A 40545-nucleotide genomic window follows, 5' to 3' on the forward strand; every position below is an offset into this window, starting at 1 on the left:
CGCGCTTGCGCGCCATCGTCTCGCCAGTCTGCCTCTCCAGCCACTGCTGGAAGCGTTCGTAGTGCGGGCGCACTGCGCCCTCGTCGCGCATTTCGTCATGGACTTGCATCGGTTCGTTCTCGCGCGTGAGTGCAACTGCGTCGGCGGCGCCGCGTTTCGTCTCATGATTGAGGCAAGATGCGTTGCGCGCTGCAGTACAGGCTAAAAAGCAAGGCGTATGCCATCGGCCTTGCGCCTTGTTTCATGCGCTCGATTGGTGCAACGCGGGCAGGATCGGCAGTGTCGAAACGGGGCATGCCAATGCGGCGCCGCATTTGCGCTTCAAGCTGGTGCAACGCGTTCGCGCGGCACGCTATATGCAGGATCAGCAGGCAACTGGAGGGCCCTGAGTTCCAATGACCGAAGCGACATGCGTGAACGAGCGTCCTACGAAAATGATCGCATGGCAAGCGCTTTGCGCTATCGTGCCCGCGCTCGCACTCGGCGCATGCACAAACATGGCTGGCCCCTTGCCGGCCGCGATCGAACCGCCGGCCGAGGCCGGCCCGACGCGTACGTCCATTGCCGTCGTGCAGCGCGACTGGCACACCGACATCTGCCTGCGTGTGCACGACGCCGATGCCTGGGTCGACGCACTTGCGCGCGGCTTCGACGACGCAACCGTTCTGTGTTTCGGCTTTGGAGAGCGGCAGTTCGTGGTGGAACGCCGTCACGACCCGCTGACGATGATCGGCGCGCTCATACCGAGCCAGGCCACTGTGCTGATGACCGTACTGCGCGCGGCCCCGGAGACGGCCTTCGGCTCGCAGAACGTCGTGGAGGTGCCGGTGGACGACGCCGGACTTGCCAGCGTTCAGCGCTATCTGCGCACTTCGCTGCAAACCGGCGTGGATGGCGCGCCGCAACGCCTCGCCGAAGGACCCTATGCGGGCAGCGCCTATTTCGCGGCATCAGGGACTTATGACGCCCTCCATACCTGCAACACGTGGACCGCGCGAGCGTTGCGCTCGGCGGGTCTGGTCGATGTACCGGACGTGCTGTTCGCGGGCAGCCTGATGCGGGAAGTGCGGCGCGCGCTGGAAACGAAAGCGCCGGACGGCGCGATGCCCAACGCTGCCGCAAGTCAGTGAGCCGATCAGCAAGGCGCAACACAAGCCGCACCCGGCGGGGGCGGGGGCGCCTCAGGGGCCGGCTGCAGCGGCACGACGACGGTCCGCGGCGGCGGCGGGTCTGGATCGCTGCTGCTGAACGACAGGCAGCCTGCAAGTGCGAGCGGCAATAGTAGTAAAGCGAGGACGCTGAATCGATGCATTTGACTCTCCCTGACCGGTTTGAAGGCCGGCACGTGGCGCGGCCCTAACATGGGAGCAAGTCGAATGCCGCGGAAATCAGATCATTGCGACGCCGCACTCTCGCGGTTGCGCGCCGCCGCAATGCCAGTGCGATTTTGCACGCCCCACTTGCGCCGCCCGAGCAGGAAATGCAGCCAGCCGAGCGCCGCGCCGCTGTGGCGCATCAACTGGAACGAGAACGGCTCGAAGATGGCGGCGAGGAACGCCATGCCGAAACTCGAATGCGCGCGGTCGCCGCTCCAGTGCCGGTAAAGATGGACGGAGTACAAATGAAACGCGAGGTCGATCGCGATCTTGCCGACGATCACGCCCAACACCGGCAGCACGATCGTGAAGCGGCCGTCGAACAAGAAGCCGATCAACAGCGCGAACGCCGTCAGTCCATAAATGGGCTGCACGGTGTCGAACGCCTTCACGGGCAGCATCATGAGGCCGAGCTTGCCGTACTTGCGGTTGCCGGTCATGTCGCGATACCAGTACTGCGTTTGCAGGAAGCCCGCGAACCAGCGGCGGCGCTGACGCAGGAACGTCGTGAGCGTGCCGGGCGCGTCGGTGCGCGCGCGGGCGGTTCCGAGCACGCGCACGTCCCAGCCGAGGCCCTTGCGCGCCGAATAACGGCGCAGGCGGTGAATCAGTTCGTAGTCCTCGACGAGGCAATCCGCATCGAAACCGCCCACGGCCATCACGGCATCGCGGCGAAAGCCCGCAAACGCGCCCGAAATCAGCAACAGGCTGTCGGCGCGCATCCACGCGAAACGCGAGATGAAATTGCGGATGTACTCGTAGGTCTGGAACCACTGGAAAAAGCGGCCGCTCCACGTATGGTCGCAGACCGGCGTAAGCAGGCCCGCCGCCGCGACCAGTGCCGGCTCGCGGCCAAACGCGCTCGCCATCGCGGCGCAGGCGTCGGGTTCGAGGAGCGTATCGGCGTCCACGGTCATGACCGTTTCCGTTGCGATCGCAAGCAATGCCGCATTCAGCGCACGCGCCTTGCCGCCGTGTGCAAGCTTCAGCCAGCGCAGATCCGGATACTGCCGTGAAGGCGCGCTTAGCTGCCCTTCGCCGGGGTCGGCCAGGCCATAGCGCTGCGCGAGCAAGGCAGCCGTGCCGTCGGTCGAGCCGTCGTCGGCGATCACGATCTGCTGCGGCGCGCGGGTTTGCGCGAACAGCGCATCGAGCGTGATCGGCAGCACGGCCGCTTCGTTGTGCGCGGCAACGATCACGCCGAGCGTCGGCAGCTTCGCCGCGCCAGCGGCCGCGGGCGGCGCTGCAGGCACAAGCAGCACGCGCGCCTTCCAGGCGACGAACAGCAGCAACACCGTGTCGTAGACGACATAGGCAATGCCCGTGGACCACGCGACCACGCCTTGCAGGAAGAACGCGCGCGCGAACAGCACGAACCAGAGCGCCATGACGCCAAGATGGATTGCAATGCTCGCGAACGGCGTGGGAGGCGGCACGAGGCGCGGCGACGTGCGGGCGAGCGCCTCTTCAAGCGTGTTTTTCAAGTCGTACCCTTCTCGTGTTGCTCACGGCATCATCCGGCGCAGCACCGAATGACGGTCGATCCATTGATGCTTGAGCGCGCCCGCAATATGCAGCGCAAGCACGCCATAAAGCGCATAGCTGCACGCCGTGTGCAGCGCGCCGAACTGGTTGTGCAACTGGTCCTTCGTGGCCGGATCGAGGTTCATGATGAAGCCGATGCGCGGCCATTGCACGAGGCCGAAGAGATACATGGGATGCGAGGCGGCGGCGACCCATGCGGAGTCGTGCAGCCAGCCGGAAAGCGGCATCGCGAAGATCAGCACGTAGAGCGCGACGTGCGCCGCGTGCGCCGACGCGCGCTCCCAGCCCGGAAATTCTGCCGGCAGCGCCGGCGGGCGATGCGTGAGACGCCACAGCACGCGCAGGATCGCCAGCCCAAGCACGGTAATGCCGATCGACTTGTGCGTATCGATCACGAAGCGGATTGCGGTGTCCGAAAGCGCGCCGTCGGGCAGCAGCGCGGCGCTCAGGCCCAGTGCGACATTCGTGAGAATCAGTAGCGCGATCAACCAGTGCAATAGCACGGCAACGCGTGTGTACTTCTGCGCGCCGGCGTCGGCGCCGGCAAACGGGGATTCGGCGGAGAGGGGAGTTTTCACGTGGGCCTGGCCGTTGCGGATCAGTAGGGATAACGCACGGCGCGGCAAATTTATTCCCGCCGCGCGTGATCCACCGGCGGGACTGCGCGATGCTGCCCACACGGCGACTCGCGCATTATGCCCCCTCGTCCCTGACGCTGCAGAATCCGCCAGATGGCCGTTCTGCCAGTTTGGCGGCGGGCGGCCGTCATGCGCCTGTGCTGCAACGGCCGTGTGCAAAAGAAAACCGGAACGGGTCGTGCAACCCGTTCCGGTTTTCTCGCTCTCTCTCGCGGCTTCGGCGGCTTACTTGCCGCTGCCCGCCTGCTTTTCGATCTGTGCGCCCACTTCGGGGTCGATCTGCTTCCAGTAGTCGAACACGCGCTCGCGCACAGGGCTGCCCACGCCGCTCAGGCTCGCCACCACCTGCTGGATCAGCGCCTCGCGCTGCTTGTCGTTGTAGACATTGCGCACGAGATCGTGCGCCTGGCCGAAATCGTCGTCTTCCGCATGCAGCGAGTAGGCGCTGCGCACCAGCTCGCCGTCGGCTTCCCAGCCGTCGTCCGCCGCGCCCGTCGTATCGGCCCACGGACGGCCGAAGCTGTTCGGCACGTAAGTCGGTGCGTTGCCGCTATGCTCGTAGGCCATGTTGCCGTCGAACAGGTAGGTCTGCACCGGCACCTTCGGACGATTCACCGGCAGCTGGTTGAAGTTCGTGCCGATACGCGCGCGCTGCGCGTCGTTGTATGCGAACGCGCGGCCCAGCAGCATCTTGTCCGGCGAGAGGCCGATGCCCGGCACCGTGTTGCCCGGCGAGAACGCGGCCTGCTCGATTTGCGCAAAGAAGTTCTCCGGGTTGCGGTTGAGCGTCATCGTGCCGACCTTGATGAGCGGATAGTCCTTGTGCGACCACGTCTTCGTGAGATCGAACGGATTGAAGCGGTAGTGCTTCGCCTGCGCATAGGGCATCACCTGCACGGAGAGCGTCCACGACGGATATTCGCCGCGCCTGATCGCATCGAACAGATCGCGGCGGTGAAAGTCGGCGTCCTCGCCCGCCATGGCCGCGGCTTCGGCGTTGGTGAAGAACTGCATGCCCTGGTTCGTGTGAAAGTGGTACTTGACCCAGAACTTCTCGCCCTGCGCGTTCACCCACATATAGGTGTGCGAGCCGTAGCCGTTCATGTGGCGCCAGGTTCTCGGCAGGCCGCGCTCGCCCATCAGGTACGAAACCTGGTGCGCCGATTCGGGATTATTGGTCCAGAAGTCCCATTGCATCTGGGCGTCGCGCAGGCCCGAATCGGGCAGACGCTTCTGGCTGCGGATGAAGTGCGGGAACTTCATCGGATCGCGCACGAAGAAAACCGGCGTGTTGTTGCCGACGAGGTCGTAATTGCCCTCGGTCGTGTAGAACTTCAGCGAAAAGCCGCGCACGTCGCGCCACGTGTCGGGGCTGCCCATCTCGCCCGCGACGGTCGAAAAGCGCGCCAGCATTTCCGTGGCCGCGCCCTTCTGGAACAAGGCGGCCTTCGTGTAGCGCGACACATCCTCGGTGGTCCTGAATTCGCCGAACGCTCCGGCGCCCTTTGCATGCGGCTGGCGCTCGGGGACCTTCTCGCGGTTGAAATGCGCCATCTGCTCGAGGAAATGCACGTCGTGCAGCACGATCGGGCCGTCGGGGCCGATCGTGAGCGAGTTGCGGTCGCTGACGGCCGGCGCGCCGGTGCTCGTCGTGGAATGACCGGGAGACTTGTCGTTCGATGCACCCATTACGGCTCTCCTGTTGGATTTGCGCATGGCGGCTGCGCGCACCGCGCCCGTTCGACTGCTGCAGCGCGTTCGAGCCGCAGTCGGAGCCGCCACCGCTGGATTGGGGGACCAACCCGGGCTGCGCGGATGCCAACCTGCGGCACCGGCGCTCGCCCGAGGGAACAGCCATTTTGCGCGCAGACGCGCAGCGCTGCACTCAAGGGGTTCACACGCTGCGCAGTCCAACGGGACGTCTGTCGCCGTGTTGGAAATTCCCACCCAAAATCAGGCGTTTACATAATTGTTGCGACGCACAAAAAATTTCTTGACACGATTTATGGATCGGTTACCATGAAGTCGATTGCTGCATCGCACAAAACCTTCCCTGCGCGAACCGGTGATCGACCCGAAAGTTGATTTTCGCAACCGAAACCGACGCGTAGCGTCCCCTAAAAGGAAAGAGACATGAACCTGCCGACCCCCGAACAGTTCGCCGCCAACCAGAAAGCCGGTCTCGAGGCCCTCTTCGGCCTGACGAGCAAGGCATTCGAAGGCGCGATCAAGCTCGCCGAACTCAACATCGAAACGGCCCGCTCCGCGTTCGCCGAAGGTCAGGAACAAGCCCATCGCGTGCTTTCGGCCAAGGACCCGCAAGGCTTCTTCGCCGTGCAGGCCGGCTTCGCCCAGCCCGCCGCTGAGAAGGCGCTGGCCTATGGCCGCAGCGTCTACGGCATCGTTTCGGCCACGCAAGCCGAATTCGCCACCGCCGCCCAGTCGCAGTACGAAACGCAGCAGCGCGCGCTCGAATCGTTCGTGGACAGCGCCGCGAAGAACGCCCCGGCCGGCTCGGAAGCGGCTGTCGCCGCGATCAAGTCGGCGCTGAACACCGCCAGCAACGCGTACGCGTCGGTGAACAAGGCTGCGAAGCAGGCAGTGGAATTCGCGGAAAGCAACTTCGACGCCGCCGGCAAGGCCGCAACGAAGGCCGTCGCGCAAGCGTCGGCACGCGCCGCCAAGCAGGCTGCCTAAAGCGTTACGCTTCTCGTTGCGCTGGCGGGGGCAACAACTGCCGCCAGCCGGACCGAAGACGGGCGTGGATCTCGTGCAATGCGAGCTCCACGCCCGTTTGCGTTTTCGCTACAGCGCGACGCAGCGCTGACCGTCAAGGCGCGCAGCCTGCCGTATCGAACATCGCCGCCAATGCGCAACTCGACGTGAGCATGCGCGCGCCATCGTGCCCCACGCCGGGGACGACATGAAATGTCTGATTCAGGCCGCCCGGGTGACGGGTTTGCAGGTAGCGGTAGAAGCCTTGCGCGCGGGCCACGCGTTGCGCGCCCTGCGCCCGTGCAGCACAACTGTTGTCGAGCGATGCCGACGCGGGATCGTCGTCGTTGCCGCCCGCGAGGTAGACGATGCGCCGCTTCACGTAGTCCGCTTCGAGTTGCGCGGGCGTGCTCCCGGCGATGGACGCCGGCCGGTTCTCCATGCCGTATTTCCAGCGGTCGAAATCCGCGCAGCGCGAGGCGTCGAATGCCGCTGGCGCGCCGTTCGCGTCGGGCCGCTGCGCGTCGAAATACGCGTACGACGACGGGCTCGCCACCACGAAACGCACGTCGATGCCCTCGGCGGCAAGCGCATCCGCATGCGAGACGATCGCGTAGCGCTGCAGCACCTGGGCGCCGCCCGAATGCCCCACGAACACGATCGTTTTCAGATTGGGAAACAGACGCCGGTCGGCGAGATGTCGCGCAATGTCGTCGAGCACGGCGTATGAACTCACCGGCACGCCACTTGCGGCGTCCGCGCCGGCCATCCACGCGTTGCCGCGCCAGCTCAGAAGATCGCCCGGTGCGTGGTGCGCGCTCACGTCGGCGGTGGCGAGAAACTGTGGGGCGACGAGCAGCGTGGCCGCCGGATCGACGCCCGCCAGCTCGCGCGCATGCTGCGCGGTGCGAAAGTAGGTATCGGCGTTACGCAGCCGCCCATGCACGATGATCACCGCGCGTTGGACGGCGGGCTGCGGCGCGTTCCAGTCCGCGCTCACATAAAGCGGAAATTGCGCCTGGCCTTGCTCGACGGGCATGCGCGCGTCGGCGATCACGCTGACGGGCCGCACGGCACGCGCCGGTGCGATTGCCGGCGCAACGATCAGCGCGCTCGCAGCGATCGCAACTGCCAGCCGGAGCGGAACGTTTGAACCCATGAAGGCGCGCGCCGGGAAGATATGCTCAGGAACCGAACATCCGGTTCACCGCGCGCTCGAGATGCGCGCGCATGGCGGTCGATGCGCGTTCGGGGTCGCGCGCCTGGATCGCTTCGAGCACTTCGAGGTGTTCCTGCTGCACGAGACGCTGCCGCTCGATCGACTTCACGAGCGAGAGATTGCGCGACAGGTTCATGCTGAACACCATCTGCTCCTGAATGCCCGAGAGCGCCGCGATGAAGAACTGGTTCTTCGAGGCGCGCGCCACGGCCATATGGAACGCGAAGTCGTCTTTCGCGCCGATGCCCGAGGTCTCGACGATGGTCTGCAGGTTGTCCCACTCGTGCCGGATCGCGGCGATGTCTTCGTCTTCGGCCTTTTGCGCAGCGAGCGAGGCCGCCCCGGCTTCGACCACCACGCGGTATTCGTAGCAGCGGCGAATGTCCGACAGTGTTTCGAGCGGTGCGAAGCGGCGCACATCCGGATCGGGGCGCCGCATGACCGTCGTGCCCGATCCGTGGCGCGTGGCGATGATGCCGTCCGCCCGCAGCTGGGCAAGCGCCTCGCGCACCGTGGGGCGCGAGGTCGCGAAGCGCTCCGCGAGCATGTGCTCGGTCGGCAGGCGCTCCCCTTCCTTGTATTCGCCCTCGATGATGCGATTGAGGATGTCGCTGTAAATCCGCGCCGGCATATTCGGCGCTTTCTGCTCAGACATGATCGGGCGGTGCACGTTGGGTTGTCAGGAGTATCGTCAATTGTAAGTCATATCGCGGCCCGAAAGCGTCCACCCGCCGCCCGCCAGCCCCCATTCTGCGGGGGTTTCCGCGCTTCCCGCCCCGCTTTACCAATTTGCGGCCAATTTACGGGCCGCTTGCGCTTTTGCTTGGGCGCCCTGCCGCAAAGGCGCTTACTCGGATGCGCCGTTCCGCTTGCTGCGACTCTCCTGGCTCCAGCCAGCGCAGGCCGAAGCCGGCTGCATCGCCGACGATGATGTCGCCCGGCAACACGGCCACGCCGCCGCAGCCGATCGGCACGTTCAGGTCGACCGTGTGGTGCTTGCAGAGATTGAGCGGCGCCGAGGCGCCCGCGCGGAACACCGGAATGCCGGGCGCCGCGATGGTCGCGCTGTCGCGCACCGGCCCGTCATGCCGGGCCGGCATCGTCTCCTCAGTGAATCTCGGGTTCGCCGCCCGCGCTGGCGCACGCGCCGCCCACGCCGTCACGCTGCATGAAGTCGAACTCGCAGCCGTTGTTGGCCTGCATGACGTGCATCTGGTACATCGCGCCATAGCCGCGCTTGAAGCGAGGTTCCGGTGCGGCCCACGCGGCCTTGCGGCGCGCCATTTCCTCGTCCGGAATCAGCACGTTCAGGCGGCGCTCCGGCACGTTCAGCTCGATCAGGTCGCCGTCCTGCACGAAGGCGAGCGGACCGCCGATGAACGATTCCGGCGCCACGTGCAAAACGCACGCGCCATAGCTCGTGCCGCTCATACGCGCGTCGGAAATACGCAGCATGTCGCGCACGCCCTTCTGCAGAATCTTTCGCGGAATCGGCAACTGGCCCCACTCGGGCATGCCGGGCGCGCCAACCGGACCCGCGTGCTGGAGCACAATCACGCTGTTCTCGTCGCAGTCGAGGTCTTCGCTGTCGATGCGCGCAGCCATGTCGTTGTAGTCCTTGAACACCACGGCCTTGCCCGTGTGCACGTGCAGATGCTTTTCCGCGGCGCCCGGCTTGATCACGGCGCCGTCCGGCGCGAGATTGCCGCGCAGCACGGCGAGGCCCGTATCCGGCATGAGCGGCTTCGCACGGCGATGGATCACCTCTTCGCTGTAGATTTGCGCGTCGGCGATATTCTCGCCGAGCGTCTTGCCGTTCACGGTCATCTGCGTGCCGTCGATCAGGTCGCCGAGTTCCTTGAGCATCGCGCGCAGACCGCCTGCATAGTAGAAGTCCTCCATGAGGTACTTGCCGGTCGGGCGGATGTTCGCGAGCACCGGCGTGCGGCGCGCGATTTCATCGTACTGCGCGAGCGTGAGATCGACACCGGCGCGGCGCGCAAGCGCAATCATGTGGACGATCGCGTTGGTCGAGCCGGAGAGCGCGAGACACGTGGTCACCGCGTTGTCGACCGACTTGCGCGTGAGGATGTCCGAAGGCTTCAGGTCTTCCCACACCATCTCGACGATGCGCATGCCCGTCTTCGCCGACATCTGCGCGTGACGCGAATCCGGCGCGGGAATCGAGGCAAAACCCGGCAGCGTGAAGCCGAGTGCTTCCGCAGCGCTCGTCATCGTCGATGCCGTGCCCATCGTCATGCAGTGGCCCGGCGAGCGTGCGATGCCGCCCTCCACGCCCTTCCAGTCTTCTTCGGTGATCTTGCCCGCGCGCAGGTCGGCCCAGTACTTCCAGCTGTCCGAGCCCGAACCGAGCGTCACGCCGTTCCAGTTGCCGTTGAGCATCGGGCCCGCTGGCAGGAAGATAGTCGGCAGGTCCATCGAGATCGCGCCCATCAGCAGCGCGGGCGTGGTCTTGTCGCAGCCGCCCATCAGCACGACGCCGTCGGCCGGGTACGAACGGATCGTCTCTTCCGCTTCCATGGCGAGGAAGTTGCGATAGAGCATCGTGGTGGGCTTCTGGAACGGCTCGGCAAGCGTCTGCACCGGCAGCTCGATCGGGAAACCACCCGCCTGCCAGATGCCGCGCCGGACCTCTTCCACGCGCTGCTTGAAATGCGTATGGCAAGGGTTGATCTCGCTCCACGTATTGAGGATGGCGATCACCGGTTTGCCCGCGTACTCCTCGCGGCTGTAGCCCATCTGCGCGGTGCGCGAGCGATGCCCGAACGACCGCAGGTCGTTCACGCCATACCAGCGGTGGCTGCGCAGTTCCTCAGGGGTCTTTCGCTTCTTGCTCATCTTGCGTTGCTCCAGGTGTTTCCGCTAAGCCGCCGGCGTTGGTCCATGGCCTGTTCACATTCATAACGGGCTTGCGCTGGCCGCCAGAAGGGCCGAGCGCAAGGACTGCGACGAAGCGAATACTCGATGTATTCGGGAGGAAACGGAAATAGCGCCGCGTGTTCGCGCCGAAGATTGGCTCCGTTCAATTGCATGTTTGTGCCAAACCCGCTGTTCAGGCGTTGGCGGTCTGTGCCGTGCAACCCGCTTCTGCTCGAACGCGAGCAGCGCCCTGGCCGCCTCGCCGATCGCCGGCAGCGCCTCAGCGGGCGACTGCGAGAGCAGCGGCAGGATCGGGCCCATGTCGGCAATGCCCGAGAGTCACAATCGAGGCGAATTCGCTCTCGACGATCGGGGACAGTTTCATGCGGCCTCGTGCTGGAATGGAGGGTGGTCCATACCGGGCACAGTAGCATCGGCCCGCCGCAGTCGCAAAACAACTTGTTAAGTTTGTCAGATCTTTACAGGAAGGTATGACAATCGTGCTCCCCGCCCTTGCGCGCCCGATACCGGCCCCGTAAAGGAATATTGTAGAATCGCGCTCAAATCGTGGAACCGGTTCCATTTACTATGCCCGTTCCGTGGCCGCCGCGGCGGCGTGTCGTGCGCAGCGCTCATGATGGCTACGCGGACACGGTCGAATCACACGGCGCCGAACTCATACAGAATCCCACCATGTCCGAATCTCCTCTCACGACACGCCGCGGTTTCCTGCGCACGGCAGCGGTGCTCGTGCCTGCCAGCGCACTGGCGGGCTGCGAGGGCGGCAAAGCGCCGTCGAGCGAAACCGCCGCAGCGGGCAGCGCCGCCTCTGCGCCCAACCCGAGGGCTGAAGCCGGGCAGGCCGTCGCCTATAAGCCGCGCTTCTTCGACGCGCGCGAGTGGGCCTTTGTCGAAGCCGCCACCGACCGTCTGATTCCCGCCGATTCCGAAGGCCCCGGCGCGCTGGAAGCCGGCGTGCCCGAATTCATCGACCGGCAGATGGACACGCCCTACGCGCACGGCGCACTCTGGTACATGCAGGGGCCGTTCCAGCAAGGTGTGCCCGAACTCGGCTACCAGTTGAAGCTCGTGCCGCGCGACATTTACCGGCTTGGCATCCAGGCCGTGAACGCGTATTGCGCGAAGGCCTACGGCAAGGACTTCGACGCACTCGACGCCGGCACGCGCGACAGCGTGCTCGCCGCGCTCGAAGCGGGCAAGGTCGAACTGGACGGCGTGCCGGCCTCGGTGTTTTTCGGCCAGTTGCTGCAGAACACGCGCGAAGGCTACTTCTGCGACCCGATCCACGGCGGCAACCGCAACATGGCCGCGTGGAAGATGATCGGCTTCCCCGGCGCGCGTGCCGACTTCATGGATTTCGTGAACCAGAACGGCAAGCCCTACCCGTACGGCCCGGTCTCGATCAACGGGGAACGTACATAAATGGCGATCAAGAAACCTCACGTCGATGCCGTCGTGATCGGCTTCGGCTGGACCGGCGCGATACTCTCGAAGGAACTGACCGAAGCGGGCCTGAACGTGGTCGCGCTCGAGCGCGGCGAGTATCGCGACACCTACCCGGACGGCGCGTACCCCAACACCATCGACGAGCTCACGTACAACATCCGCAAGAAGCTCTTCCTCGATCTTTCGAAGACCACCGTCTCGATCCGCCACGGCGTGAACGACACGGCCCTGCCCTACCGCCAGCTCGCCGCGTTTCTGCCCGGCGAGGGCGTGGGCGGCGCGGGCCTGCACTGGTCGGGCGTGCATTTCCGCATCACGCCCGAAGAGCTGCGCCTGAAAAGCCACTACGAAGAGCGCTATGGGAAGAAGTTCATCCCCGAAGGCATGACGATCCAGGACTACGGCGTCACCTACGACGAACTGGAGCCGCACTTCGACTTCGCGGAGAAGGTGTTCGGCACTTCGGGCCAGGCGTACAAGGTGAAGGGCAACGTGGTCGGCGACGGCAATGTGTTCGAAGCCGCGCGCAGCGACAATTTCCCGTTGCCCGCGCAACTGAATACGTATTCGGCACAGCGCTTCTTCGACGCGGCGAAGTCGCTCGGCCTGCATCCGTACCGCCTGCCTTCGGCGAACACGTCGGGGCCGTACACGAACCCCTACGGTGTGCAGATGGGCCCGTGCAACTTCTGCGGCTTTTGCAGCGGCTACGCGTGCTACATGTACTCGAAGGCTTCGCCGAACCTCAACATCCTGCCCGCGCTCAAGCAGGAAAAGCACTTCGAACTGCGCTCGAAGTGCCACGTGCTGCGCGTCGAACTCGACGATACGAAAAAGCGCGCCACCGGCGTGACCTATATCGATCCGGCGGGCCAGGAAGTGTTCCAGAGCGCGGACCTCGTGATCGTCTCGGCGTTCCAGTATCACAACGTGCACCTGCTGCTGCTTTCGGGCATCGGCAAGCCCTATGACCCGGTTTCGGGCGAGGGCGTGGTGGGCCGCAACTTCGCGTACCAGAACCTTTCGACCATCACGGCGTTCTTCGACAAGGACACGTGGACGAACCCGTTCATCGGCGCGGGCGGCAACGGCGTGGCCGTGGACGACTTCAACGCCGACAACTTCGACCACGGGCCGCCCGGCTTCGTGGGCGGCTCGCCGCTGTGGGTGAACCAGGCGGGCGTGAAGCCGATCAGCGGCATCGCCACGCCCGCCGGCACGCCGAACTGGGGCGCCGGGTGGAAGAAGGCCGTGAAGGACCACTACGTGCACACCATTTCGATGGATGCGCACGGCTCCAACATGTCGTACCGCGACGTGTACCTCGACCTCGACCCGACCTATCGCGACTCGTACGGCCAGCCGCTCCTGCGCATGACCTTCGACTGGAAGGACAACGACATCAGGATGGCGCGGTACGTGACGGGCCAGATGCAAAAGATCGCCGAGGCGATGGGCCCGAAGGCCATCAATGTCTATACGCGCGAGTTCGGCGCACACTTCGACTCGCGCCGCTATCAGACCACTCACCTCGTGGGCGGGGCCGTGATGGGCACCGATCCGGGCACCAGCGTCATCAACCGCTATCTGCAGAGCTGGGATGTGCACAACGTGTTCGTGATGGGTGCCTCCGCGTTCCCGCAGGGGATCGGCTACAACCCGACCGGCCTCGTCGCCGCCCTCGCTTACTGGAGCGCGAAAGCCATTCGCAACCAGTATCTGAAGAACCCCGGCCCCCTGGTGAGCGTGTGAAAAGCCGCATGAAGAAGAGCATTGTCTCCCTGTACGCAATCGTTGTACGCGCAACGATTTCGGCCGCGGCTTGCGCGGCGCTCGCGTCATTCACGGCGCATACCGCATACGCGGCCGAACTGCCGAACACCGCGCTCGTCGCGCATGGCGAATACCTCGCGCGCGCCGGCGACTGCATTGCCTGCCATACCGCGCAGGGCGGCAGGCCCTTTGCTGGCGGCCTGAAGTTCGATACGCCGATCGGCGCAATCTACTCGACCAACATTACGCCCGACGCGAATACGGGCATCGGCAAGTGGAGTTACGACGATTTCGCCAGGGCGGTGCGTCAGGGCGTGCGGCCGAATGGCGAGACGCTTTACCCCGCGATGCCCTACCCCTCATACGCACGCCTCTCCGATGACGACATGAAGGCGCTCTACGCGTACTTCATGCGCGGCGTCGCGCCCGTGCGGGCACCGAACCGCGCCGTGGACATTCCCTGGCCGCTCTCGATGCGCTGGCCGCTCGGCGCCTGGCGCATGCTGTTCGCGCCGAAGGTGCAGGCGTTCGACGGAGCGCATTACAACGACGCGATCGTCGCGCGCGGCGCCTATCTCGTGCAGGGCCTCGGCCACTGCGGCGCATGCCACACGCCACGCGCACCTACGATGCAGGAACTCGCGCTCACCGACCTCGAAGGCGACGACTTCCTCGCCGGCGGCGGCCCGATCGACGGCTGGGTGCCCTCGAGCCTGCGCGGCAACCCGCGCACGGGCCTGGGCAGCTGGAACGAGGACGACATCGTGCAGTTCCTCAAGTCGGGGCGCAATCTGCATACCGCCGCGTTCGGCGGCATGACCGACGTGGTTCAGCACAGCATGCAGCACATGAACGACGCGGACCTGCTCGCCATTGCGCGCTATCTCAAGACGCTGCCCGCAAGCGACCCGAAGGAAACCGCGTACGCCTATGATCCCGCCGCCGCGAACCGGCTGCAAAACGGCGACGCGAGCGCACGCGGCGCGGCGGTCTATCGCGACAACTGCATGGCCTGCCACCGCAGCGACGGGCGCGGCTACACGCGCGTATTCCCGGCGCTCGGCGGCAACCCGGTCGTGCAGGGCAAGGACCCCACTTCGCTGATTCACGTGCTGCTCGCAGGCAGCGCGCTCGAAGGCACGAAATCGGCGCCCTCGTCGTTCACGATGCCGCCTCTCGGCTGGCGTCTGTCCGACCAGGAAGTGGCCGACGTGTCCACTTTCGTGCGTGCGAGCTGGGGCAATGCTGGCGCGCCAGTGAGCGCCGCAGACGTCGCGAAGGTCCGCAAGACCCTCACCGTGAGCACGCCGGCGCCGCCGCCCGGCGCAACGCTCAAGCGCTGACGCGCCCCGCGCCGCACTTTTCCCTCCCCCGCGTTTCGCGCCGGCAGCCTCGCTCGCGAGGCCGCAGGCGCGTGCGCGCATAAGCAGAAATCGCTCACGAGGCGATCTTTAGACGTTGAAACAACCATGATGAAAAAACACCTGCTCGCCGCGCCAGTCCTGTTCTCGCTCGCCGGCATCGCATCGGCGCAGGGGTCGGTCACGCTGTATGGCATCGCCGATGCCGGCATCACGTATCGCAGCAACGAACGCACCGGCACCGCCGGCGCCTACACGGGCCACTCGAACGTGAGCCTCTCCACCGGCAACCTCTCGGGCAGCCGCTGGGGCATCAAGGGCAAGGAGGACCTGGGCAACGGGCTCGCGGCCATCTTCCTGCTCGAAGATGGCTTCGACATCACGAACGGCACCTCCGGCCAGGGCGGGCGCCTGTTCGGCCGCCAGGCCTTCGTGGGCCTCGCCGATCAGCGTTACGGCTCGCTCACCATGGGCCGCCAGTACACCTCGCTCGACGACTTCGTCGGGCCGGTCGCGGCGGTGAACTTCATCGGCGGCTTCGGCGCGCATCCGGGCGACATCGACGATCTCGACCAGACCACGCGCGTGGACAACTCGATCAAGTACACGAGCGCGAATTACGCGGGCTTCACATTCGGCGCGCTGTACGGTTTCGGCGGCCAGGCGGGCAGCATGAAGCGCAAGAACACCTGGAGCGTAGGCGCGGGCTACGCAAACGGCCCGCTGCGCATGGGCGTGGGCTACGAGCGCTCGGACAACAGCAAGACCGGCCTCGACGATCCCACCTACGGCAAATGGCAAGGCACGTACGACGGCACGTTCAATTCGTCGATCAACGAAGGCTACGCGAGCGCGCAATCGCAACAGGTGGCGGCGGCGGGCGCAACGTGGGACTTCGGTCCCGCCGTGGTCGGCGTGAACTACAGCAACGTGCAGTATCGCCCGGGGGCGAATTCGCTGTTCTCGGGCAATGCGATCTTCAATATCGCGGGCATTTTCACGCAGTGGAACGTGCAGCCGCGCACGCATCTGTTCGCGGGCTACAGCTATACGCGCGGGAGCGCCGTGCAAGGTGTGGATGAAGACGCGCAGTACCACAACGTTTCGGTGGGCGCGACCTACGATCTCTCGACGCGCTCGACGGTGTACCTGCTCGCGGGCTACCAGCATGCGTCGGGCATGACGCTCGACGCTGCCGGCAATCCGGTCGCGGCAACCGCTTCGGTGTCGGACAAGGGCAACGGCCACTCGTCCGCCACTCAGTCGCAAGCCATTGTGAGCGTAGGCCTGCGTCAGAAGTTCTAGTCAATCTGACGCTTCGTTGCTGGCGCAACGAAACCGCGGGTGCTCATGTCCTGAGCGCCCGCCTCCTTTTGCCAGGCGCTTCGCGGTTCAGTGCAGCACCTCGGGCCGGTCCAGCAGGCCGTAAAACTCGTCGATCGTCACAGTCGGTGCGAACTGCGACAGTGTGGCGACGATCACGTCGTCGGTAATCGCCGATCCTGCCGCCGATTCGAGCTGAACCCCGGCCGCAGCGGCCTGGCTCTCGGCCAGCTCGAGGGCGATCGACAGGATGAAGCGTGCGTCGGTTTGGGTGAGTAGCGCTTTCATGCCAGCTCTAACGGCGCACGTGCGGGGAATCTTTAGGATTTTGTGGGGTTTCGCGAGGTTTGGCGGGGTTTCGTAACGGTTGCGCGCAACCCTATGCTCAACGCGTGCGCGCCACGAACTGCCCGGGACTCGTGCCCGTCAATCGTCGGAACATTGCGATGAACGCCGACGACGTGGCGTACCCCAGATCCAGCGCCACGGCCTCGACGCTGCGCCCCGCATGCAGCATCGGCAGCGCGTTGACGAGCCGGATGCGCTGGCGCCATTCAGTCAACGACATGCCCAGTTCGTTTTGCGCGCGCCGCATGAGCGTGCGCTCGCTCATGTGAAACGCATCGGCAAGCTCGGCAAGCGTGCGATTGTCGGCGGGATTCTGGCGCAGCACCTGGAGGATCGCGTTCAGATCGGCGTCGTCGGTATGCGGGACGAAGCTGCCCGTGGTCGCGCTGGTCGACAGCTGATCCACGAGCACGCGCAACAGACGCGCGCGCTGCGCTTCGCCCTCTTCCTCCGCCGGCGTCACGCGCAGATGCTCGAGGATCGCGCGCACGAGCGGCGACACCATGACCGCGCAGCTCGTTGCCGGCATGCGCGTGCACAGGTCGCGGCTGATGTACACCGAGCAATGCACCGTCTCCTGCTCGTTGAACCCCACGTGTTCCGTGCCCGGCGCGATCCAGAGCCCGAGATGCGGCGGCGTGATGTAGTGCTCGTCCCCCGCCTTCACCTCGGTCGTGCCACTGAACGCATAAACGAACTCGCCCCACGGGTGGCACATCTGCGGATACGTGGCGTGCGAAGGCATGTGCTCCATGCGGAAGAACACGGGCGTGGGCAGCACGTCGGTGAAGGGCGGCAGGCGCAGGTAGCGCGCCGGGCGAGCACGGTCAGGTGATTTGGGCATGGCAGCCTGGGGCTATCGATTGTCAGTTTTGCGCTATATGCGCGCATCCCGACGCATCAATACTACGCCCACTGCAACCGGACCTCAGCCGAATCCTTCAAATCAGCGAGCCCGCAATGAGAAAGCAAGTCGACGCAACGTCCGTGGCCATCATGGTGGCGCTCTGCCTCGCATGGGGTCTGCAACAGGTCGCGATCAAGGCAGTGGCCGGGGACATCCCGCCCATGCTGCAGATCGGACTGCGTTCGGGCGTGGCTGCGGCACTCGTGTGGCTCTTCAACCGGCTCGTTTCGCGCGAGCTTTGGCTGCCGGGCGTGGCACGCGGCGCGGGGCTCGTCACAGGCGGCTTGTTTGCGCTCGAATTCGTGTTCGTGGCCGTGGGACTGCGCTGGACCAACGCCTCGCATATGGCCGTATTCATCTATACCGCGCCGATGTTCGCGGCAATCGGCCTGCATATGCGCCTGCCCGACGAACGCCTCGCGCGACTGCAATGGGGCGGCATTGCGATCGCCTTCACGGGCATCGCCATCACGTTCCTCGGCCCCGCGCTGCTGGGCGCCGACATACCGGGCTCGCCGCTGTGGCTGCCCGGCGACTTCATGGGCCTGTGCGGCGGCGCGGCGTGGGGGCTCACGACTGTCGTCGTGCGTACGAGCCGCCTGAGCGAGGCGCCAGCCACACAAACGCTGTTCTATCAACTGGCGGGCGCTTTTGTCGTGCTGGTGCCGTTCGCGTTTCTGACCGGCCAGGCGCACTTTCACGGTACGCCGCTCGCCCTGGCCTCCCTCGCATTCCAGACCCTGCTCGTCTCGTTCGTGAGTTACCTCGTGTGGTTCTGGCTGCTGCGCCGCTATCTGGCCGCGCGCCTCGGCATATTGTCGTTCATGACGCCGCTGTTCGGCGTGGCGTTCGGCGTCGTGCTGCTGCACGAGCGCGTGGAGCCCGCGTTCCTCTTCGGCTCGGCGCTCGTGCTGCTCGGCTTGCTGGTGGTGAACGCGCAAAGCTGGGTCCGCCAGGCTTTCGGGCGCCGTACCGCCAGCGCAAACGGCGCCCGGGCTTCCTGATTGGCTTTCCCGCCGGATGAGTTCGGTCCTGCGCGATTGAGCCATCGCATCGCCGCGCTTGCCCACAGGCAACTCGCGCACGACCACCTCGGCCACGAACTCACCGAATTCTGAGGTAAAGTCGTTCGGGTTCCGACTCCCAGCGAATCCAGCACCCGATGCAAACCCTCTCGACTTTCACGCCCGTGGCGCCCGAACACGCGAGCCGCCTCATCAATCACGGCCCCACGGTGCTCGTCACCAGCAGCGACGGCAAGCGCCGCAACGTCATGGCGGCCGCATGGTCGATGCCCGTGGAATTCACGCCGCCGCGCATCGCCATCGTGATCGACAAGCGCACGTTCACGCGCGAACTCATCAACGCGAGCGGCACGTTCGGCGTGATCATTCCGGGCGCCGCTGCAATCGACCTGACCTATGCCGTGGGCAGCGTAAGCGGCCGCGAGATCGACAAGTTCCGGCGCTTCAATATCGCCGCCATTACGGGCCCCAGGCTTGGCGTGCCCCTGCTCGAAGCAGGCTGCTCCGCGTGGATGGAATGCCGCCTGATTCCCGAGCGGCATACCGAAGACGCCTACGATACGTGCTTCGCCGAAGTGATCGCTGCCGCGGCCGACCCGCGCGCCTTCCGCAATGGCCACTGGGAACTCGACAGCAGCAACGCGGACCTGCACACGATCCACCATCTCGGCGCCGGCAATTTCGTGCGCGCCGGCGAAACGATCAAGGCGCGCGAACTCACATAAGCGCGCAAACGCGAGCAGGCCGCTACGATCACGGGTGGGATGAAGTCGCCCCTGGCGACTCAAACAACCGCGTGCTTGAATTTTATAGACGATCGGTCTAATATCGGCGACATGGAACCGACCTTCGCCAAACCGCGCCGCGGCAGGCCGCCGAAAGACCCGCGCGCGCACGCCGACACACGCGAAACGCTCATTCGCGCCGGCATGGAAATGCTGACCGAACAGAGCTTCGCGGCCACAGGGCTGGATGCCGTGCTCAAGCGGGTGAACATTCCCAAGGGCTCGTTCTATCACTACTTCGACAGCAAGGAAGCATTCGGGCGCGAGTTGATGACCGCGTACGACGCGTACTTTTGCGCGAAGCTCGACCGCTGGCTGCAGGACGACACGCGCCCCGCCCTGGAGCGCCTCGGCGCCTTCGTCGACGACGCCAGCAAAGGCATGGCCCGTCACCGCTATACACGCGGCTGCCTCGTGGGCAACCTTGGCGTAGAGGTGGACATCCTGCCCGACGATTTCCGCGCAACGCTCGAACGCATTCTGCAGGGCTGGCAAGCGCGCATCGTTGCGTGCCTGCGCGAGGCCCAGCGCGAAGGCGTGCTCGCCAAACGAATCGACCTCGCGTCACTTGCCGCCTTCTTCTGGATAGGCTGGGAAGGTGCCGTGCTGCGTGCGAGGCTCGTGCGCAGCGCAGCGCCACTCGACACATTCTTCAGAGGTTTCATCGCGGGGTTGCCGCGCGCATGAGGCCGCGGCAGGCCAACCGTTCACTGTTTCAGGAGCAGGATCCATCATGTTCAAGGCCATTCTGATTGATAAGGAATCCGGATCGTACGAAGCACGCATCGCCGAACTCGACGACGCGCGCCTGCCGGAAGGCGACGTGCTCGTCGATGTCGGCTACAGCACGCTGAACTATAAGGACGGCCTGGCGATCACGGGCAAAGGCCCGGTCGTTCGCAGCTTCCCCATGGTTCCGGGCATCGATTTCGCCGGGACGGTCGCGCAAAGCGCGAACCCTGCCTACGCGGTGGGCGACGCGGTCGTGCTCAACGGCTGGGGCGTTGGCGAACAACATTGGGGCGGCCTCGCGCAGAAGGCGCGCGTCAAGGGCGACTGGCTCATTCCGCTGCCGAAGGGCTTCACGCCACGACAAACGATGGCAGTCGGCACGGCCGGATACACGGCCATGCTCTGCATTCTCGCGCTCGAACGACACGGCATCACGCCCGCGCACGGCGACGTGCTCGTCACGGGCGCGAGCGGAGGCGTGGGCAGCTTTGCCATTGCACTGCTCACGCACCGAGGCTATCGCGTCGTCGCTTCGACCGGCAGGCTGAAGGAGGCGGAGTATCTGAAGCAGCTCGGCGCCGTCGAAGTGATCGACCGCGCCTCGCTGTCGGAGCCGGGCCGCCCGCTGCAAAAAGAACGCTGGGCTGCCGCGGTCGATTCGGTTGGCGGCCACACGTTGGCCAATGTCTGCGCGAGCCTGCGCGCGGATGGCGCGGTGGCGGCCTGTGGCCTGGCACAGGGTATGGATTTTCCCGCGACGGTCGCGCCATTCATTCTGCGCGGCGTGAGCCTGCTGGGCATCAATAGCGTCACGCGTCCGTTTGCGCAGCGGCAGCAAGCCTGGCAAGCGTTGGGAGAGACGCTCGATCTGCAGCAGCTCGACACGATTACGCAGGAAATCGGCCTGGCCGAGGCCATTGCAGCCGCAAACGATCTGCTCGCCGGGCATGTGCGCGGGCGGCTCGTGGTGGACGTCAACCGGTAACATGCGCAGGCGCGGCGATTCAACGTCTCACGATTTCGCCGCATTCACGAACCCTTCGCGAACGCGCGCGGCGTGACGCCGAGAAGCCGCGTCATCCAGTGCGCCATATGGCTTTGATGCGCGAACCCCGCTTCGAGCGCCACCTGGCTCAGGCTGAGTTTGCCTTCGATGAGCAACACCCTCGCGCGTTCGACGCGCCGGCGCACGACATATTGATGCACCGGCATCCCCAGCGTTTCGCGAAACAGGGCCTTGAAATGCGGCGCGCTCAGGCCGACGAGCGCAGCGAGTTCGCCGAGCGTGAGGCGTTGATCGAGATGACTCTCGATGTAATCGGTCACGCGCGCCGCTTTATGTGCCGCAAGCACCGCTGCGCCCCGGCCGTCCGGTGCACCTGTGCCGCCGAGCAGCCGCACGACCATTGCGGTGGAAATGCTCTCGGTAAATAGCGGGTCGCAAGCCGTTCCCGCATCGACCTCGGCCAACAGCGCACCCGCCAGCGCATTGATGCGCGGGTCGCGCAACTGGAGATGCGGCCGGATCTCGCGCTCGCCCCACGGGTTCTCCATCTGCTCTGCAATCGATCGCACGAAAGCGTCGTCGAACCACACGCGCAAAATCGTGCAGTCCGCGTCATCGGTCCATTCGCCTTCGACCCCGGCAGGCACCACATCCGCGTCGCCGTGCGCCTGGAGCCGCGATTGACGGCGGCCGTCGCACGCGCATCGCGCGCGCACCGGCGTGCCGACATGAATGCCGATGCGGTGATACGTCATCGCGGGAAAGCGATACTGCCCAGCACTCACACGCAGCAGTTCGGCGCCACCGCCCTGCCAGCCCAATCCGGCGCTCGAGCGCAGGCTGACGCTGGTTCCCGCGTGCCGGTGCGAATCTGCAATCAGTGCGCTCATGGCATTCCTTTTCGACGCTCAAGCGGTGCGGGAAATCGTGCGATGTTTGCGGCCAGTTTACTGGATTACGGCCACGCTCGCGCACCGCGCAATGGTGGACGTATTCAATCATCCGTTTCTGCGCAGCGCCATCCGTTCCTGCGCGCCATGCGGCGTTCGTCTGCCTACGATGACGCAGACTGCGCACACCAGGAGAAAGCAATCATGTTTGTGATTTTTGGAGCATCGGGAAAAGCCGGATGTGTCACCGCTGCCGCGTTGCGTCGTGCGGGCAAGCCAGTGCGCGCCGTGGTGCGCCATGCCCGCCATGGCGAAAGCCTCGCGGCGCTGGGCTGCGAAATCGCGCTTGCCGATCTGACCGACGCGCAGTCGGTCGCGGCCGCGATCAAGGGCGCTCACGCCGTCCAGCTGCTATGCCCCGTCCCATCCGGTGATATGGACCCCGAAACAACCATGCGCACGATGATCGACGTCGCGGCCGGCGCCCTGCGCGAAAACCCGCCCGCCACGCTGCTCGCCATTTCCGACTATGGCGCGGAATTGCCGTTGAATACGGGCATCACGCGGCTCTATCACTACCTGGAAAAACAGCTGAAGCCCATTGCTACGCACCTCGTGTTGCTGCGCTCGGCGGAGCATATGCAGAACTGGGCGGCGTTCATTCCCGGCGCGCTCACAACCGGTACGCTGCCAAGCCTCCATCTGCCTTTGGAACGGCGCTTTCCCACGGTCGCCGCACAGGACGTCGGCGCGGCAAGCGCCGAGCTGCTGCTGGAATCGCATCGGTCTGATACGACGAGAGTCGTGAGCATTGAAGGACCGCAGAGGGTCAGCGTGAACGATATCGCGGCGGCACTGAGCAAGGCGAGCGGCCGCACGATCAGGCCTCATGCGCTGCCGCGCGATTCGTGGGCACCCATGCTTCTCAAAGCCGGACTCAGCGAGAAGCACGGCCGGCTCATCACCGATCTTTACGACATATACAACACCGGCCGCATCGACGTAGAAGCGAGCCGCAGCGAGCGGCGCTTCGGCACGACCGCGTTAGACGACGTGTTCGGGCCGCTCGTTGCCAAATTCAGCAGCAAATAGCGCGCACGCCGCAATGGCAAAAAAACGGCCGGGCGTTACGCGCGCCCGGCCGTTCCCGCAAGACCGCGCAGCGATCAGAACCACTTGCCGAACTGGCTGCCCGGCGCAAGCGACACCCCGCGCAGCACCTCGCCGAAGCCCGCATTGCGCAGCGTCACGAAGCGCTCGTTCGCAGCCCCCGAAGCCGTGGTGTTGCGCAGCACGTCGCGCACGGCGACGAGGCGATTCGGGTCCGCGCCCTGGTCGCCGTTGCCGCTCACTGTCGAGGTGATCGCCCAGATCGTGACCGTGCCGTCCTGCCCGACGTGGCCCGTGATGTTACGCAGGCCGTCCGTGGCAGGCGACCACGGCAGGTGGGTCGCGCTGTTCGTACCCACCGGATAACCGGCAACGGTGTACGAAGTCCCCAGATTCAGGCCGCTCTGGAGCGTGTACGCGAGCTTCCACGACTTCGTTCCGGCGTTGTACACCCACTTCTGCAGGCCCGCACCGGTCTGCTGCGCGGCGTGCGTGTACAGATCCGTGCCGCCCGAATAGCCGTCGCCCTCGTCTGCCACATAGAGCGTATTCGCGTCGGCGAACCACAGGCCGAACGGGTACGAAAGCGTTGTCGCCGTCTTGTTCGGCGTAGCCGGGAAGCCCGCGAGCACGCATACGTTGCTCGGCAAGCCGCTGGCCGTCAACGTGGAAGCGTCGTACGCAAGCGGGCTGGACGGCAGTTTCGCGCCCGCCACCGGCACGCCTACGCCGCCGGACGGGCACGCCTTGCCCGTGGTGTCGACGAAGTACACCGTGTTCACGCCGTTGCTGCCGCTGCCCTTTGTGAAGTACACGACGTTGTTGAAGACGGTGAGCCCGCGGAAGTTGTCGTCCTTGCCCACCTTGTCGGCCTTCGCACCGAGTTGCGTCACCGAGAAGCTCGCGAGCGGCGTGGGCGTGCCAGGCGTTTGCTGCGCCTCATGCTGATGCGTCGCTTCGATGAATTGCGCACCCGCCCCGAGTATCACGCCTGCCGGCTGCGGATTCGAGCCGTTGCCTGCGTTGCCTACCGTGTAGTAAATACCGTTGCCTTCGCCATTGTCGTTGCCGTTGTTGAGCAATGCGGCGCGGCCGTTATTGCCGCTGTATGCATTCGTCTGCGTAAAGGAAAAGTGCCCTTCGGCGTCGAGCCGCGCCACCGCTCGATAGAACGCCTGACCGTCCGGATTCGTCGGATCGATCGCGCCCGGCGTATTCGAGTTCGATACGTCGATCGTGTTGACCGGCGCAACATAGCCCATGAAAGTCAGGTAACGGCCGTCGCTCGAGAGGTTGAGCGCGAGTTCGGACTTGGAGCTGAAGCTCGTCACGAGCTGGTCGTGGCCATGGCCCGGATGCAGGCTGTTGGGCACTTCCAGCGTGTGGACGACCTGGCCGCCCGGCGTCATGGTGTCGAGGAAAATGCGCGCCGTGATGCCGAAGCTCGGATCGTAGAGCGCGTTGTTCCAGACGGCCGGATATGTGCCGTCGGTCGGCGCGCCTCCCGTGGGGCAGCTCGCCTGCGCGCTGTTGCAAGCGGGCGGCAGCGTCATGCCGGGCGTGACGTTGCTCGACAGATTGTCGTACACACTGCGGCTCACGACGAGCAGGCCCGAACCACCGAAGAACGCGTTGCTGTCTTGCGCGGCTGCGGCTGCGGCTGCGCCTGCACTGGCACAAACCAAAGCAGCGGCAATAGCAAGACGGGAAGGACGCGCGACGAAACAAGCGCCGCAAAATGCTGAGCGAAGGGTATTGATGGCCATCTGTAGCGTCTCCGAAAGGAATTACAGGCGTTTTGTCAAGACGAACACGGGGTCAATCCCGCTTACCGTAGCGAAATTTTGTGAAAGATTCGTTGCAGGCGATGCGGCGTGGCTCACACGATTTCCTCTGCGGAAAGTCGGGCTTCTCAGCCTGTTTTCGATTCGGCTATTTCGTTTGTTATCCTCATCATCTGTTCGCGCAGGTTCACTCGAAGGCTTCGTCGAAAATCCGGCAAACGATAGCAGGATTCAATTTGAATCTTGCCTGTCACCATACTGTAATTGACACCACGCGGACCAGACACTCTCCGCGACATCCCGCAAAACATGAATAACGGGAGAAGCTCGTGAGACCAATCCCCCCTCTGATTGCCGCTTTCGTTTGCGGCGTTTGCGCGTTGACGTGCCACGCACAAGATGTGACCGGCTGCGGCAGCACGCTCGCCGCGCCCCTCTACACGCATTGGGCCACCGACTATCAGAAGTCCGGCGGCGGCAAGGTGATCTACCGCAGCACCGGCTCCATGGACGGCATCAAGCAGATCGTCGCGCACACGGTCGACTTCGCCGGCTCCGACGCCCCGCTCACGAGCGAGCAATTGAGCAAGGAAGGATTGCGGCAGTTTCCCACCGCAATAGGCGGCGTGGTTCCGGTCGTGAATCTTCCGGGCATCAAGGCCGGCCAGTTGATGCTGAACGGCGAGGTGCTGAGCCGGATCTTTCTCGGCAAGATCCTGTACTGGGACGACCCGGCCATCGCGCGGCTCAATCCGAAGATCAAGATGCCCAACACGCCGATCGCCGTCGTGCGGCGTCTGGATGGTTCGGGCACGACGCTGATCTGGACGCACTATCTTTCGCAGGTGAGCCCCGAATGGAAACGCAAGGTCGGCGAAGGCACCAGTGTCCACTGGCCCCTGGGGATAGGCGGTAACGGTAATGAAGGCGTCGCCACGTTCGTAGGCTACCTGCCCGGGGCCATTGGCTATGTCGCCTGGGACTTCACGAAGCAGAATCATCTGACCTACACGGCCATGACCAACGCGGCGGGCACCGTCGTGCAGCCGGGCATCCAGAGTTTCAGCGCGGCGGCAGCGAATGCGGACTGGTCAAGCTCGCTCTTTCAGGTCCTGACCAATCAGCCGGGCAAGGATGCATGGCCCGTGATGGGCGCGACCTACGTGCTGTTGCAGGCGGCACCGGACCACTCGGCGCACAATGCCGAAACGCTGAAGTTCTTCGACTGGGCGCTCACGCACGGCGAGCCGACGATTCAGGCGCTGGACTATATTCCACTGCCTGCCATTGTCGTGACGAAAATCCGCGCGCAATGGCACGACGATAAGAGCGACGACGTCGCACGCAAGGCGGTTGCCGCACAGTAGCGCCCACGTCGATTCACGAGTGTTCACACGCCAGGCGCCGTTGCGCCGGGGAAGCGTTGATGAAACAGGAAGCGGCCGAAGAGGTCGGCCACGCGCTTGCACGAATCAACGCTTGCCTGCTTTGCGCCTGCGGGAATCGCATTTACGGCAGAGGTCCGTCAACACCCAGCGCGCGATAATCTCCGGGCGATTCGTTCCGTACTGCGCGAACTTGATTTCGTTTTCGAAGTAGACGATAACGCTTCCGGCCATGACGCGGTAAGCACCCGCGTAATTCACGCCATCCAGTTCGACGCTCAGAGGATGGGTGGTTTCGTATTCTGCAAGAGCCAAGGTAAGCGCGGAAATGTCTAAATTATGACAATATCGTTTCGCGGCCCCATTGGTCAATGAAATATGCGTTTTATTTCATATTGACGATTGCCTTCCCGATTTCGCCACATTACGGGAAGCTGTCGCCCCTCTTATCGGGGCACGCATTAATGCCGCCTGACTCAGCCTGCCATACGGGCTTGCCGCGAACCACCGCTCGCCAACGGAAGCGCTCCAGGCATTCACCCAGCGCGTCGCCATCATTTTTTCGGATTCCGCTTCGGCATTCATCAGCCGCTTCATCGCCAGGCCAAGGCGGTGCATTGCATACCGCTTACGGCGCGCTTCAGCATCTACTCGCGCGTTCATCGTCTCGCCTCTTCCGGTTGGGTATTGCGTAGACAAAAACCTGGAGACCCGCCTGCACCGATACCTTGCGAAGCCGGAGCATGACGCCCGCCGAACTACGCGAGAACGCTTATTAAGGCACGGAAAAAAAGGCAAAAACATCAGGGAGAGTATTGAGGCAGTCGCCATGAAAGCGCCTTTGCCGGACGGCGGGAAAAAGGGCACGCAACCCACGACGATCTGGCTCTCCGCTCACAACACTACGCCGCCCATATGACACTCGTTAGTAAGCCGCGAAATCGGGCCTTTTTGTCGAAATACAACCGATGAATGGCGGCGACCTCGCGACGCACCGCGCGATCATGGTGGATCGGCAACCCCTGTCCAGAAGGTTCACAGCGCATCGATCCATGCGAACAACGACACACGGCGGCCCCCGATTCGCGCTGGAGCGCGCACTGAAGCAACCGTTGCTGAATGTGGTGGCCCGGTTGCCCGACAGCGTGCAGCGCGCGATGTTCATCCCGCAGATACGGCGCATCTGCATTCGCGTTCCGGTATTGCGCGCGGTGTACTCCGGCTGCCTGCGGCGCCACCCCATCGATCTCCTGCACGGCACGGACACGAGCGGGCTGGTCGATTCCAACGCGCTGCAGCGCGACCCCGGTCTTGCCGCCCAACTCAGGCCTTACATGGGCTCGCAGCCGACCATCATCCGCCGCGCGCTCGACACCTTGGGCGATGTCACCGGCTATACGTTCATGGACATCGGTTGCGGTAAAGGCCGGCCGATGATCGTCGCCTCCGAGTATCCGTTCTCTCTGGCGCTGGGCTACGATATCAGCGCGGACCTCGTGAGAACGGCGAACGCGAACGCGGCCGTCATGGCGCGGCGCTTCCCGCAACGGCCGCCCATTCGCGCATTGCACGCGAATGTTGCCGACTTGAAGGTGCCGTCGGGCAACGTAGTCGTCTTTCTGTTCAATCCATTCGGGCCCGAGCTGATGGCGTCGTTGCTGGAGAAACTCGAAGCGGGCCTCGCGAGCGGTACCATCGAGCATCTTTTCATCGTCTACGATAACCCCGTCTGCGGCGAAGTCTTCGACGGCTCCCGCCAGTTGCAGCGCTGGTTCGCCGGCGTATTTCCGTACGATCACGACGAAGTCGGCTTCGGACCTGAGGACCACGAGAACGTCGTCGTCTGGCAAAGCGTGCGCGGCGCGCGCCCGGATGCATTCGCGGACCGCAATCGCCGCATTACGACGAAAGACCGTCTCAGCGCTTCCCTTGAAGGCTGAATCACAAGCACCACGAATTCATTGAGGAGACACAAGTGCCGACCTCCGTCGCGGCGATAGACGAGTCGTCGCCCGCCGCTTCCTTCCGGTACGCGTTGCGCACGTGCGAGACCATCGATGCGTTTCGTGCACTCGAACCCCAATGGCGCGCGCTTTTATCCGGAGCCGAGGCGTATTCTCCTTTCATCAGCTTTGCCTACTGCGAGGCTGCCGTCGCGGCGGCGCTGAAGAACGGTGCGAAGGTCGAAGTCGCGACGGTGCACGGCGCGCGTGACCTTCTGGCGCTATGGCCCGTTGCAATCATGCGCAAAGGCGCGTGGCGAACGGCCCGGGCGCTGGGCTGCGGATGCGGCGAGGAATACGGCGGCCCGCTGATCGCCGACACCCGGCGCGCGGAACTCTACGATGCGGCGGTCCAGGCGGTCTTGCGGATTCACGCCGACGTGCTCCACATTCCGATGCTGCAAAACGGCAGCACGCTGCAACATGCGCTCGACGCCGCGCCGCAGTCCTGGGTGCAGCGCGCGCTGCCGCAGCGATGGCGCGTGATGCCCGGCTATTCGATCAACCTGCGCGCCTCGCCCACGTGGAACGATTTCCTCGCAACGCGGCACGCGACGCTGCGCGCCGCGCTGCGTTCGAGCGCGAAGCGGCTGCGGCGCGAAGGCGAAGTCAGTTTTGGGTGGTGCAATAGCGCCGGGGACACCGAGCGCGTATTGAAGTGGCTATTCGCCAACAAGCGCCAATGGGCGCTCAAGCGCGGAATCGAATCGCCCTATTTGATGGACGACCGGGTACGCGATTTCTTCATCGACCTTGCAAAGCGAACCGACCTGACCACCCTGCCGCTCGTCGCCTATGTGCGGGTCAATGGGCAGCCGGTGGCGGCATCGGTCAATCTCGTCGGCGCACGCAGCGTCGAGTATTTGATCACCACCTATGACGAGGCGTTCAGCGTGTTTTCGGTGGGGAACCTGTTGATCGAATACATCGCGCAATGGGCTCAGGCCCATGGCCTTGATTTCGACTTTCGGCCGCTGCATGGCGACTACAAGGTGCGTTGGGCGGATCGCGAAACAGAGCACGAATCGCGTATCGTCGTGCTCAATGCACGCGGGCGGCTCATCGAACTGGCATTGTCGTGGGCCCAGGCCAGGCGCGTCTATCGAAAAGTCGCGACGCTTGTGATGGCGCGCCTGAAATGAGCCACTGGCGTACCCAGGCGCGGCTCACGGCCTCACCACACCGCCCTCCCCGTGCGTTTCGGTTTGCGGCGAGTCGTCGAGCGTTTCGAGCGCCGGGTTGTGAGGGAGGACGAGCGCCGCGCCCGCGCCCACGAGCCCCGCTCCCGCAAGACATAGCAGGCCCGCGCCGAAGCCGCCCGTGCTGTCCTTGATCCAGCCCATCGCGTAGGGGCCGAAAAAGCCCGCCAGATTGCCGAGCGAATTGACGGCGGCAATGCCGCCGGCCGCGGCCGCGCCCGAAAGGAACGCGGCCGGCAGCGTCCAGATCACCGGCAGGCAACCGAAAATACCGAAGCCCGCGATGGAAAGCGCCAGCATCTTGAGCACCGGATTATCGAGTCCCGCGGCAGCCGCAATACCGGCGGCGGCAACGGCCAGCGCAAATGCGACGTGACGCTTGCGTTCAAGCCGGCGGTCGGAATGCCGCCCCCACAGCACCATCGAAACGACGCCCACCGCGTAGGGCAGCGCAGTGACGAAGCCCGTCTGCACATTCGTGAGGCCGAACGCCTTGACGATCTGCGGCAGGAAAAAACTTAGGCCGTAATTGGTTGCATTCGCACCGAAATAGATCAGCGCCACTGCCAGCACACGCGGATTGATGAGCGCTTCCAGCACGCTGAACGTGCGCACTTTCTCCCGATGACGACGCTCCTGCGCCTGACGATCGACGAGCCAGCGGCGCTCGTCGTCGGCGAGCCAGCCGGCATCGGCGGGTTTGTCGGTCAGATAGAACAGCACGGCGACGGAGAGCACGACCGCGGGGATTGCCTCGATCAGGTAGACCCACTGCCAGCCCGCCAGCCCCCCTCTGCCGTCCAGCGAAAGCAGCGAGCCGGAAACCGGGCCGCCAATCACCGTCGACAAGGGAATGGCCGCCATGAAATAGCCCACCACGCGCGCGCGGTATTTGGCGGGAAACCAGAGCGTCAGCAGAAAGATGATGCCGGGAAAGAAACCCGCCTCGGCGACGCCGAGCAAGATACGCAGTCCATAGAATACGTGCGCGTTCGACATGCCGGTGATGCGGGCGAGGTCCGGAATGAACGCCATCGCGCCCGCGATAATGCCCCACGTGAACATGATGCGCGCGATCCAGCGTCTTGCGCCGAAACGTTCGAGCAGCAGGTTCGACGGCACCTCGAAGAAGAAATAGGCAATGAAGAAGATTCCTGCGCCGAAGCCGAACGCGCTCGCGGAAAGATCGAGTGCCTTGTTCATCTGCAGTGCAGCAAAGCCGACGTTGACCCGATCGAGATACGCCACGAAATAGCAAACGATCAGGAATGGCACGAGCCTTGCCGTCACGCGCGCCATGGTGCGGGTTTCAAGCTCCATATCTGTCTCCTTCGAGGCCGGCTGCGCGGCGCGATGCGCCAGCGACGTGCCGGACCGTCCGTTTGGAATCGTTAAAGACTAGTCGCTCGCGGCGCGATACGAAAGGACGGTTCACATGGTGGGATACGGATCGGAAACGGCATCAGCATTACAGCCGAATTAAAACTTCGGACACGAAAGCACCTGCATTGGCTGTGTGGTACCGCCGGGCTGCGCGCCACGGGTCGGTGTGCCCTGCGGCGGCGTCGAAACGAGGCGCACGCTGTCCGGACCGGCGTTGGCGAGTGCGTACTTCTCCTCGCTGCCTTCGGGTTGCCAGTACGCGCGAAATACGGGTCCATCGCTGAAAACGAGCAGCGTGCCGTGCGTCGCCTGTCCCGCGGTAACGAAATCGACCGGTTCGCCGCTGCGCAGTGCGAAACCGCCGGCGGCGTTTGTTCCCACGAGCTTGCCGCACGGCGGCGCGGCGTCGGGGGTGGGGGTGGGATCTGCGCCATGTGCTGGCTGGGTCGTGAGCAACACCACGCCGAAACATGACGACAACGCGAGCGTAAGAGCCGTCTTCACGCGCAACCTCGTGAACTCGTCATCGGTTGTTGCGGGGGACGCAAACCGCATTCCCGCGTGCGGAAGATACGAACGGGCGGCGCAGCGCCGACCACCGGGACGGCAAGCGTTAAACGTCGCCGGAATCCTTGCCGAGCGTGTTGATATCGATCTCGAGGGCGCGGCAGACATCGCGCACGAACTCATCCATGGCAGCCGTGCATTCGGGGCTCCCCGCCGGGAAGTCCTCGGGGTTCTTCTTGCCTTGCGCGCGGCGGATGACGCGAATGCTCGCCTCGAGCGCGCGAGCCTCTGCCCAGATCGGAGGTTTGTCGGGATAGTCGGGATGTTTGCGCGCCATGGCCGGTATTTCGGCAACGGCCAAGCGAACTTTAGGCCGGGGCAGCGAGCGAACACCAGGACCCCGCTGCAACACGCACCGTCACCACCCGACGGTCAACGATGAAAATTACGCGCGTTGCCTCCAGAAATAATGCAAGCGGTCGTAAACAGACGTATTCCATTTCGTTCCCGGCTGTTGCAACGGGACCGCACCGACTCGCAATACCATGTTCAACGTTCTGGCCCAGTATTGGGGAACGATTCGGCGCACTTTCCTCGCCGGAAACAGCGCAGCCCTGAAGCTGGCGCAGTTGCGCGTGATGATCTATCAGCTTCCCATGATGTATGGGCTGCTGGTCGTCAACACGTGGGGCGTGGTGCTGCCCCACGAGAACGAGATTCCCGTATGGCAAGGCGTGATCTGTCCGCTCGTGCTCACTGGATTTTGCTTTGTTCGCGTCGTCTCCTGGTTGCGGCTCTCCAGGATCCGTGTGAGTGCGGAAGATGCGGTCGCGATCCTGCGCAAATCCGACAGGCTCGCCTGGGTCTTCTCCATTTCGTTCACGGCATGGTCGCTCTCCCTGCTACCTCATGGCGGCGCGGCATTCAAGCTTCATGTCGCCTTTTACATGGCCATCACGGTCGTCGGCGTCATCTTTTGCCTGATGAACGTCGTCAAGGCAGCGTTCACCGTCACTGCCATTGTCAACGGCGCGCTCGTCATCACGTTCCTGAGTTCGGGAAATGGTGTATTTCAGGCGATCGCCATCGATACGTCGCTGGTTTCGCTGGCAATGCTGGTCGTCGCATTCACGCATTTCAAGAACTTCTCGGATCTCGTTGCCACGCAAGCCGAAAACAAGCGCCTCGCGAATATCGACAGTCTCACGAATCTCCCTAACCGGCGGGCCTTTTTCACTTCGCTCGACAGGCATTTCGATGCTGCCATGGCATCGGGTGGACGGCTCGCGGTCGGCCTTGTCGATCTCGACGGCTTCAAGTCCGTCAACGACATTCACGGCCACTCGCTGGGCGACCACGTGCTGGCCGAAGTCGCGTCGCGCCTCGCCGGCGCGGCGCGCGGCACAACTACGCTTGCGCGGCTGGGCGGCGACGAATTCGGCATCATCGTCACGGACGACTGCGCGGATGCCGGCCTCTCGCAACTCGGCCGCACCCTCTGCGATGTTTTTCAAACTCCCATACTGGTCGGCGAGATTTCCGTTCGTCTCGGGGCGACGATCGGCTTCTCCACCTATCCGCACATTTCACGAAACAAGGCGGACTTGTTCGAAACGGCAGACTACGCGCTTTACGAAGGCAAGCGACGCTCGCGCGGTTCGGTGACCATCTTTTCGGAGACGCACCGCAACGCCATCATTCGCGAGTCGCGGATTGCCCAGGCGCTGCGCGCCCCCGATCTCGCCAGCGAACTCGACCTCGCCTTCCAGCCGATCTACTCGCTCGAGCGCCAGCGCACCGTCGGCTTCGAAGCCCTGGCGCGCTGGCGAAGCGCGTTGCTCGGCACGGTCCCGCCCGGTGAATTCATTCCTGCCGCGGAGCGCAACGGCGTCATCAACAGCCTGACCCTCTCGCTGTTTGCCAAGGCGCTGGCCTGCGCGAAGCAATGGCCAGCGCATATCCGCTTGTCCTTCAACCTCTCCGCGCATGATTTCGCCAGTGAACCCGCCATGAAAGAGTTGGCCCGGTGCATCGTCAGCAGCGGCATCGACCCGGCACGGCTCGACTTCGAGATCACCGAAACCGCGATGGCCAAAGACTTCGAGCAGGTCCAGAAAGCGGCCAAGGTCCTGCGCGCGCTGGGTTGCGGTTTGTCAGTCGACGATTTCGGCACCGGCTATTCGAGCCTCTCGTACCTGTGCAAACTTCCGCTCACGCGCCTGAAGATCGACAGGACGTTCGTAAGCGGTCTCAAGGAGCGCACGACGGCGTTCACCGTGGTTCGCACGCTGCTCAATCTCAGCCGGCAGATGTCGCTCGACTGCATCGTCGAAGGCGTGGAAACGGCCGCCGAACTGCAAACGGTCGCGGCGCTCGGTGCAACGCTCATTCAGGGCTACTACTGTTCCCGCCCGATGGAAGCTTCAGCAGTGGCGGCTTTTCTGGAGTGCGAAAGTGAGGGCGAAGCGATGGCTCGCCCGGCGGGGGAATGACGAGTGAGCATCGCTTAGCCGGTTAACGCGCCGAGGCAGCGGCCACACGAACGCGCCTGGCCGAGCCGCAGGCGCCCGGCGCTCACTGTCACCTCATTGCCGCAATCGCACCGGCAAACCCACTTGCCATCGCCGGCATAACGATCCGTCGTCAGCTGGCCGAACACCTCGCCGCCTTTCAGCGCAGGCGAGCCCGGCCGGGACCGCCACACGCGGCGCTGCTCACCGCAGCCACAATCGCGCGTCTGGCCGCCCTCCACCGCATCCAGCGCGGCCGTGACGTGGGCGCCGCACCGGCACCGCCAGAGCCACACGCCAGCGCCGCGATATTGAAGCGCGACGAGATCGCCGAAGGCGCGGCCGCAAACGTCGCGATACGGCGGAAACGGCCATTCAGGCGGCAAAGGAGGACGGATTCGCTGGTTCACGGCAGGTAAATGGGATTCGGCGTCCCGGTCTCAAGGGCGTGCGCGCGTCTTCGACAGGCAGGCGCGCTGTCCGGCAAAGAGGGCCGGATCATCGCCTCGTTACGGGGCTATCTGCGTATTTTGGCATCGCACGTCACGAATGATAAATCGTGAACGTTCTGGCAGGAGCTCCGCGGGCAATTCGTTCGATGCGCAAGGCGTGGGCGGTGACGTATCGCGCCAGCTGATGCGCGATTCGGGTTACAGCGTCTGAGTTTCCGACTGCGCGCAAGCGAACTGAACCGCATCGGTACTGAACACGGCCCGAACCAGTTTGGTTGACCCGGACGACTCGAACCATGCACAGGAAAGCTGCGGACCAAATGCCGTCGGCACGACCTGGTTTACCGTCATCAACGGCCCGCCTGAACACAGGCGCACCGTCCTGCCTTTAAATCGCGCGGCGACCGAACTCAACGTCTCGGAGCGCGAATCCCTGTGAATCGTACACACTGCGGACATGTCCCCTCCCGGATTCTCGCGACTCGCTGATGAAGCGTCCCCGCTCTCGCCAACGACTGGAACCCGTATATTCGCCCTTGTCCGCATGCGCTGAATATAAGGTTTTCGCCTTCGTATCGGAACAAATTCGACATCGGAAGTCATTCGTGGACATCCTGTCCGCACGACGCACTGCGTGCCGGCAAACGGGCGTCCACCGACTCCCGGCGCAGCCTGCGGCGCTCCAGCGCGTTGCGCAACTGGCCGAGGAACAGCGTGCCGGCAACCAGGACGAGATAGAGCGTAACGAGATCGCGGCGTGCGCCGTTGAGGGCGGCTTGATGGACGGCGAGCGCGGCATCGACAGGCGGAAGCAGGTGGCTCTCCCCCTCGACGGCTCGCATCATGTGGATGAAGCCCGCTGCGGAAAGCAGCGGCAACAGGACGAAGACGGTCAGCAGCGCCAGCCGCATGCGACGCGCCCATGCGTGGTGGCGCAACCGGAACCACAGCCCGAGGCATCCGTGTATCCAGCCGGGCGCCAGCAGCGCGAGTTGCAGGCCTTGCGTGCCGCTCGCGAGCAGCACGACGATGACACGCTCGTAGTTGGGTTCGAAACCATAGAGCGATGACGCAAGCCGGGTCGTCACCGCATGGCGGATCAGCAGGAGCGGCAGGCTGAGCCCTGCCCACAGGCGGATCCATTCCGCGGGGGGCAGTGCCCAGTGGCGCCGCCCGTAAATCGTGTGCAATGCCAGCGCGAAATGCACCGACGCGGCGCCATACAGCGCAATCGTGCCAGGCGTGCTGCGCCAAAGCCGCAGCGCGAGTACGAGACCGCGTCCGGCAAGCTCGAGCGACCCGATGCCGAGCGCGTGATTGACCAGATGCAGAAAGAGATACGTCAGCATCACGAGGCCCGACGTGAGTTGAAGCCTGCGCATCAAGAATTGAATGCTGATTTTCGCTTCGCGCGAGCGGCGACGGGTCATGCCGACGATGTCCATATTGGTTTCCGCCATTTCGTGTGCCACGCCTGCCATACCGCGAACGCACACCGGTTATTCCCGTGCCCGGCCAGCGCAAAAATTCGGGAATAAAACAGCTGCTCTCGCGGTATTGCACGTGAAGCCCGCCCTGGAGGCGCTCCGTGTTGCACCGGCGGTCGACTTCCTGAACCCAGTCGAGAGGACATCATGTCGTCAGATCTTCCTTCCCAACCGTCACGCCGCAATGCCCTGAAATGCCTCGCCTTTGGTGGTGCCGGCACCGTGTTCGTTCTGGCCGGAGGCGTCCTCGCGCCCGTGGAGCTGGCGCTGGCGGCGAGCTCCAAAGAAAACGCCGGTATTCCGCTCTTTCTGCAGATCAGCGACTCGCATATTGGCTTCAACAAGGAAGCCAATCCCGATGTCGCGGGCACGCTCAAACAGACAATCGACTATGTCAACGCCATGCCCGTCAAACCCGCCCTGGCGATTCACACGGGAGATATCACCCATCTCTCCAAACCTGAGGAATTCGATCTGGCGGCGCAATTGCTGTCCGGCCTCAACATAACGGAGTTGCATACCACGCCCGGCGAACACGATGTAACCGACGGCCCGCAAGGCGAATACTTCAAGCGTTTCGGCAAGGCATCGGACAACCGCGGCTATTACAGCTTCGACCACAACGGCGTGCACTTCATCGCACTCGTCAACGTCATGCATTTCAAGCCGAACGGGCTGGGAAACCTGGGCGAGGACCAACTCGCCTGGCTGGAAAACGATCTGAAGGGCCGCACGTCGAGCACGCCGATCGTCGTGTTTACGCACATGCCGATGTGGACGATCTATGAACCATGGGGCTGGGGCACCGGCGATGCCGGCCAGGCAATGGATTATCTAAAGCGCTTCGGCTCGGTGACCGTGCTCAATGGCCATATTCATCAGATCGTTTCCAAGGTGGAGGGCAATATCACGTTCCACACGGCGCGCTCGACGGCCTATCCGCAACCGACGGCCGGCGACGGCCCGGGACCCGGGCCGCTCAAGGTCGCAAGCGATCAGTTGCCGAAGATGCTTGGCGTAACCAGTATCCGTATCACGCGCCACCCCCTCGCGGCGACGCTTTCCGACACGTCCCTCGCCTGACCTTGCGTCTTGCTCACTGAACAAGGATCCGAGCCATGCTCTCCATTCACTATCGTCGCGCGTTCGCCCTCTTCTACGGGATCGGGATACTCATGGCGGGGGCGACCTTTGGTTTGTCTGCCGCGCAGGCGCAGGAGCCCAATCAGATCGTCATCAAGAACTTCATGTTTTCGCCGATGGCCCTCACGGTCAAGGCGGGCACCACGGTGACATGGAAAAATATGGACGGCGAACCGCATACTGTCGTCAACGATGCGGGCGTCTTTCACTCCGCCGCGCTCGACCAGAACGATACGTATCAGTTCAAGTTCGACAAGCCGGGGGTATACAAGGTGTTCTGCGGTATTCACCCGTATATGAAGGCCACCATCACGGTGCAGTAGCAACGGGCGCTCATGGCGCGGCGGCATGACCTCATATGGCCCAGCCGCGCCCGCAGGCGTCGCACCGACAATCAGTAGCATTCCTATATTGTCAGCGTTTCGCGATATCGTCGCCGTGCGAATCCTTGTACACGACCTCGACGTCGACGGTCCGGCCGTCGTCGCCGAACTCGCGCGCCTGCCGGCGCAGCGCGCGGATCTTCCACCAGAGATAGCCGGCGACAATCGCGCCTACGCCGAACAGCACTGCCAGCAGCACCACCGACAGCATCGCTGCCACCACCAGCACGATTGCGCTGACGACGACGGCCGCCAGCCGGCCGAACCATCCGTACTCGCCGATCCGGATCCCTTTCTCGTATGTCGCGCGCCTCGGCGACGGATTGTCGTTGCCCATCCCACCTCTCCTGGCCGCCGTCCGGCCGAACTGCCCGCGCGAGCATGAACTTTGCCCGGACGGCGGACCATCAATGACGCCGACGAATCCAGCGATACGCGTGGCGCATATACCGGATCCCACATTGCCGATGCACGTGAAGCGTTCCGAAACATCTCTGCCCACGCAAGCCGGTCGTCGTCGTTCGATTAACCGAAAACTTACCCTTCGCCCACTCGCGCCTGTGTCTATTCTAAAGAAGTAAGGTAAGCCGAATCGAGTCGTTTCCCGTCACAGTTGAATGGGACAACCTGTCATGGCTGACACGAGCTACACGGCGCGCAAATCCGTCGCCGACATAGTAGGAAGCGCCGATGCCGAAGGCGGCCGCGCGCTGTCGAAGACCCTGGGTGCGCCCAGCATCACGGCGATGGGAATCGGCGCCATTATCGGCGCGGGTATTTTTGTCCTCACCGGCACGGCGGCAGCGCAATTTGCCGGACCGGGCATCATTCTGTCCTTCGTGCTGGGCGGCATTGCGTGTGCGTTTGTCGGCCTCTGCTACTCCGAACTGGCCGCCATGCTCCCCGTATGCGGGAGCACCTACACGTATACCTATGCGACGCTCGGCGAAGTGTTTGCGTGGATCATCGGCTGGGACCTGATTCTCGAGTACGCCATGGGTGCCGCGACGGTTGCAGTCGGTTGGTCAGGGTATATCGTCAGTCTGTTGCGCAACGTCGGAATCAACATTCCGCCCACGCTCGCTGCCGCGCCCGGCACGACGGTCCAGCTGCCTGACGGCTCGGCTGTCGCCGGCACCATCAATCTCCCCGCCGTGCTGATCATCGCGATTCTCACGATGATGCTGGTGCTCGGCACGCGGGAGTCGGCACGCGTCAACAACGTGATGGTCGCAATCAAGCTGACGGTCGTGCTGGCCTTCATCGCCATCGGCGCGTTCTTCGTGCATCCCGCCAACTGGCATCCATTCGTTCCGCCCAACACCGGCGCGTTCGGCAGCTTCGGGGCAAGCGGCATTCTGCGTGGCTCCGCCGTCGTGTTCTTTGCGTTCATCGGCTTTGATGCGGTATCGACCGCCGCCCAGGAGGCGAAACGGCCACAGCGCGACATGCCTATCGGGATACTCGGATCGCTGATCATCTGCACCTTGCTCTATATCCTGGTGGCCGCCGTGCTGACCGGACTCGTTCCATACGCACAACTTAACGTACCCGATCCGATCGCCAAGGGCGTCGACGCCATTGGTTTCACCTGGTTTTCCGTACTGATCAAGATCGGCGCGCTCACCGGGCTGACCACGGTGATACTCGTGCTGCTCTATGGGCAGAGCCGGATCTTCTTCACGATGTCGGAGGACAAACTGCTTCCCCATCTGTTCTCAACCGTCCATCCGCGCCTGCACACACCGCATCGGAGCCAGATCATGATCGGCACGGTCGTCGCCATCGTGGCGGCCCTCACGCCGATCGGCGTGCTAGGCGAGATGGTCAGCATCGGAACGCTGTTTGCGTTCGTGCTCGTGTGTGGAGCAGTCATGTATCTGCGGCGCAGCGACTCCAACGCGAGCCGTCCATTCCGCGCGCCCGGCGTGCCGATCGTCCCCATTCTCGGAATCGCGTTTTGCGTGTTGCTGATGGTGGGACTGCCGCTCATCACCTGGGTACGGCTGATCGTCTGGCTGCTGATCGGCATGCTGATCTACATGTCCTATGGCCGGCATCATTCGCGACTGCGCCATCCGGAGCGCGAATGACGGCAACGGCGGACACCATGAGCGCTCACCACGCTTGTTCCGTTCGCCCGGCGCGGGCTGCATTTTGCGTGGCTTCCCTCGCGGCGCTTGCCGCCTGCGGCGGAAACTCGTGCATCGGCCTCGGCAGTTGCGGCGGCACAACCGTGACGCCAAACGTCGCCATCTCCGGCACGGCCGCCACCGGCACGGCGATCGCCAACGCCACGGTCAATCTCAGTTGCGCTCAGGGCTCGGGGTCCACCCTGTCCGACGGCGGTGGACACTACGCGATTACGTTCAATGCCACGCCTCCCTGCATCCTCACAGTAAGCTCTGGCGGCATGAGCCTGCATTCGGTGGCGTTCGCCGGGGGCACTTTCAATACGACGCCAGAGACCGAGCTGATGCTCGTCTACCTTGCCTCACAACTCGGCACGACCGGGAGTGGTTTGATAGCTGGCTTTTCAACCAGCTCGCAGTACCAGCAGGTACTGGGCAGTCCGTCCGACGTGCAGGCTGCGCAATCCGCTGTCGTCACGAATCTGCAGCAGCACTACGCGGTCACACTGACGGCGCCGGCATTTCTCACGACATCCTTCACGGTTGGCCAGGCAGGCGTCGATAGCGATTTAGGCACGCTGGCGGCAGCAGGCGCGATCGGCGCGAATGGCATGCCAGATCCGGCCGCCATCTCGCTGCTGTCCGCTGCGGGCGCCGCGCATCCGCTTACCACGACGTCCGCCCCCTCTTCCGGCACTGGCGGCGCGGGCAGTGGCAGCGGAACGATGTGACGTGGACCTTCCAGCGTCGACAGCACGAACGGCGGCTTTGAGACGGCTACGGGCGATCGACTGGCAAGGCAAATCCACCACCGGATTTGCCCCGCTGAGATCGCCTTCTTACGGTGCAAACAACAGGCAAACAACAGGCAATCAACGTTCAATGGACTGCGATGCCTTCGAGCACCTCATCGTGCTCTTCGCGTTCCGCGAGGTACGGCGAGCGGTAGCCCGAATTCACGCCCCAGTAATAGAACACGAGCGAGACCAGCGCGACGACCAGCATGTCCCAGCCGTAGGGAAGCAGACCGCTGCCGCCGAACTGCCTGCTGCCGACGAGCGAAAGGAGCGCCATGAT

At 64.1% G+C, this 40545-nt stretch carries 39 protein-coding genes and 2 pseudogenes (1 of these 41 running past the window's edge); 19 read left to right on the top strand and 22 right to left on the bottom strand.

What is annotated here, in order from left to right; all coding sequences use genetic code 11:
• Nucleotides 1-109, bottom strand: partial view of a circularly permuted type 2 ATP-grasp protein gene (locus tag C7411_RS13725; protein ID WP_110384819.1) — the start only. 1298 nt of this gene lie to the left of the window's left edge; 109 of the gene's 1407 nt are visible here — the first part of the coding sequence; it begins with the start codon at nucleotides 107-109; its stop codon lies beyond the left edge, outside the window.
• Nucleotides 110-434: 325 nt separating this feature from the next.
• Here C7411_RS13725 and C7411_RS13730 point away from each other — a divergent pair, with 325 nt between their 5' ends.
• On the top strand, nucleotides 435-1130 hold the full coding sequence (locus C7411_RS13730; protein ID WP_165822802.1) for a DUF2459 domain-containing protein: 696 nt from the start codon (nucleotides 435-437) through the stop codon (nucleotides 1128-1130).
• Between the two features lie 263 nt (nucleotides 1131-1393).
• On the opposite strand, the gene C7411_RS13735 is transcribed toward C7411_RS13730, so the two are convergent.
• The 3 genes from C7411_RS13735 to C7411_RS13745 form a co-directional block, all read right to left on the bottom strand.
• Nucleotides 1394-2860 carry a glycosyltransferase family 2 protein gene (locus tag C7411_RS13735; RefSeq protein ID WP_110384821.1) on the bottom strand — a complete coding sequence of 489 codons (1467 nt, stop codon included), beginning with the start codon at nucleotides 2858-2860 and terminating at the stop codon, nucleotides 1394-1396.
• A 21-nt stretch (nucleotides 2861-2881) separates the two neighbouring features.
• Entirely contained in the window at nucleotides 2882-3499 is a 618-nt protein-coding gene (locus C7411_RS13740) for a cytochrome b (protein WP_110384867.1), read from the bottom strand.
• Nucleotides 3500-3784: 285 nt separating this feature from the next.
• Entirely contained in the window at nucleotides 3785-5248 is a 1464-nt protein-coding gene (locus C7411_RS13745; protein ID WP_110384822.1) for a catalase, read from the bottom strand.
• A gap of 444 nt (nucleotides 5249-5692) precedes the next feature.
• On the opposite strand from C7411_RS13745, the gene phaP reads away from it, so the two are divergent.
• Nucleotides 5693-6256: a TIGR01841 family phasin gene (gene phaP / locus C7411_RS13750; protein ID WP_110384823.1), complete on the top strand. Its 564-nt coding sequence runs from the start codon at nucleotides 5693-5695 to the stop codon at nucleotides 6254-6256.
• Between the two features lie 133 nt (nucleotides 6257-6389).
• Here phaP and C7411_RS13755 read toward each other — a convergent pair whose 3' ends face one another.
• The 4 genes and pseudogenes from C7411_RS13755 to araD form a co-directional block, all read right to left on the bottom strand.
• Nucleotides 6390-7433, bottom strand: a complete 1044-nt coding sequence (locus tag C7411_RS13755) for an alpha/beta hydrolase (protein WP_110384824.1) — start codon at nucleotides 7431-7433, stop codon at nucleotides 6390-6392.
• Between the two features lie 25 nt (nucleotides 7434-7458).
• Nucleotides 7459-8148, bottom strand: a complete 690-nt coding sequence (locus C7411_RS13760; protein WP_110384825.1) for a FadR/GntR family transcriptional regulator — start codon at nucleotides 8146-8148, stop codon at nucleotides 7459-7461.
• A 253-nt stretch (nucleotides 8149-8401) separates the two neighbouring features.
• A pseudogene (locus C7411_RS38115) lies at nucleotides 8402-8578 on the bottom strand (RraA family protein); the annotation flags it as partial.
• A 22-nt stretch (nucleotides 8579-8600) separates the two neighbouring features.
• Nucleotides 8601-10352 carry an L-arabinonate dehydratase gene (gene araD, locus C7411_RS13770; RefSeq protein WP_110384826.1) on the bottom strand — a complete coding sequence of 584 codons (1752 nt, stop codon included), beginning with the start codon at nucleotides 10350-10352 and terminating at the stop codon, nucleotides 8601-8603.
• 714 nt (nucleotides 10353-11066) lie between these two features.
• On the opposite strand from araD, the gene C7411_RS13780 reads away from it, so the two are divergent.
• The 4 genes from C7411_RS13780 to C7411_RS13795 all read left to right on the top strand — a co-directional run bounded on the left by C7411_RS13780 (nucleotide 11067) and on the right by C7411_RS13795 (nucleotide 16279).
• Nucleotides 11067-11816, top strand: coding sequence for a gluconate 2-dehydrogenase subunit 3 family protein (locus C7411_RS13780; RefSeq protein ID WP_110384868.1), 750 nt, complete (start codon nucleotides 11067-11069; stop codon nucleotides 11814-11816).
• The gene (locus C7411_RS13785; protein ID WP_110384827.1) at nucleotides 11817-13592 is read left to right on the top strand and encodes a GMC family oxidoreductase; all 1776 of its coding nucleotides are present in this window, start codon (nucleotides 11817-11819) and stop codon (nucleotides 13590-13592) included.
• Nucleotides 13593-13600: 8 nt separating this feature from the next.
• Nucleotides 13601-14956 carry a cytochrome c gene (locus C7411_RS13790; RefSeq protein ID WP_110384828.1) on the top strand — a complete coding sequence of 452 codons (1356 nt, stop codon included), beginning with the start codon at nucleotides 13601-13603 and terminating at the stop codon, nucleotides 14954-14956.
• Nucleotides 14957-15085: 129 nt separating this feature from the next.
• Nucleotides 15086-16279, top strand: a complete 1194-nt coding sequence (locus C7411_RS13795; RefSeq protein WP_110384869.1) for a porin — start codon at nucleotides 15086-15088, stop codon at nucleotides 16277-16279.
• Nucleotides 16280-16366: 87 nt separating this feature from the next.
• On the opposite strand, the gene C7411_RS13800 is transcribed toward C7411_RS13795, so the two are convergent.
• Together C7411_RS13800 and C7411_RS13805 are read right to left on the bottom strand one after the other, a co-directional pair.
• Complete coding sequence (locus tag C7411_RS13800; protein ID WP_028207581.1) at nucleotides 16367-16585, bottom strand: hypothetical protein; 219 nt, start codon at nucleotides 16583-16585, stop codon at nucleotides 16367-16369.
• A gap of 97 nt (nucleotides 16586-16682) precedes the next feature.
• Nucleotides 16683-17489 (bottom strand): AraC family transcriptional regulator, encoded by an 807-nt coding sequence (locus C7411_RS13805; RefSeq protein ID WP_110384829.1) that lies wholly within the window; start codon nucleotides 17487-17489, stop codon nucleotides 16683-16685.
• A gap of 116 nt (nucleotides 17490-17605) precedes the next feature.
• Here C7411_RS13805 and C7411_RS13810 point away from each other — a divergent pair, with 116 nt between their 5' ends.
• The 4 genes from C7411_RS13810 to acuI all read left to right on the top strand — a co-directional run bounded on the left by C7411_RS13810 (nucleotide 17606) and on the right by acuI (nucleotide 21079).
• Nucleotides 17606-18556, top strand: coding sequence for a DMT family transporter (locus C7411_RS13810; RefSeq protein WP_110384830.1), 951 nt, complete (start codon nucleotides 17606-17608; stop codon nucleotides 18554-18556).
• Nucleotides 18557-18714: 158 nt separating this feature from the next.
• Nucleotides 18715-19302, top strand: a complete 588-nt coding sequence (locus tag C7411_RS13815; RefSeq protein ID WP_110384831.1) for a flavin reductase family protein — start codon at nucleotides 18715-18717, stop codon at nucleotides 19300-19302.
• A 111-nt stretch (nucleotides 19303-19413) separates the two neighbouring features.
• The gene (acuR, locus tag C7411_RS13820; protein WP_110384832.1) at nucleotides 19414-20049 is read left to right on the top strand and encodes an acrylate utilization transcriptional regulator AcuR; all 636 of its coding nucleotides are present in this window, start codon (nucleotides 19414-19416) and stop codon (nucleotides 20047-20049) included.
• A 46-nt stretch (nucleotides 20050-20095) separates the two neighbouring features.
• Nucleotides 20096-21079, top strand: a complete 984-nt coding sequence (acuI, locus tag C7411_RS13825) for an acrylyl-CoA reductase (NADPH) (RefSeq protein WP_110384833.1) — start codon at nucleotides 20096-20098, stop codon at nucleotides 21077-21079.
• 44 nt (nucleotides 21080-21123) lie between these two features.
• Here acuI and C7411_RS13830 read toward each other — a convergent pair whose 3' ends face one another.
• A complete protein-coding gene (locus C7411_RS13830; protein ID WP_110384834.1) occupies nucleotides 21124-21990 on the bottom strand; it encodes a helix-turn-helix domain-containing protein in 867 nt (288 codons plus the stop codon).
• A 204-nt stretch (nucleotides 21991-22194) separates the two neighbouring features.
• Here C7411_RS13830 and C7411_RS13835 point away from each other — a divergent pair, with 204 nt between their 5' ends.
• Nucleotides 22195-23082, top strand: a complete 888-nt coding sequence (locus C7411_RS13835) for an NmrA family NAD(P)-binding protein (RefSeq protein WP_110384835.1) — start codon at nucleotides 22195-22197, stop codon at nucleotides 23080-23082.
• A 74-nt stretch (nucleotides 23083-23156) separates the two neighbouring features.
• On the opposite strand, the gene C7411_RS13840 is transcribed toward C7411_RS13835, so the two are convergent.
• Nucleotides 23157-24785, bottom strand: coding sequence for a hypothetical protein (locus tag C7411_RS13840; RefSeq protein WP_243413141.1), 1629 nt, complete (start codon nucleotides 24783-24785; stop codon nucleotides 23157-23159).
• Between the two features lie 428 nt (nucleotides 24786-25213).
• On the opposite strand from C7411_RS13840, the gene pstS reads away from it, so the two are divergent.
• Complete coding sequence (gene pstS, locus C7411_RS13845; RefSeq protein ID WP_110384836.1) at nucleotides 25214-26251, top strand: phosphate ABC transporter substrate-binding protein PstS; 1038 nt, start codon at nucleotides 25214-25216, stop codon at nucleotides 26249-26251.
• Between the two features lie 105 nt (nucleotides 26252-26356).
• Here pstS and C7411_RS13850 read toward each other — a convergent pair whose 3' ends face one another.
• On the bottom strand, nucleotides 26357-26584 hold the full coding sequence (locus C7411_RS13850; RefSeq protein WP_042263514.1) for a hypothetical protein: 228 nt from the start codon (nucleotides 26582-26584) through the stop codon (nucleotides 26357-26359).
• Between the two features lie 75 nt (nucleotides 26585-26659).
• Nucleotides 26660-26932: a hypothetical protein gene (locus C7411_RS37035; protein WP_133253654.1), complete on the bottom strand. Its 273-nt coding sequence runs from the start codon at nucleotides 26930-26932 to the stop codon at nucleotides 26660-26662.
• Nucleotides 26933-27321: 389 nt separating this feature from the next.
• Between C7411_RS37035 and C7411_RS13855 the strand changes: the two genes are divergently transcribed.
• Together C7411_RS13855 and C7411_RS13860 are read left to right on the top strand one after the other, a co-directional pair.
• Nucleotides 27322-28209: a class I SAM-dependent methyltransferase gene (locus C7411_RS13855; protein WP_133253655.1), complete on the top strand. Its 888-nt coding sequence runs from the start codon at nucleotides 27322-27324 to the stop codon at nucleotides 28207-28209.
• A 35-nt stretch (nucleotides 28210-28244) separates the two neighbouring features.
• Nucleotides 28245-29414, top strand: coding sequence for a GNAT family N-acetyltransferase (locus C7411_RS13860; protein WP_110384838.1), 1170 nt, complete (start codon nucleotides 28245-28247; stop codon nucleotides 29412-29414).
• A gap of 24 nt (nucleotides 29415-29438) precedes the next feature.
• Here the strand turns inward: C7411_RS13860 and C7411_RS13865 are convergent, their stop codons facing one another.
• From C7411_RS13865 to C7411_RS13875, 3 genes are all read right to left on the bottom strand, one after another.
• On the bottom strand, nucleotides 29439-30791 hold the full coding sequence (locus C7411_RS13865) for an MFS transporter (RefSeq protein WP_110384839.1): 1353 nt from the start codon (nucleotides 30789-30791) through the stop codon (nucleotides 29439-29441).
• Between the two features lie 159 nt (nucleotides 30792-30950).
• Complete coding sequence (locus tag C7411_RS13870; protein ID WP_243413142.1) at nucleotides 30951-31358, bottom strand: hypothetical protein; 408 nt, start codon at nucleotides 31356-31358, stop codon at nucleotides 30951-30953.
• Between the two features lie 109 nt (nucleotides 31359-31467).
• The gene (locus C7411_RS13875) at nucleotides 31468-31698 is read right to left on the bottom strand and encodes a hypothetical protein (protein ID WP_110384840.1); all 231 of its coding nucleotides are present in this window, start codon (nucleotides 31696-31698) and stop codon (nucleotides 31468-31470) included.
• A gap of 208 nt (nucleotides 31699-31906) precedes the next feature.
• Here C7411_RS13875 and C7411_RS13880 point away from each other — a divergent pair, with 208 nt between their 5' ends.
• Entirely contained in the window at nucleotides 31907-33853 is a 1947-nt protein-coding gene (locus C7411_RS13880) for a putative bifunctional diguanylate cyclase/phosphodiesterase (protein WP_110384841.1), read from the top strand.
• 14 nt (nucleotides 33854-33867) lie between these two features.
• Here the strand turns inward: C7411_RS13880 and C7411_RS13885 are convergent, their stop codons facing one another.
• The 3 genes from C7411_RS13885 to C7411_RS13895 form a co-directional block, all read right to left on the bottom strand.
• Nucleotides 33868-34281, bottom strand: coding sequence for a hypothetical protein (locus C7411_RS13885; RefSeq protein WP_133253656.1), 414 nt, complete (start codon nucleotides 34279-34281; stop codon nucleotides 33868-33870).
• A gap of 240 nt (nucleotides 34282-34521) precedes the next feature.
• Entirely contained in the window at nucleotides 34522-34926 is a 405-nt protein-coding gene (locus C7411_RS38900; RefSeq protein WP_110384843.1) for a DUF2158 domain-containing protein, read from the bottom strand.
• Complete coding sequence (locus C7411_RS13895; RefSeq protein ID WP_110384872.1) at nucleotides 34923-35705, bottom strand: hypothetical protein; 783 nt, start codon at nucleotides 35703-35705, stop codon at nucleotides 34923-34925. Before C7411_RS13895 ends, C7411_RS38900 begins: the two co-directional genes overlap by 4 nt.
• Nucleotides 35706-35957: 252 nt before the next feature.
• On the opposite strand from C7411_RS13895, the gene C7411_RS13900 reads away from it, so the two are divergent.
• Together C7411_RS13900 and C7411_RS13905 are read left to right on the top strand one after the other, a co-directional pair.
• Complete coding sequence (locus C7411_RS13900) at nucleotides 35958-36893, top strand: metallophosphoesterase family protein (RefSeq protein ID WP_110384844.1); 936 nt, start codon at nucleotides 35958-35960, stop codon at nucleotides 36891-36893.
• Nucleotides 36894-36985: 92 nt separating this feature from the next.
• Nucleotides 36986-37276, top strand: coding sequence for a cupredoxin domain-containing protein (locus tag C7411_RS13905; RefSeq protein WP_042263691.1), 291 nt, complete (start codon nucleotides 36986-36988; stop codon nucleotides 37274-37276).
• A gap of 91 nt (nucleotides 37277-37367) precedes the next feature.
• Here the strand turns inward: C7411_RS13905 and C7411_RS13910 are convergent, their stop codons facing one another.
• Nucleotides 37368-37673 carry a hypothetical protein gene (locus tag C7411_RS13910; protein WP_110384845.1) on the bottom strand — a complete coding sequence of 102 codons (306 nt, stop codon included), beginning with the start codon at nucleotides 37671-37673 and terminating at the stop codon, nucleotides 37368-37370.
• A gap of 295 nt (nucleotides 37674-37968) precedes the next feature.
• Between C7411_RS13910 and C7411_RS13915 the strand changes: the two genes are divergently transcribed.
• Nucleotides 37969-39429: an amino acid permease gene (locus C7411_RS13915; protein ID WP_110384846.1), complete on the top strand. Its 1461-nt coding sequence runs from the start codon at nucleotides 37969-37971 to the stop codon at nucleotides 39427-39429.
• A 17-nt stretch (nucleotides 39430-39446) separates the two neighbouring features.
• Entirely contained in the window at nucleotides 39447-40199 is a 753-nt protein-coding gene (locus tag C7411_RS13920; protein WP_110384873.1) for a hypothetical protein, read from the top strand.
• Nucleotides 40200-40347: 148 nt separating this feature from the next.
• Here the strand turns inward: C7411_RS13920 and C7411_RS13925 are convergent.
• A pseudogene (locus tag C7411_RS13925) lies at nucleotides 40348-40545 on the bottom strand (amino acid:proton symporter); the annotation flags it as partial.

The sequence above is a fragment of the Paraburkholderia silvatlantica genome, assembly GCF_003096715.1.
Classification (GTDB): domain Bacteria; phylum Pseudomonadota; class Gammaproteobacteria; order Burkholderiales; family Burkholderiaceae; genus Paraburkholderia; species Paraburkholderia silvatlantica.

Excerpts from the sequence above, each read along its gene's own strand:
- acuI (WP_110384833.1), top strand. The coding sequence starts at position 20,096 with ATGTTCAAGGCCATTCTGATTGATAAGGAATCCGGATCGTACGAAGCA.
- C7411_RS13810 (WP_110384830.1), top strand. The coding sequence starts at position 17,606 with ATGAGAAAGCAAGTCGACGCAACGTCCGTGGCCATCATGGTGGCGCTC.
- C7411_RS13880 (WP_110384841.1), top strand. The coding sequence starts at position 31,907 with ATGTTCAACGTTCTGGCCCAGTATTGGGGAACGATTCGGCGCACTTTC.
- C7411_RS13805 (WP_110384829.1), bottom strand. The coding sequence starts at position 17,489 with ATGCCCAAATCACCTGACCGTGCTCGCCCGGCGCGCTACCTGCGCCTG.
- C7411_RS13780 (WP_110384868.1), top strand. The coding sequence starts at position 11,067 with ATGTCCGAATCTCCTCTCACGACACGCCGCGGTTTCCTGCGCACGGCA.
- C7411_RS13745 (WP_110384822.1), bottom strand. The coding sequence starts at position 5,248 with ATGGGTGCATCGAACGACAAGTCTCCCGGTCATTCCACGACGAGCACC.
- C7411_RS13895 (WP_110384872.1), bottom strand. The coding sequence starts at position 35,705 with ATGCGCAGGCTTCAACTCACGTCGGGCCTCGTGATGCTGACGTATCTC.
- C7411_RS13790 (WP_110384828.1), top strand. The coding sequence starts at position 13,601 with ATGAAGAAGAGCATTGTCTCCCTGTACGCAATCGTTGTACGCGCAACG.
- C7411_RS13905 (WP_042263691.1), top strand. The coding sequence starts at position 36,986 with ATGGCGGGGGCGACCTTTGGTTTGTCTGCCGCGCAGGCGCAGGAGCCC.
- C7411_RS13910 (WP_110384845.1), bottom strand. The coding sequence starts at position 37,673 with ATGGGCAACGACAATCCGTCGCCGAGGCGCGCGACATACGAGAAAGGG.
- C7411_RS13755 (WP_110384824.1), bottom strand. The coding sequence starts at position 7,433 with ATGGGTTCAAACGTTCCGCTCCGGCTGGCAGTTGCGATCGCTGCGAGC.
- C7411_RS13760 (WP_110384825.1), bottom strand. The coding sequence starts at position 8,148 with ATGTCTGAGCAGAAAGCGCCGAATATGCCGGCGCGGATTTACAGCGAC.
- C7411_RS13830 (WP_110384834.1), bottom strand. The coding sequence starts at position 21,990 with ATGAGCGCACTGATTGCAGATTCGCACCGGCACGCGGGAACCAGCGTC.
- C7411_RS13920 (WP_110384873.1), top strand. The coding sequence starts at position 39,447 with ATGAGCGCTCACCACGCTTGTTCCGTTCGCCCGGCGCGGGCTGCATTT.
- C7411_RS13855 (WP_133253655.1), top strand. The coding sequence starts at position 27,322 with ATGCGAACAACGACACACGGCGGCCCCCGATTCGCGCTGGAGCGCGCA.
- C7411_RS13795 (WP_110384869.1), top strand. The coding sequence starts at position 15,086 with ATGAAAAAACACCTGCTCGCCGCGCCAGTCCTGTTCTCGCTCGCCGGC.
- C7411_RS37035 (WP_133253654.1), bottom strand. The coding sequence starts at position 26,932 with ATGAACGCGCGAGTAGATGCTGAAGCGCGCCGTAAGCGGTATGCAATG.
- C7411_RS13900 (WP_110384844.1), top strand. The coding sequence starts at position 35,958 with ATGTCGTCAGATCTTCCTTCCCAACCGTCACGCCGCAATGCCCTGAAA.
- C7411_RS13785 (WP_110384827.1), top strand. The coding sequence starts at position 11,817 with ATGGCGATCAAGAAACCTCACGTCGATGCCGTCGTGATCGGCTTCGGC.
- C7411_RS38900 (WP_110384843.1), bottom strand. The coding sequence starts at position 34,926 with ATGACTTCCGATGTCGAATTTGTTCCGATACGAAGGCGAAAACCTTAT.
- araD (WP_110384826.1), bottom strand. The coding sequence starts at position 10,352 with ATGAGCAAGAAGCGAAAGACCCCTGAGGAACTGCGCAGCCACCGCTGG.
- acuR (WP_110384832.1), top strand. The coding sequence starts at position 19,414 with ATGGAACCGACCTTCGCCAAACCGCGCCGCGGCAGGCCGCCGAAAGAC.
- C7411_RS13815 (WP_110384831.1), top strand. The coding sequence starts at position 18,715 with ATGCAAACCCTCTCGACTTTCACGCCCGTGGCGCCCGAACACGCGAGC.
- C7411_RS13875 (WP_110384840.1), bottom strand. The coding sequence starts at position 31,698 with ATGGCGCGCAAACATCCCGACTATCCCGACAAACCTCCGATCTGGGCA.
- C7411_RS13835 (WP_110384835.1), top strand. The coding sequence starts at position 22,195 with ATGTTTGTGATTTTTGGAGCATCGGGAAAAGCCGGATGTGTCACCGCT.
- C7411_RS13730 (WP_165822802.1), top strand. The coding sequence starts at position 435 with ATGATCGCATGGCAAGCGCTTTGCGCTATCGTGCCCGCGCTCGCACTC.
- C7411_RS13865 (WP_110384839.1), bottom strand. The coding sequence starts at position 30,791 with ATGGAGCTTGAAACCCGCACCATGGCGCGCGTGACGGCAAGGCTCGTG.
- C7411_RS13915 (WP_110384846.1), top strand. The coding sequence starts at position 37,969 with ATGGCTGACACGAGCTACACGGCGCGCAAATCCGTCGCCGACATAGTA.
- C7411_RS13800 (WP_028207581.1), bottom strand. The coding sequence starts at position 16,585 with ATGAAAGCGCTACTCACCCAAACCGACGCACGCTTCATCCTGTCGATC.
- phaP (WP_110384823.1), top strand. The coding sequence starts at position 5,693 with ATGAACCTGCCGACCCCCGAACAGTTCGCCGCCAACCAGAAAGCCGGT.